This window comes from Streptomyces aidingensis (assembly GCF_900112355.1).
GTDB lineage: Bacteria > Actinomycetota > Actinomycetes > Streptomycetales > Streptomycetaceae > Streptomyces > Streptomyces aidingensis.
The window spans coordinates 56098-111300 of record NZ_FOLM01000013.1 but is presented as its reverse complement, the minus strand read 5'-3'; the positions used below and the strand labels follow the sequence as shown (position 1 = coordinate 111300).

The following is a 55203-nucleotide window of genomic DNA, read 5'->3' as shown; positions in this document are numbered from 1 at the left end:
CGCACTGGTAACCATACGCACCCACCGCCCGCCGCAACCCGGCAAAGTCCCCACGGTGCCGGGCGGTAGCGCGTACTCCCGGCCAACCCCCGCCGGTCACCGGCCGGTTGCCGGCGTCGCCGGAGGAGACGGCAGCGGCCCCGGGCGGAACTCCCGCCCCGCCGGCCGGCTTCCGGCAGCCGGGAACCGGCACCTTGCGGGCGCGCGGCGCGCTGTCAGCCGAAGGTGCCGGGGGGCGGCGGCGGGGAGGCGGTCGCGGTGGTATCGGTGACCACCGGCGCCCCGGCGGCGAAGTCCCGCAGCCCGCTCCCGGACAGCACCCGTCCCGGATGCGGATCGGAAGCCGCCCGCCGGGTCAGTTCCGCCACCGGCAGCGGCCGGTCCGCCGCCACCAGCACCGCGTTGCCGAACCGCCGGGCGCGCAGCACCGCCGGATCTGCGACCAGCGCGCACTCGCCGAAGCGGCTCTGCACCGTGGCCGCCTGCGCCCGCAGATGCCGCAGCGGCGGACCGTCGGTGACATTCGCCGTGTACCAGCCGCCGGGGCGCAGCACCCGCCGTACCGCGTCCAGGAACTCCCCGGTGGTGAGATGCGCCGGGGTGCGCGCTCCGTCGAAGACATCCGCGATGACCAGATCGGCCCAGCCCGGCGGCAGTTTCTCCAGCGCCCGGCGGGCGTCCGCGCCGCGCACCCTTATCCGGGCGCCGTCCGGCAGCGGCAGATGCTCCCGGACGAAGCCGGTGAGCAGGGTGTCGGCCTCCACCGCCTGCTGCACCGACCGGGGGCGGGTGACCGCCAGATAGCGGGCGAGGGTCAGCGCGCCGCCGCCGAGATGCAGCACGGCCAGCGGCCGGCCCGCGGGCGCGGCGAGATCCGCGGCATGCCCCAGCCGGCGCTGGTACTCGAAGGCGAGGCGGGTGGGGGCGGCCAGATCCACATGGGACTGCGGCGCGCCGTCGATCAGCAGTTCCCAGGCGTCCGGGTGGTCCGGGTCCGGCACCAGCTCGGCCGTGCCGCCGCGCACCGCGGCGGTCACCGGGGTCCGTCCCCTCCGGCCGCCGCCGGTCCTGTTTCTCCTGGCCACGCCCACCAGTATCGCCCCGGCGGGGCGGGCCGCGGCGGGACGCCGGGTCGGCAGGGGTGGGCAGGGGTGGGCAGGGGTGGGCAGGGGTGGGCAGGGGTCAGCCGAGGGCGGCGCCGTGCCCGGTGCGTTCGGCGGCGCGCAGGGTGCGGGCCGCCTCACCGAGCGCGGCGCGCAACTGGTCCGGCGCGGTCGCCGGGGTGCCGGTGCTGCCGGGCGGCAGCACCCAGCCGGCACCGGTCACCGGCGGCCCCTCGGCGGCCCGCGCCGGGCCGCAGGTCTGGGTGCAGGCGCTGCCGGGCAGATCCCATGACTTCCAGGTCCCGGGCGGGACCAGAAAGCCGACGGTGTCGCCGTCCCGGTCGTGCAGCACCGGCCCGACCGCGCTGCGCAGCCGCAGGATGTCGACCGCCTCCAGCCCTTCCCGGGCGGGCACGGTGACCAGATCCCACGGGCTCTCGCCGGCCGCGCCGCCGGCCGCGGGCGGAAGCGCGGAACGGGCGGCCGGGGTGGAGGAAAGGGGGGTGGGAGAAAGGGAAGTGGGGGAAAGGGGGGCGGTGCGGCGCCGGGCCGCCATGCCCGCTCCTGAGGTGTTCAGCATCGGAAAGCCCCTCCGCTGTCGGTCCTGTCATGTCCAACGGAGAACTCCGTCAAGCGCTACGGCCGGACCTTGCCGCAAAGGATGGCATTTCATGGCAGATTCCGGGTGGGATATCCGTTTTGTCACCAAACCGGGTGTGTGGCACTCTCTCGGCCCGGTACCTTCCGGCCATGACGTCGGCATCATCAGCGTCACCGGGAGCGGCCGGCTCCGGAGCGGCCGTGCCCAATCCGACCTTCCGCGCGCTGCGCGGCGACCGGTCGCCCGCCGAGTTCGCGGCGGCCGTCCGGCGGGCCGCACGGGAGATCGGGGAACGGGTGTCCTGTGACGCCCGCTACATCGGCCGGGTGGAGGCCGGCGAGATCCGCTGCCCCAACTACGCCTACGAGCGGGTCTTCCGGCACATGTTCCCCGGCCGTGATCTCACCGATCTGGGGTTCACCCCCCGGCAGGCGGTACGCGGCCGGCCGGCCCGGGCAACCACGCCGACAACGACACCGGAGCAGCCAGGACACACAGCGCCTGGACCAGAACCAGAGGAGAGCGACGTGCTGCGTCGCGCGTTCATGACCGGCGGGCCGGCCGCGGTCGCGGCGCTGGGCCCGTTGTGGCCCGTGCCCGCCGCCGCACGGCCCGGCCCCGCACCGGTCCGCGCCGGCGAACCGGAGATCGCCGCGGTGGAGCAGGCCGTGCGCACCATCCGGCTGGTCGACGACCGTCACGGCGCCCACGGGATCTACCGGCGGGCCGGTGAATCCCTGCACCACGCCCACTGCTTGCTCGACGCCGGGGTCCGCCGCCAGGATCTCGGCGACCGGCTGCACCGCGGGGCCGGTGAACTCGCCCTCTCCGTCGGCTGGCTGGCCCATGACTCGGGCCGGTTCGCCGACGCCCGCTCGTACTACGCGGAGGCCCTGGCCACCGCCCGGATGAGCGGCGACCCGGCGCTGGAGGCGCACGCCTTCTGCAACACCGCCTTCCTGGCCGGGGACGCCGGCCGCCACCGGGAGGCGGTGCGGGCCGCGCAGGCCGGGCAGCAGGCCGCCCGGGGCCTGCCCTCCGACCAGCTGCGGGCGCTGCTGGCGCTGCGCGAGGCCGGCGGCTGGGCGGGCCTGGGGGACCGCCGCGGCTGCGAACAGGCCCTGGCCCGGGCGGCCTCGCTGTTCGACCGCGGGCCGGGCACCGAGGAACCGGAGTGGATGTCGTTCTTCGGCCCGGCCGAATACGCCTGGCTGGAGGCCCAGTGCTGGTCGGCGCTGGACGACTGGCCGCGCGCCGTGCACAGCGCGCGGCAGGCGGTACAGCTCCAGGAACCGCACTTCGTGCGCAACCGGGCGCTGTTCACCGCCGCGCTGGCCGGCGGCCTGGCCCGCGGCGGCCGGCCGGAGGAGGCCGCCGCGGCCGGGCTGGGCACCCTGGACCTGCTGACGCAGGTCGGCTCGGCGCGGATCACCGGCATGCTGACCGCCACCGCGCGGCGGCTGCGGCCGTATGCGGCGGGCAGTGCGGAGGTCGGCGAGTTCCTCTCCCGCATGGAGCTGCCGGACGCCGCGCACGGCTGAGCGTCCCGCGGGGGCGCCGCCCATCCGGCCCCGCCCGGCTCCGGCCCCGGCCCCGGCCCCGGCCCCGGCCCCGGCTCAGTCCAGATGACCGGTGTCGTTCCAGCGGGCGATCACCGGGACGCCATAGGCCCGGCCCAGGACGGAGAGCGAGGCCGGGGACAGCCGGATGCGCTCGGCGAACGCCACCTCGCAGCCCAGCCAGCGGGCCGCCACCGCCCGCAGCATGTGCCCGTGCCCGAACAGCAGCACATCGCGGTCGCCGGCCGCCGCGGAATCCGCCCAGGTCACCACCTCGTCGGCCCGCGCGCTCAGCGCGGCGACCGTCTCGCCGCCGGTCACACCCTCCCGCCAGACCGTCCATCCGGCACCGCGCTCGGCCCGGATCTGCTCCGGGGTGCGGCCCTCCTCGGCGCCGTAGTCGTACTCCAGCAGGGCGTCCCAGTCCTCGGCGCGGTCCCCGAAGCCGGCCAGCTCGCAGGTCTCCCGGGCCCGGGAGAGCGGGCTGGTGCGCACCAGCGCGCCCGGCAGGCCGTCCCAGGGCGCGGCGCGCAGCCGTTCGCCGAGCGCCTTGGCCGCGGTGCGGCCCTCCGCCAGCAGCGGCACATCGGTGCGGCCGGTATGCCGGCCGCTCACCGACCATGCGGTGTCGCCGTGCCGTACGAGCAGGATGCGCCGTGCCATGAATGCTGCCCTTCTCCCGGGTGCCCGGGGACTCTCGCCGGGGATTCATGATGCCCGAGGCAACCGTCCGGCCCCACCCGGACGTCTGCCTCGCTGTCCGGCGGCATACCGTGGGCCGGTCGTACCGCACGAGCGCACGGCATGGACGAACCGCGCGCGTACCGTACGTATGTCGATGTGTCTGGAGTGTTCCATGCCGAGTGTCCGGCCCCGCTGGTGGACCGAGCTGCCGCTGATCCTGCTGGTGTACGGCGCCTACTCCGGTGCCCGCCTGCTGGCCCGGGGCGACGTCTCCACCGCGGTGGACAACGGCCTGGCGCTGCTGCGGCTGGAGGAAACGTTCTGGCTGCATGCCGAGGTACCGCTGAACCGCCTGTTCACCGACCATGCCTGGCTGGGGGTGCCGGGCGCGTTCTTCTACGCGGCGCTGCACTATCTGGTCACTCCGGCGGTGCTGGTGTGGCTGTTCCGGCGGCACGGCACCGCCTACCGCCGCCAGCGGAGCTGGCTGATGGTCTCCACGCTGGCCGGTCTGATCGGCTTCACCCTGATGCCGACCTGCCCGCCCCGGCTGCTGGACCCCGCCCACGGCTACGGCTTCACCGACAGCCTCGCCCAGTACAGCGGATGGGGCTGGTGGTCGGACGCGGCGAGCGCGCCCAGCGGCCTGGGCTACATGACCAACCAGTACGCGGCCATGCCGAGTCTGCATGTGGGCTGGGCGCTGTGGTGCGGGGTCGTGCTGTGGCGGTTCGGCGCGGCCCGGCCGGTGGTGCGGGCGGCGGCCGTGGGGTACCCGGTACTCACCACGGTGGTGGTGATGGGAACCGCCAACCACTATTTCCTGGACGCCGTGGCGGGGGTGCTGGTGATGGGTGGCGGCTGGCTGCTCTCCGGTCCGGCCCTGCGCCTGGCCGACCGGGCCCGGGACCGGCTCGGCCTGTCCCGGGCCGCCGGGCAGGCCGGACCGGCCGGCCAGGCCGTCCCGGCGGGCCTGGCCGCCACCGTGCCCGGCCCCCGGGGCCGCGGAGGGGCCGGCGCCCCGGCACCGGCACCCGCAGCGGCACCCGCACCGGCACCGGCACCGGCACTCCGTATCACCGCCGGGATTCCCGGCCGGCGGGCCGCGGGGCACGACGGGGCCGCCGCACCCCTGGGGCCGGGAAGCGGCACGGCGCGGCACAATGGACCGGGCCAGGGGGCCGGAACCGCTCCTGCCCTGGCCGGGCACTGCTCCTCCGCCCAGTCCCCCGCGGAGCCCGCACCGGGCGGGCGGCCCGGCACCGAGTCCCAGGGAGGCGATCCGCTCTGATGTCCCAGCCCCAGCCCGGCCGGAACCCCGGGCAGCGCGACGGGCAGCCGCCGCGCCACCGCCGTCCGGCCGCGCTCTTCTTCGAGCCGGCCGCCGCCGAACCGGAGCGCGAGCACTTCTTCGACCTGGAATCGATCACCGACCCCGGCGAGCTGCTGGGCCGGGCCACCGAGCTGGCGCTGGCCTTCCAGGCGGCGGCCGACCGGGCGGTGGAGTTCCAGGCCCTGGCCGCCGCGCAGCTCGCCGACCCGGGCCGGTTCGACCGGCTGCCGGCCGAGGCGATCGCGGAGCGGGCGGGCTGGACCGAGGACTACGCCCGCAAGATGATCGAGTTCGGCCGGGAGCTGGAGCGGCGCGAACCCGGGGAGTAACCGATTTTGGCGCTCCCCCGGCGGGGTGTTAACGTTTTCCCTGTCAACGGGCGCCGCTAGCTCAGTTGGTTAGAGCAGCTGACTCTTAATCAGCGGGTCCGGGGTTCGAGTCCCTGGCGGCGTACCAGCAGCGCCGAGGTCCCATCCGCTCCGCGGGTGGGACCTCGGCGTTTCCGGCATCCCGGGCCGCGGGGCGCCCGCGGGGTCAGTGGCGGATGACCTTCAGATGCCGCCCGCCGGTGGAGGTCGGCTCACCGACCTCGAACCGCACCCCGCTCTCCTCGTCCCAGTAGCTCTCCCCGGGGCGCAGCGGCGCGTCCGCCAGCCGCGGGTGCACCGACCGGCCGTGGCAGGCGGAGCCGGCGGGATGGCCGTCGAGCACTTCGACCGGCCCCTGGGCGGACGGCACATCGCTGCGCACCCGGTACAGCAGCACGCCTTCCGAGCAGGTGCCCCGGTCGTTGCCGGTGGCGGTCCGCACCTCGGCGACCAGCGCCTCGCTGGGGCCGGTGCGCACCACGACCATCCGGGTGTCGCCCCCCGGTCCCGCCGGGTCCAGCGGGGCACCGAGCGGCTGCAGGGTGTGCAGGCTGACCCCGGGCGCGCTGACGCAGGCCACGTGCCCGGCGGTCAGCCAGCCCAGCTTCCACTTGTGCCAGGCGAAGGGATCGGGCGCCAGTCCGAACTGGCTTCCCATGACATCCCAGTCACCCACATGAGTGTCCCAGTCACCGTTCGAGACGTCCGGACGCCGATAGAGGTCCGGCAGATCGAATACATGGCCGGTCTCATGGGCCAGCACATTGCGGTCCGGAGGGGTCCGCTCAAAAACGGTCACCAGCCGTCGGATTTCCGCATTGCCGACGCGCACCGGCCGGTCGAAGTTCACCACCTTGGTGGCGTCGGCGTTCACCCCGGGGGCGTCGGGATCGGCGACCAGATAGACGAGGTCGTAGGCGGTGAAATCGGCCAGCGGCTCCAGCACCCGCAGCGCGTCCCGCAGATAGGCGGAACGCAGTTCGGGCGGCCAGTCCCGGCGGATGCCGTAGTCGGCGGACTCCCGGGGCATCCGCACCCAGTCCCCGGCCACCTCGGTGTGCAGCCGGAACCGCCCGTAGGACGCGCGGTCGAAGAACTCCGCGGTGGCCGGGAAGTAGTGGCCGGCGATGGTCCCGGGGTCGGCGGACGGCTCGGCGTCCGGGAAGGACAGGAAGAACATCCCCGCCCGCAGCTCCCCCTGCGGACGGGGATAGTGGTCGTTCCAGGTGTCCAGGCCCAGCGAGTGATGCACCGGGTGGCGGGGCAGGCTGCACGGTTCGTCCGCCCGGGCCGGCTCCCCGGGGGCGGCCATGGAGCCGGCCCCGATCAGCACGGAGACGCAGGCGATCACCAGACCCGGTCTGCGGTACAGCGGCCGGGGCGCCCGGTGCCGGGGGCCGCCGGGCCGGGCCCCCGGCCCGGAATCACGCCGGTCCCGCCTCAACCCCAAATGCCCCATTGCCACCTCCCGTCCCATCAATGTCAGCAGTGACGAGTTCTGCACCACTTTGATGTGATGTGCGGACTCGCGCCGCCCGACCGTAGGCCAGTCGGGGTATCCGCCCGATGACTACGGTGCGTGTTGAACAGTCGGGAACGGTCGGGAGGGCTCAGCCACCTAGCAGAAACGGTCATCCGGCGACGGAGGGCCGGACCGGCCGCACTCGGGAGACCGCGGAGCCGGCACCCGGCCGTCGAAAACCTGTCGGACGGCCGAGGCAGAAGTATCGAATGCGTGTCGGACCGGACGCGCTGCGTCGACGAAGAGACCCCTCGGGGCACTGGATAGCGCCGTCCGGTGGCTCTATGATCGCCACACTTCCGGCGCGGCTGCCCGCCGCCGGCCGACGGGCGCGCCGGGAGCACCCCGCCACGGCCTTAAGCGCGCGGCCCACCCCACCGGGAGCCATCGGTGAACGGACCCCTGAGAACCAACCCCGATTTCCTCACGGAGAGTGACAAGCGAGCCGCCTTCCGGGCCGCCTTCCATGCCGCCCATCTGCCGATGGCCATGCTCGGCCCCGACGGGCGGGTGCTGGCCGCCAACCCGGCGCTGGGACGGCTGCTGGGCTCAGATCCGGAGGTGCTGGCCGGGGCTGCGGCCGACCACTTCCCGGCCCTGGCCCTCGCCCTGGACGCCCTGGCCGCCGCCGCCCGGCAGACCGCAGCGGCCGCCGGGGCACCGCTGCCGGACACCCGGCCGGTGCGGCCGGTCCGCCGCCTGAAACACGCCGACGGCCACACGGTCTGGGCGGAGATCTCGCTCACCGCTCTCGCCCCCTCGGGGGTGCGGCTGCTCACCCTCACCGATGTCGGTGAACGGCGCGAGCTCCGGGCCCGGCTGCGTCATCTCCAGGAGCACGACCCGGTCACCCGGCTGCCCAACCGCACCCTGTTCTTCGAACGGCTGGCCGCCGCGCTGACCGAATCCGCCACCGGCCGGATCGGCCTGTGCTACCTCGATCTGGACGGCTTCAAGGCGGTCAACGACACCCTCGGCCACCGGCTCGGCGACCGGCTGCTGCGCGCGGTCGGTGTCCGGCTGGCGCGCAGCGGCGACGGCAGCCATCTGGTGGCCCGGCTCGGCGGGGACGAGTTCGTGCTGCTGGTGGAGTCCTCCTCGGGCACCGAGGAGCTGACCCGGCTGGCCGGCGCCGTGCTGGACGAACTCCAGCGGCCGTTCGACATCAACGGCCACCGGCTGGCCGTCTCCGCCTCGATCGGAGTGGTGGAGCGGGAGTGCGCGGGCACCACCGTCACCGGACTGATGCAGGCCGCCTCCACCACCCTCTACTGGGCCAAGGCCGACGGCCGGGCCCGCTGGACCCTCTTCGACCCGGAGCGCAACGCGCACCGGATGACCCGCCAGTCGCTCTCCGCCACGCTGCGCCCGGCCGTGGAACGCGGGGAGTTCCTGCTGGAGTACCAGCCGATCGTCTCGCTGGCCGACAACACGCTGCGCGGCGCCGAGGCGCTGGTGCGCTGGCAGCATCCGCAGTACGGGCGGCTGGGGCCGGACCGTTTCATCGGGCTGGCCGAGGAGAGCGGCGCCATCGTGCCACTGGGCCGCTGGGCGCTGGCCGAGGCGTGCCGCCAGGCCAGCCGCTGGCGGCGGCTGTACCCGGATCCGCCGCTGTATGTCAGCGTCAATGTGGCGGTGCGCCAGGTGTGGGACTCCGACCTGGTGCGGGATGTGGCGGATGTGCTGGAGGAGACCGGGCTGCCCTCCGGGCTGCTCCAGCTCGAACTGACCGAGTCCGCGGTGATGGGCTCGGCCGGACGGCCCCTCCAGGCGCTCCAGGAGCTGTCCGACATGGGGGTGCGGATCGCCATCGACGACTTCGGCACCGGCTACTCCAACCTGGCCTATCTCAGCCGGCTGCCGGTGCGCGGGCTCAAGCTGGACGGCGCCTTCGTGCGCGGTTTCCGCACCGCCCGCCACCTCAATCCGGCGGACGAGACCATTGTCACCGCGCTGGTCCAGCTCGCCCACTCGCTGGGGCTGACCGTGACCGCGGAGTGCGTGGAGGGGGCGGCCCAGGCGGAGCGGCTGAAACGGATCGGCTGCGACACCGGGCAGGGCTGGTACTACTCCCGGCCGATGCCGGCCGACCGCATGATCCAGCTCATCGCCGGCACGCTCCGCCGCCGCTGACCCCCCGGCGCACCGGCCCGCGCCGGGCCCGGGTTCAGCGGGTGAAAAGGGTGCCCAGCGCGGGAGCGGGGGTGCCGTCGTGGCGGCCCAGCAGCCGCAGGCCCTCCCAGACCGTGACCTGAACCGCGGTCAGCACCGGTTTGCCCAGCTCGCGCTCCAGCTCCGGCAGGCAGTCCACCGTGTGCAGCGCCGTGTCCGGCACCAGCACGGCCTCGGCGTCCGCGCGGTCGCCCGCCCGGGCCAGCCGCAGCACCTCCCGCGGGCCCCAGGTGCCCACCTCCGCCGCGGTGATGATCCCGGCGGACCGCACCCCGGTCACCTTCAGCCCCGCCGCGCCCAGAAACTCCGCGAACAGCCCCGCCACGTCGTCGGGATAGGTCGCCGCCACCGCCACCCGCCGGACACCCACCGCCCGGGCGGCGTGCACAAAGGCGAAGGAGGTGCTGGACGCGGGGCGCCCGCCGGCCGCCGCGCCCAGCGCCCTGACCTGCTCCCGCGCGCCCTCCCAGCCGCGCACAAAACTGCCGCTGGTGCAGGCCCAGACCAGGGCGCCCGCGCCGGCCGCGGCCGGGGCGGCCAGGGCGGCGCTCAGCCGGGCCGCCGCGCCCATCTCCAGCAGCGCGTCCACCCGATGGGCGTCGGTCCCGATGTCGGTGTGCAGCACCGGCAGCCGCACCCGTACCCCGGCCGCGCGCAGCAGCCCGGCCGCCCGCGGGAAGTCGTCCTCGGCCGAATGCCCCGGGTAGAGGAACGCGACCGCGTCCGCCGCCCGCTCCTCCGCCCCGGCCGCCACGCCGCTCGCCACGTCGCTCGCCACGCCGACCGCGTCCCGCATGGGCCACCTTCCTTTCCGCCCGCGGGTCCCGTTCGCCCGGCGGGCCGTTGCCAGTTCCTCCGCACCGGGTCAGCGCGGCGGCCCGGGACCGTCCTCGGCCGTCCGCGGCAGCTCCGGCTCCCGGGGCGCCGCGGGCAGCCCCGCCAGGCCGTCCGCCAGCCCTGCCGGGGCGCTCTCGGAGAACCGCGCCGCCGGGTCCAGCAGATACTGATAGGGACCCACCGCGGCCCGGCCGATGCTGCGCAGCGCGTCCCACATCGTTACCTGGTTGGCCGAGATGACCGGTATCCGCAGCTCCGCCTCCAGCTGCGGTATCAGGTCGTAGGTATGCAGATTGGTGCAGCTCACGAACAGCGCCTCGGGCGACGCGGCGACCGTCGCCATGGTGGCGCGGGCCAGCTCGATCACCTCCCGGTGACCGACCCGCCAGATCTCGCCGGTCAGCCCGAGCTGGCCGTGCCCGCAGACCTCGATCCCGGCCTCGGCCAGATACTCCACCAGCACCGCCGTCACCGAGGAGGTGTACGGGGTGATGACCGCGATCCGGCGGGCGCGCAGCTCGTGCAGGGCGGCGAGCACCGCGCCGGAGGAGGTGACCGCGGGCACGCCCCCGGCCTCCCCCGCCATCACCGCGGTCATGGTCCGCTCACCGGTCATCCCGCCGACGAAACTGCCGAGGGTGCAGGCATAGGCCATGGCGCTCGGCCGCACCGCGAACAGGGAACGGGTGGCGCTGCGCAGCGTCTCGCGTTCACTGACGATCCGGGCCAGATCCAGCCCGACCTGGACGGGAACGAACGGGGTGCGGGTCAGATGCAGCGAGATCCCCTCCGGGACCCACCGCCACAGCTCATGGTCCAGCGCGAAGTCGAAAGGGGCGACAACCCCGATGCCGCACAGCGGCTCCGGGCCGTCGGGGAGCGGGACATTCATACGCACCCCCGGGACGCGGGAAGTCGGGCCACGGCATCCGGCCGGTGCCTCGTTGACGACGGTAGATTCCGGTATCTACCGTGGCAATCCGGCCCGAAGTCCGAATTTTGTGCGAGCCATGCAACCAAGCCCTCTTTGCGGAACGGTTTCTCTTTGATGTCACCCCCCTGCGTTGTCGTTCTCGGTGGCGAGGCGGCCCCGGAGCGGATGCGTCCGCCCCGGCTCGGCCGGCTGGCCGGCCGGGCCACCGTCCGGCATGCCGACGACTCCTCCCTGGCCGGGCTGCTGCCCGCCGCCGATGTGCTGCTGGTCTGGGACTTCACCTCGGACGCGGTGCGCCGCGCCTGGCCGGGCGCCGGGCCCCGGCCGGGATGGGTGCACACCGCCAGCGCGGGGGTGGACCGGCTGCTCTTTCCCGAGCTGGTGCACTCCCCCACCCTGGTGACCAATGCCCGGGGGGTTTTCGACATCCCGATCGCCGAGTACGTGGCCGGGCTGATCATCGCCATGGCCCGGGAGTTCCCGGTGAGTTGGGACCTCCAGCGGCGGCGGGTGTGGCGCCACCGGGAGACCCGCACGGTGGCGGGCAGCCGGGCGGTGGTGGTCGGCTCGGGCGGCATCGGCCGGGAGACCGCCCGGACCCTGCGCGCCCTGCGGGTCACGGTCGACCTGGTGGGGCGGCAGGAGCGCACCGCCGACCCGGAGTTCGGCCGCGTCCATCCGGCCGGGGCGCTGCCCGGGCTGCTGCCCCTGGCGGACTGGGTGGTGTGCGCGGCCCCGCTCACCCCGGCCACCCGGGGGATGTTCGACGCGGCGGCGTTCGCCCTGATGAAGGAGGGCGCCCGGTTTGTGAACGTGGGGCGGGGCGCGCATGTGGTGGAGACCGATCTGATCGCCGCGCTGCGGTCGGGCCGCCTCGCCGGGGCGGCGCTCGATGTGTTCGCCGAGGAGCCGCTGCCGGCCGGCAGCCCGCTGTGGGAGCTGCCGGGGGTGCTTCTCTCGCCGCACATGAGCGGTGACACGCCCGGCTGGGAGCAGACCCTCGCCGACCAGTTCCTGGACAACTTCGACCGCTGGGTGGCCGGCGAACCGCTGCACCAGGTGGTGGACAAGCAGCTGGGCTACGCCGCGGCATCCGGCACCGAGCCCGGTGCCGGGGCCGGTGCCGGGGCCGCCACGGGGGATGCCGGCGAGGAGCACACGGAGGATCTGCCCGCATGAACAGCTCACCGGCCGCCGGCCGCACCGCCCCCGCCCCGGACACCGGCCCGGAGCCCGTCCCCGCCGCCGGGCCGCCGCCCACCGCCGCCGCGCTGACCGCGGCGTATGCGGCCGGCGAGCTCTCCCCGGTCGAGGCCACCGAGGCCGCCCTGGCCCGCGCCGAGGCGGGGCAGCGGCAGGTCAACGCCTTTGTGCTGATCGACGCCGAGGGCGCCCTTCAGCAGGCCCGGGCCTCGGAACGCCGCTGGCGGGCCGGCGCGCCGGCCGGACCGCTGGACGGCGTTCCGGTCACCGTCAAGGACATGCTGCTGATGCGGGGCCATCCCACCCGGCGCGGCTCGGCCCTGTCCGCGCTGGCCGCGGCCGGCGGCGGCCCGTGCCCGGAGGACGCGCCGGCCGTGGCCCGGCTGCGCGAGTCCGGCGCCGTGCTGCTGGCCAAGACCACAACCCCCGAGCTGGGCTGGAAGGCGGTCACCGACAGCCCGGCGTGCGGCGCCACCGGCAATCCGCACGACCCGGCGCGCACCGCCGGCGGCTCCAGCGGGGGTGCGGCGGCGGCCGTGGCGCTGGGCGCCGGGCCGCTGGCACTGGGCACCGACGGCGGGGGCTCGGTCCGCATCCCGGCCGCGTTCTGCGGGGTGCTCGGCTTCAAGGCCACCTACGGGCGGGTGCCGGCCTATCCGGCCAGTGCCTTCGGCACCCTGGCCCATGTCGGCCCGCTCGCCCTGGACCCGGTGGACGCCGCGCTGCTGATGGACGTGGTCTGCGCCCCCGACCCCCGGGACTGGTCGCATCTCGGGCCGCCGCCGCCCGGCGGCTTCGCCCCGGACCAGGCGCCGCCGGCCGCGGCCGGCGGCGATGCCGGCGGCCGGCCGCTGGCCGGGCTGCGGATCGCCTGGTCCCCGGCGCTGGGCCACCCCGGCACCCCGGACCGGGACGGCATCGCGGTCGCCCCGGAGATCGCCGGAGCGGTCCGCCGGCTCGCCGAGGGGCTGGCCGGGCTGGGGGCCCGGGTGGAGGAGACCGATCCGCCGGTGCCGACCCCCGCCGCGCTGCGGGAGGCGTTCCAGGTGCTGTGGTTCAGCGGCGCGGCCCGCGCCACCCAGCACCTCACCGAGGAGGAGGCGGGCCGGCTGGACCCGGGCCTGCGCGAGATCCGCGCCGAGGGCGCCGCCCGCAGCGCGCTGGAGTACCTGGCCGCGGTGGACACCAGGATGGCCCTGGGCCACACCATGGGGCTGTTCCACCAGCGGTACGACCTGCTGCTGACCCCGGCGGTGCCGGTCGCCGCCTTCGGCCTGGGCCGGGAGGTGCCGGAAGGTTCGGGGCTCGGGCGCTGGACCGAGTGGGCGCCGTTCAGCCACCCGTTCAATCTGACCCAGCAGCCGGCCGTCAGCCTGCCCTGCGGGCGGGACGGCGCCGGGCTGCCGGTCGCCGCCCAGCTCGTCGCCGCCCGGCACGCCGACGGGCTGCTGCTGCGCACCGCCCGGTTCCTGTACGCGGCCGGTCTCGCCGGCCCGGAACTCCCGTCCCCGCCGGCGCCCTGAGCCGCCGGGCCCCCGGCGGCCCGGCGCCCGAGGGGCCGCTCAGGCCCTGCGGCTGAAGGAGAGCGTCTCGCCGACCGCCCCGCTGCGCCACAGGTCCTGGCAGGCGTCCGCCATCGCGTCCAGCCCTTCCACCACCGAGCCCCAGACGATGCCCGGCACCCAGCCCACGTCGGCATTGAGCAGCAGATTGTTCCGCTCGTAGAAAAGCGCCAGATCGATCACGGTCGGCCGGTTCCGGTGCCCGGCGTCCGCCGCATAGCCGTAGGACGTGGTGGCCAGCTCCGTCTCCGAGAAAGTGAAATAACACAAATCACCGGGAATCGGGGTGATTGTGGGGTTCTCCAGCGGCGGCTCGCGCTCCGCAAAAGGCGGCACCAGGGTGTAGATCTCGTTCCGTGCGTACTTGGCGTGATACACGTCCCCGGCCAGCGGCAGCGCCTCCCAGACCGCCGCGCAGGTGACCGGCGCGCGGTCGTCGAGCAGTTTCGCCACGCACCGCACACCACGCTTCTCCAGAGCCACCTCGATGAAGCGGGGACTTCCGTTCGCCGGCATTGCCATCCGTCGTGCCCTCCTTCCGGTCACGAATAACCGACGCGCAGTTGGGTAGCCGCGCGCCCATGGTCCGATCAGCAAATCTTTTCCCCATGAAGGACAAACCAGAACAAAACACGGCAATGAGATTCGGCACAACACGCATCGCCGCCGCGGCGCGTCGCTCGCCGGCCCGCGGCGGCATGAGCCGCAGATCCCTGCTCGGCCTGACCGCGGCCCTCGGCCTGGCGGGCACCGGCGCCGCCACCGCCTGCACCCGGGTCGGCTCGGCCGACGACACCGAGGGCGGCAATCTGCTGGAACGGCTGCGCGACCAGGGCACCGTCCGGGTCGGCATCGCCGGCGAGGTGCCCTACGGCTACATCAACGACGAGGGCGAGCTCACCGGCGAGGCACCCGAGATCGCCAAGGTGATCTTCGAACGGCTCGGCGTGGAGAGCGTGGTGCCCGTCCCCACCGAGTTCGGCTCGCTCATCCCCGGCCTGCGCGCCCAGCAGTTCGACGTGGTATCGGCCGGGATGTACATCAATCCGGACCGCTGCCGGCAGGTCATCTTCTCCGACCCCGACTACGTGATGCTGGACGCGTTCATCGTCGAGGCCGGCAACCCCCTGGGGCTGAGCAGCTACGAGGACATCGTGGCCAGCGGCGCCCGGCTGGCCAGCGGCACCGCCTATGCCGAGATCGACTACGCGGTCGCCGCCGGTGTACCGCGCGACGACATCCTGATCCTGCCCGACCAGGTGGCCGGCATGCAGGCGGTGGCCCAGGGCCGGGTGGACGCCTTCGCCGGCACCGCCATCACCGTCCGGGAGGTGGTGGCCCGCAATGCCGAAGTGGAGTCCACCGAGCCCTTCCAGCCCTATGTGGACGGCGAGCCGGCCATCGGCGCCGGCGGCTTCGCCTTCCGCCCCACGGAGACCAATCTGCGGGACGCCTTCAACGCGGAGCTGCACCGGCTCAAGGAGAGCGGTGAGCTGCTGGAGATCGTCCGGCCCTTCGGCTTCACCGAGGACGAGATGACCGACCTGACCGCCGAGGAGCTGTGCCGGCCATGACCTGGGGACTGTGGAACAACTGGATGCTGCCCGGCATCTGGATCACCATCCAGGTCACGCTGTACAGCGCGGCCATCGCTCTCGCCGTGTCCTTCACCATCGGCACCGCCCGCACCTCCCGGCTGTGGATCGTGCGCTTCCTGTCCGGTATCTACTTCGAGCTGTTCCGCGGCGCCTCGGCACTGGTGCTGATGTTCTGGCTCTTCTTCGCCCTGCCCATCGCGGCCGGCTGGCAGCTCGTGCCGATGTGGGCCGGGGTGCTGGCCCTGGGCCTGACCTACGGCGCCTACGGGTCGGAGATCGTGCGCGGCGCCCTGGCCGCCGTGCCGACCGCCCAGCGGGAGGCGGGCATCGCGCTCAACTTCACCAAGCTGCAGCGCCTGGTCCGCATCGAGCTCCCCCAGGCCTGGCCGGAGATGATCCCGCCGTTCAACAACCTGGCGATCGAACTGCTCAAGGGCACGGCGCTGGTCTCCGTGATCAGCGTGGCCGACATCACCTTCTCGGCCAACCTGATCCGCTTCACCACCACCGAATCCGCCCCGATCTACTCGATCATCCTGGTCATGTACTTCGTGCTGGCCTTCCTGATCACCCGCGGCATGCGGGTGCTGGAACGTCACGCCAAGGCGGGCGTCGGCAAGGCCCCGGAGCGCTCCGGCGGCCTGTGGTCCAAGCTCTCGCTGCGCCGTGGCCGCTCCGAGGCGGCCGGCGCGATCACCGCTGGAGGTGCCCGGTGAACTGGGACTGGGAAGTCGTCGAGGAATTCCTCCCCCGCTTCTGGGACGGGGTGCTGGTCACCTGCCAGGCGCTGCTGGGCGGCACGCTCATCGCCTTCACCCTGGGCCTGGTCTGGGCGCTGGCCCAGCGCTCGAACCTGGTGTGGGTGCGCTGGCCGGTCAACGCGGTGACCGAGTTCATCCGCAACACGCCCCTGCTGGTCCAGCTGTTCTTCCTGTTCTATGTGGTCCCGGAGTGGGGACCGAGCATGTCCCCGCTGGCCACCGGCGTCATCGGGCTGGGCATCCACTACTCGACCTACACCGCCGAGGTCTACCGGGCGGGCATCGACGGCGTGCCGCGCGGCCAGTGGGAGGCCGCCACCGCGCTGAATCTGTCCACCGCCGTGACCTGGCGGTCGGTGATCCTGCCGCAGGCCATCCGCCGCGTGGTGCCGGCGCTCGGCAACTATGTCGTCGCCATGCTCAAGGACTCGCCGATGATCGCCATCATCGGCGCCCTGGACATGCTGGGCGAGGCCCGCTTCTTCAGCGCCGAGACCTTCCAGTACGTGGAGCCGATCACGCTGGTCGGCATCGCGTTCATCGTGATCGCCTACCCGGCCTCGCTGCTGATCCGCGCCCTCGAACGCCGCCTCGCCACCTACTGACCCACCGGGAGTACCCGTATGAGCACGCCAGACAACAACCCCGCTGACACCCCCTCGAAGACCCCCTCGAAGACCCCCTCGAACACCCCCGGCAACGCTCCCGACGCCGCCAGGACGGCGGTCGGCACCGCGACCGGGGACACCCCCTGGGCCACCGGCGAGGAGATCATCCGCTTCCAGGACGTCACCAAGCGCTACGGCCGGCAGGTGGTGCTGGACGACCTCTGCTTCTCCGTCTACGCGGGTAAGCACGTCACCCTGATCGGGCCCTCCGGCTCCGGCAAGACCACCATCCTGCGGCTGCTGATGACCCTGATCAAGGCCGACGAGGGCAGCATCCGGGTCGAGGGCGACTACCTCACGCACGAGGAGCGCAACGGGAAACTCGTCCCGGCCGGCGAACGGCACATCCGCGAGGTGCGCAAGAAGATCGGCATGGTCTTCCAGCAGTTCAACCTCTTCCCCAACATGACGGTGATGCGCAACCTCACCGAGGCCCCGGTGCGGGTGCTCGGCCTGTCCAGGGACGAGGCCGAGCAGCGCGCCCGGGAACTGCTGGAGATGGTGGACCTGACCGAGATGTCGGCCAAGTACCCCAGCCAGCTCTCCGGCGGGCAGCAGCAGCGGGTGGCCATCGCCCGCGCCCTGGCCATGCGGCCACGGATCCTGCTGCTGGACGAGGTGACCTCGGCGCTCGACCCGGAACTGGTGGCCGGCGTCCTCGATCTGCTGCGGGACATCGCCCACCACACCGACATCACCATGCTCACGGTGACCCACGAGATGAATTTCGCCCGGGACATCTCCGACTGCGTGATGATGTTCGACCACGGCAAGATCCTGGAGGCCGCCACCCCGGAGAAACTGTTCAACGACCCCGAGCACACCCGCACCCGGGAATTCCTCAACGCGGTGCTCTAGCCCGGCCGACCGGCAGCATATGCCGTCTTGGTCCACGCCCTCCCGGGGTCCCTCCCGCCCGCTACGCTGTACTGGTCACCTGCTGACGGCCAGTAGCGGCAATTGCCGGTGGAGCCTTCCGAGGAGGACGTCGTGTCGCTCAGTTCCGGGCTGACCACCCCCTTCTATCCGGTGCAGTACGCGCTGCGCCTGCTGGAGGCCGCGGCGGGGCGAGGCGACGGCATCCGCGAGGACGAGCTGGCCCGGCAGACCGGCATGCCGCCGGGCCGGCTCGTCCCGCTGCTCGCCATGCTGGCCGGCGAGGACTACCTCCGCCGGCTGGACGACGGAAGCTGGACCGCCGGCGACGCCCTCCGCCTGCTCGGCACCGCCGCCTCCCGCCCGCAGGACCGCGAGGCCCGGCTGCGCCGGGCCCTGGACCGGCTCCGCGCCGACCTCGGCGCCGCCGTCTACCTCGGCCGCTACCAGGACGGCGAGCTGGCCATCCCGCACATCTCCGCCGCCCCGGAGACCCCGGCGGTGCACCAGTGGGTGGACTTCCGCGCCGCCGCGCACGCCACCGCGATCGGCAAGTGCCTGCTCAACCAACTGGACCACGACGGCCGCCGGGACCATCTCGCCCGCCACCGCACCGCCCGGCTGACCTCGCGCACCATCACCGACGAGCGCGTGCTGATGACCGCCCTGGACCGCCAGCCGGCCACCGTGCCCGTGCTGGACCTCCAGGAATACGCGGTCGGCACGCTGTGCGCCGCCGTCCCGCTGACCGCCGGAAACTGGGTCGGCTGCCTGGCCCTCTCCCTCCCGGTGACCGAGGCGCACCGGCTGCGCCGGGCCGCCGAGACGCTGGGCCACAAGGTCGCCCCCGCCCTGCTGCCGCTCATCCTCTGAGGCCGCGGTGCGCACCACCCGCGCGCACCGGGTACTATTTCCCTGTCGCCACCGCGATGACCTGAGATTTTCTCGGCACGCGAAGCGCGTCAGGCGCCGCTAGCTCAGTTGGTTAGAGCAGCTGACTCTTAATCAGCGGGTCCGGGGTTCGAGTCCCTGGCGGCGCACCCTCCTCCGCAGGCCCCGGCCGTTCCCGGCCGGGGCCTGCGGCGTCTCCCGGCCCGTCGCCGGTCCCGCACCGCCCCAGCCCTCCTCGACCGGCCGCCCGTAGCCTTCGCCGACACGGCCGGCGGCCGACCGGCGCCGGCCCCCGCTCCCCGAGGAGGCTGCATGACCACCCAGACCGCCCAGACCGGCCAGACCGCCGATCTCGCTCTCCCCGGAGCCGACCGCCCGCTGCCCGACGCCGGCCTGCGGGCCGCCCGCGAACGCGTCGTCCTCGGCCACGCCATGGCCCAGGCCACCGGCGATGTGGACGGCGTGCTGGCCGCCTTCCCCCGCGGCGTCGTCTACCGGGTACTGCCCTTCGAGGAACAGCCCCTGGTCAGACCCGACCAGATCCGGGGCTACCTGGAGGAGATGGCCCGGGCGTTCCCGGACATGGAGCACGGCGTGTCCGTGGTCCACCACACCGCGGACGCGCTGATCCTGGAGGGCACCGTGGCCGGCACCCAGGCCGCCGACTGGCGCGGCATCCCCAGCCGCGGCAGGCGCATGGAGGTGCCGGTCGCCGTCTTCTTCCACTTCGACGGCGACATCCTGGTCGACGAGACCATCTACTACGACCACGCCACCGCGGCGCGGCAGCTCGCCTGAACCCCGGCCGGGCGGCCACCAGCCACCGCCCGGCCCCGGAGCCGCCGGCCCGCCGCGCCGTCAGCCCGCCGCCTTCGGCCCCGCCTGCTGCACCACCTCGAAGGACCACACCTCGGAACCGGACGCCGCCGGACGCCGCTGCTCCCCGCCCGGCCCGCCGCCCGTGTGCGCCTGCCGCATCGGCCCGTTCATCCAGGCCCGGAAGTCCTCCTCACTGCGCCACCGGGTGTACACCAGATACCGGTCCGTGCCCTCCACCGGGCAAAGGGTGTTTCAATGTACCATTAGAACATGGACGAAGACCTTGTTCTCAGGGCACATTGGGGCAACTTGGAGGGGACCCATTGGGCCGTACTGGTCCGCCTCTCCACGGATGAGGACGACGACGGACGCCCGGCGGACCAGCGTGGACCGATGACCGGCCGGGACATCAAGAGCACCAAGGAACAGGAACGCGACGGCCGCCGGTTCATCACCAAGCGCGGCGGCAGGTGCGTCTACGTCTATGCGGAGCCGGACACCTCCGCCTGGCGCAAGAAGCGTGTGCGTCTGCCTGACGGCCGCGTGGTCTACCGTGTGGTGCGGCCGGTGTTCGAAGGAGCCCTTGAGGACCTGAAAAGTGGGCAGGCCCCGAACGGGGAGCGGCTAGACGGGCTGATCGTCTACGACATCGACCGGCTCACGCGGGACAACCGCCACCTTGAGGACGCCATCGATGTCGTGGAGCGCTTCCGGCGCCCCATCATCGACATCAACGGTAGCCTTGACCTGCTGACCGAGAATGGCCGAGCCACAGCGAGAGTCGTTGTCGCCATGAGTAACAAGCAGTCCGCCGACACCTCCCGCCGCGTGCGCCGACACCACCGCGCCTTGGAGCGCGAGGGCATCCCCACTGGGGGCGCCCGGCCGTTCGGCTGGAATGCCGACAAGCGCACCCTTCATCCGCAGGAATCCAAGTATCTCCGGGAGGGAATCGACCGGATCTTGGGTGGTGCTCCTGTACGAGCGGTGACGCAGCAGTGGAATGAGAAGGGGATCACCACCCCGCGCGGCAATTCGTGGAACACTACAAAGCTCAAGACACTGTTGCGCAACCCGCGCCTGTGCGGCTACCGCTCACGAAAGGTCCGCATTCCGAACCCCACTACGGGAAGCGAGAACGAGCGCTGGGAAGTCGTCTACGACGACGAAGGAAATTCCGTGATCGGCCAGTGGGACCGCCTTGTCAGCCCCGAGAAGTGGCAGGCCCTGCTTGAGGTCATCGGGGATCACATGCAGCCGGGCACCGGGCACAACACGCGCCGCTATCTCCTCACCGGCACTCTGCGATGCGACAAGAACGAGTGCGGGATGCCCCTGCGCGCGGCCAAGGCCGGACGCAAGGAGAACAAGCCGGAAGGCTTCTTCTACTACACCTGCCCCGACAAGGGGGCAGGCGGATGCGGCGGGGGCACCAAGATCCCCGGTCCGGAGGCGGACAAGGCGATCACGGAACTGGTCATCGCCAAGTACGAGGCCGAAGCAGCCGCCAGGGAGGCCACCGCCGCCCCCAAGACTTGGGAAGGTGAAGAAGAGCTCAAGCGCGTCAGGGAGGACATCGCCGACGCCAAGGAGGCCAGGCAGCTACGCATCCTGACCAAGGACCGCTATTTCTCCCTGTTGCAGGAGTACACGGCAAAGGAACGCAGGCTGGAACGCGACCGTAACCGCTGGATCAAGCAGCAGTACTCCGCGCAAGGCAAGCCCGTGGATCTCCGCGCCGAATGGGATGACCTCACTTTGGCGGAGCAGCGGGCATATGTGGAGCAGACACTAACCGCTGTACTGGTTTCCCCCGCCATCGGGCGGCGGAAGCCCGTTCACACCCGCCTCACGCCGCTTTTCCGGTCGGGGGAGGACGACGCCTAAGCCGCCCGTTCGGGGCGGCGGTCACTGACCCGGATACCGAGTATCGAATTCACCCGCCGCCACTTGCGCTCAGACCAGCGGGGAGCCTTCCGCGCTTGCACCCGCGCCCATCTCCGCAGCTCCTCATCCGGCTCAGCCATGAGGCCCCCGCCCGAATTCCTCCCGGACGACCTCACGATTCCGCGCAAGATCAGCGGCGATCCCGGCCGCCAGCAGCGCCGCCCCCGGGGAGTGCCCCGACCCCGCGTAGCGCCAGTGCTGGACCGTGATCACGGCCGAGCCCCACGGCCGCCGTCCCTGCACATGCGCCGCCCGCTCCGAGCGCAACGCCCGGTAGGTGGTGGAGAACACCCGGGATTTGGTCAGTACATGCCCCCGGAAGCCGAGCTGGTGAGCCCAGGCCCGCAGCCTCAGGCCCGCCAGCTCAGGCAGCGCCCCCAGTCGCCAGCAGGTTCCCAGCAGCGCCCGCACGTGTGCCGACACCGGCAAAGCCTTGATCATTTCCGGGCCGGTCACCGGCCGCGCCAGGCCCGCCCACCCGCCCGCCGCCGTGGTCCCGCCGCCGGACTTGGTCACATACTTCGCCACGTAGGAGGCCACCGCGTCCGCGTCATCCCCGCAGCCGTCGCCGATCTCACGCACGTCGATCTGATCGCCCCAGCGCAGGATGCGCTCACCCAGCGCCGCACACTCCGGCCCGGACAGCGCCACCGCCGCAGCCGCCCCGCGCACACAGTCGGCCAGCAGTGCGGCGTCCGCCCCGGCCGGAGCAGCCGAGCCCGGACCGCCCGCACCATCGAGCCGGACCACCGCATGCAGGTGCACCGCGCCCCGCCGCTGGTACTCCGCCACCTTCGCATACGAGACCCGCGCGGCCTGCCGCAGAGCGGAGCGCGACATGCCCAGCGCCGCCGCCAGGCGCGCCCACAGGTTGTCCGTGAACGCCTTCCACAACCGGCCCACCGAGGCGTTCCACAGCACATGCCCCGCGTAGTCGTAGCACTCGCCGCACACCGGCTGACCGATCAGCGGATCATCCCCGCCGTGATCCCCCGGACAGACGAGCAGACGGCCATGCCGACATCTGCCCAGGTCAGCCCTATGCCGGCCGCCGGGGCGAGGCTGCCCCGAGCGATGCACCGCCCCGAAGGACGGAGCCGTCAGCGTCACGAACAGCCGGGGCGCTGAGCGCACCTGATCCGGCACGCCCTTGCCGCCGAGCAGCCCGGCACGGACCAATTGCCAGGTATCGCCCGCGTGCAGCCACGAACACGGCTCACACACCGCCCGCCGCCGGTTCCCGCACCGCACCAGCAGCCGCTCACCGGGCTCACTCGCGGTGTCATAGTGCGACAGCACCTCACCGGTGCCCGCATCAGCATCCGTGCGCCAGCCGTTCAGCGCCACCGGATGCGCACACCCACCCGTGGCCCGCACAAGATCAAGCCACCGGGGAAACGCCTGGTCACCCGCCAGACGCACCACATCATCAACCGTCTCGGACACACGCCGGGTATCAGCCCGCGCCTCCGAGCCTGCGAGAGTCCAATCCCAAGAAGAACACCGAGCGCGCACCGTGGCGCACCTCCCACAACAGCCAACGGACAGGGGGGTCACGGCTGGCCATGGAAACCACCTCCGACACTCAGGCCGACGAACCGTCAGCAGCGGACCACGCAGAATCCGCACGGAAACCTGTGTCCTCACAGTGTGACACCGGGCAGTGACAATACCCCCAGCCCCAAGCGCCCAAACCGCCCTGCACTGCCCACCGTTGGCCGCTCCCGGCGAAGCCGTCGAAACTCTTCTCTACTCACTCAAGAGGGCGCGCCGCCCGGCGCGCCCGCGCCTCCCGGCGCCCCGGCCGGGCATGCGGCCTCCGGCCGGTCCCGTCCGGGCGCCCCCGCCGCTCCCCGCACCGGACCGGCGCACACACGACCCGCACGAACAGCCCGACATCCCGCCACCGCCAACCCCGAGTGCTCACCGGCCGACGGCCTCCAGGACGCCGGGCAGCCCACCACCCGGAGACCATCCGCAAGGCCCACCGCCCGGCGCCCCTCCGGCCGGCGGCAGCCCCCGGCCCACCACCGAAACCACCACCAGCCCAACCGTCGCGCTCCCGCCACAGCAAAGCGGCCCGGTCCCCACGAGCCACCGATGGGAACCGAGCCGCACCCGGCCGGGCAATCCCGGCCGACCCCGGGGCAAGGGAGAACGCAGGCCCGCCCCGAGGAGTCTTGGTCAGTCAGGCATTACCCCGCCTCATTCCGCGCCCGGTCGTGCCGTTCGTCCATCTCCGCGTCGTAGTACGGGTTGCCCGGCGCCGGTTCCACCACCCACGGCTGAGCCGTGCGCAATGTGAACCGGCGATGCGAGGGATTCAGCCCAGTGTGCTTGATCGCCCACACCTCCACCGACAGCGACTCATCCGACCCCGGCAGCGACACCATCCCGCACTCCAGGCACGCCGCCCTGTACACGATCCGGGGCACATCCGGGGACTCATCCAGAGACAGCGTCCACTCCGCTGTCTTGATCACGGCCCGGCTCACCTCGGCACCCCCCAACGCGAGCGCCGGTTCTCCACCGCAACCCGCACACGCAGCGATTCGCGGGCATCAAGGACCGTGACGCGCTCCCGGTCCGCATCCCACTCACGGCCGCCCGCCAGCGGACGCAACTGCACCCGCCCGCCAACGAAGTCCATCACCTCACCGACCTGATCACGCGCCGTGTCCCGAACCAGTTGCCCCCGCTCCAGTCCCGGGAGTTCTTCGCTGTTCACGCCTGCCGCCTCCCCCACACCCGCGACGCCAGCCGCGCCAGCACCGGCAGGGACTCACGGTCGCTCACCCGATGGCAGCACCGCACGTCCGTCCGCCAATGCCGACCCCGTCCCTTGACCGGCCGCAGCACAACAGCCGTACCCAGCACCTCAACGACCTGTCCGAGCTGCCGCACCCGCCCGTCACGCACCACCGCACCGGGCTTCATCCACACGGGAGGCATCAGCGCCACCCCCGCGCGACCACCAGCACCCGACGCCGGGGCCGCACCAGACCCGGAATCCGGCGCACGTACGGCCGTACCCGAGCCCAGCCCCCACGCTCCGGCCACACACGCGGCAACACCATCGTCGCCGCATCCACCACCGGAACCGCAGCGCCGGGCGGCGGCACCAACTCGCCTCGGTCACAGCTCAGGCGTTCCGGCTGTTCCACCAGGCCGGAACCCGGCCTTACGCTCCTCGGCCCCGACCTCCGGGCGTTACTCTTCATGCGTCAGCGCTCCTTCCAGCGACTGGCCACGCCCCCGGGCCGCTACCACGGCTGCGGGGGTTCTCGTCTGCTTACAGACAGTTAACTGACGGTGCGGCGAGGTGACTTGCACAGAAGTTGCACAATGCGTGAGGTGACAGGCACCGTGCGGCGTGCCTGAAAGGATGAGAGCATGGTGAGCAGAGCCACAGCACCGAGAGAAGCACGCCTATGGAGACGCAACTAACTCCCGGAGCCAACGTCAAGAAGCTGCGCAAGGACCGTGGTCTGTCGCAGCTCCAATTGGCTCGTAAAGCAAATATCTCAGTGTCCCTCCTCAGCAAGATCGAGGTGGGGGATCGTACCCTCACGCCCTCGGCAGCCGCCTCACTCGGACGTGCCATGGGAGTAACCATGGCTGAAGTCCAGGGACGGGCACCGATCGCTCACGACGAGGAAGCAGTAATTGCCGATCTCCGCAAGGCGATTCGTGATTTCGATCTGCCACGAGTGAAGCCGCCAACACTCGGAGAGATTCATGCGGAGCTGGAACGGGTTGATCAGCTCCGCGACACAGCAAAGATCACAAAGCTGATGCCCATGCTTCCACTGCTCCTCAAAAAGGCCACATCTCTGGCCCACGCCGAGAACTCTGAGGAAAGCTGGGCTGCCCTGGCAGACGTGTACGGGTCGGTCTACTGGATGGCCGCACGCCACCGCTGGATGGACCTGGCAGAGTTGGCGGTATCTCGTCAGCGCTGGGCGGCCGGACAGAAGCACAACCCCTTGAGCGAGGCCGTGGCCGCCAGGGACAGGGCAGGTACCTATCTGAACTTCGGGGACTGCGAAGGCGGTCTGATGGTCGTTGAACGTGCCATCAGCAGGGCTGAACGCGCACTGAGCGGCGAAGAACGAGACATCGCCGTCGGGCTGCTCAACCTGCGCGGGATGACTCTCGCAGGCAGACTGCCCGACGACAAGGAGGCCCGACGCGAAGCCAATCGCCACATTCAATCCGCCCGCCATGCCTCACAGCCGTTCACCAACGACTTCAAGGTACACGGGCTGACATTCGGCCCACGCAACACGTTCGTCCACAACTTGGCCACGCTGACAGACCTGGGCCGCCCCAAAAAGGCCCTGGGCCTGACGGATGACCTGGAGACGGCCACCAGCGGCCTGCCGCCACTGCGAATCGCCCACACCTACATCGCGGCAGCAAGAGCCCAGTTGGACGTGGGTGATGTCTCCGCCTCACTCGACAGCCTTTACCGCGCATGGAATACAGCACCTCAGTTGGCACGACTCAACCCCATGTGGCAAGAGGTTCTGCGCGTCATTGACTCCACGCATAAACGGGCGAATCCGCAATTGGCCGTTCTCCGCCAGGCATCCGGTATCGAGGACTGAATTCCACACACATCGTGTGTCGGGGCGGTCGGTCTCCGGGACTTTTAGGCAGCCACCATGGGGGGAGCCTCGAAGACCGGGCGCCCCATCGGGCTACATACCGGGCAGGCCACAAGCCAGCCCGATTCGCGGAGCCAGCGTACGGGCGCCCGATCTCTCCCCCCATGGCAGCTCCCGCCCAAAAGTCCCTCCGACCGCCCGCGTGATCACGCTCCCGGCCGTACCCTCGAACGGGTTTACCCGCGGCTTGACTAGTGGTACATCGGAACACCTGTTGTGGCCGCAGCAGCTCGAACCACTCGAAGCCGTCCGCGCTCTCCACCATCCCGGCCCGGGCCCCGAACCGCTCCTCCAGCACCGCCCGCTGCTCGGCACTGACCGTCAGCACATTGATCTTCACCACACTGGCCACACAACACCCCTGAGACGAAGGAACACCGGCCCGGCCTTCCCGGACCACTGCCGGCAGTCTCCTACACCGGCCGCGTCCGCCGGTCACGGCACCGCCGCGCCCCGGGCAGCCGCCGGCGGAAGTGCGGACGGGCGTTACTGGCTGGTTCGATGGTTATCCGGGTGCGGCATATCCGGCATACGTGGCACGGTGCTCGTAGACCCGAGGGACGACCGGCGGAGGGCGAGGACGTGAAGCAGGGCGCGGAAACCGAGCGGCGCACCAGCACACCGGCGGGCGCCGCGGCGGAGATCGAGCGGACGGCCGAGCGGCTGCGCAAGGAACTGGCCGCCGCCCTGGAGGACGCCGGCGACCTGCCCGATCCCGCCTGGCGCGCCGCCTTCCGCGCCGTTCCCCGCCACCTCTTCGTGCCGTACTACTACGACCCCTCCGGTCTGAAGATCTCCCGCGAACAGCGGCCCGGACTCTGGCTGCGCGGCGTGCACTCGGACAACGCCCTGGTCACCCGCAGATTCGGCGGCGAACCCACCTCCTCCAGCTCACAGCCCTCGCTGATGGCCGAGATGCTGCACCAACTGGAGACCGCCGACGGACAACGGGTGCTGGAGATCGGCACCGGCACCGGCTACAACGCCGCTCTGCTCGCCCACCGGCTCGGCGACACCAACGTCACCAGCATCGACATCACCCCCGAACTCACCGCCGCCGCCCGCGCCCATCTCGCCGAGGCCGGCTACCACCCCACCGTGATCACCGGCGACGGCGCCCTCGGCTGGCCGGAGAAGGCCCCCTACCACCGGATCATCGCCACCTGCCGGGTGGACACCGTCCCCCTGCCCTGGCTGCGGCAGCTCACCAGGGACGGTCTGATGGTGGCCCCGCTCGGCAACGCCGTGGCCCGGCTGCGGCGCACCGGGGCGGACGAGGCGGAGGGCCGGTTCCTGGCCGGCGCCTGGTTCATGCCGCTGCGGGCCACGGCCTCGGCCACCGCCGTCGGACGCCCCCCGGTCACCGCCCCGCCCGCCGAACCCGGACCGGCCGACGCCCGCCGAACCGCGCTGGGCGCCGCCGCCGTGGACGACGACGACTTCCGCTTTCTGCTGAGCCTGGTCGAACCCGACCTCGACTGGCGGCGCGATCCCGACCCCGAGGGGGACTCCCCCACCCTCGTCTGCCTGCGCGCCGCGGACGGCTCCATCGCGCGCCTGCACCGCGCCGGACGGGTGGAGGAGGCGGGTCCGCGCCGGCTGTGGGCCCGGCTGGAGGAGCTGCACGACGTCTGGACGGCGGCCGGGCGCCCCGGGCCACGGCGCTTCGGCATCACCGTGGACGGCCCGTACCAGACCCTGTGGACCGACTCCCCGGACGGCCCGTCCTGGCTCCTGCCGCACCGCTGAAACACCGGCCCCGGGTGTGACGGCCCACGTTGACGGGGCGCGAGCGGCCTGCCACCCTCATGAGGCCATATGTTCATACCGAGGCGACGGTCCCTCAGGAACCCGGTGCGAAGCCGGGGCGGTCCCGCCACTGTGACCGGACGTGCCTGCCGTGCCAGCCCGTCCGGAAGCCAGGAACTGACCCGTCGCTCTCCGATCCATGGGGCGTGGAAACCCCAGGAGGAGGTAGGGATGTCCGAGCACACCCTTGACCCGGCCGCCGCCGCTCCGGCAGCCGTCCCCGCGGACGCGTCGTCCGTCCGCTCCGCCCGGGACTGGACCATCGCGGCCGTCGCCGCCGTGATCGCCCTGCTCGCGCTCTGGGCGGTCTTCTTCGACAACGGCCAGGCCATCGCCGCCACCGGCGACTATCTGCACGAGTTCTCCCACGACGGCCGTCATCTGTTCGGCGCTCCCTGCCACTGAGGCACGGCGGGACACGGCCGGACACGGCAGTTCACGGGAGGACAACCGCACATGACGACGTCAGCACCTTCCCCGGTGCTGCCCCTGCTCGCCCGCGGCCTGGCCGCGGGCGGGTCGGCGGGGCTGCTCTCCGGGCTTTTCGCACTGCTGGTGGCCGGGCCGCTGATGGACCGCGCCATCGCTCTGGAGGAGGAACGCGAACACACCGGCCAGGCCCTGGCGCTCGCCGCCTCGCTGGCGCACGGCGAGACCGAGGTCTTCAGCCGGGGCACGCAGCACTTCGGACTGGTCGTCACCGCCGTGGTGACCGGCCTGGCCCTCGGGGTCTTCTTCGGCATCGCCTACGCCCTGCTGCACCGGCGCACCGCGCTCAGCGGCGGCGACCACTGGATGCGCGCGCTCACCCTGGCGGGCGCGGGTTTCCTGGCGCTGTCCCTGCTTCCCGGCCTGCGCTATCCGGCGAGCCCGCCGGGGGTCGGGGACTCCGGGACCGTCGGTGACCGGCAGCTCCTCTGGCTCACCGCCATGTTCCTGGGGGCGGCGGGCACGGCCGCCGCCTGGCGGCTGCACCGCACCCTGGCCGCGGCCGGCCGGCCGGCGCCGGTCCGCCACTCCGCGGTGGCGCTCGTCCTGCTGGCCACCCTCACCGTGCTGTTCCTGCTGCCGCCCAACCCGGACCCGGTGCGGGTGCCGGCCGAACTGCTCTGGGACTTCCGGCTGCTGTCGCTGGCCGGGCACGCGGTGCTGTGGGCGGCGCTCGGCGCGGTGTTCGGCTGGCTGGGACTGCGCTACGACCCGGCGGCCGGCCGCGGCACGTTTGCGGCTGCCGCCCGGCCGGCCGGCTGAGCACGGGCCGGGACGGGCACGGGCCGGGACGGATCACCGTCCCGGCCCGGCCGGTTCCCGGGCGACGCCGGGCGGGTGCGCTCAGCTCAGCAGCTCGGCACTCTCCAGGCTGATCGGCACCGCCTTGAGCGCCTTGCTCACCGGGCAGTTCTCCTTGGCCGTCTCGGCCGCGGCCCGGAAGTCCTCCTCGGAGATCCCCGGGATACGGGCCCGCACCTTCAGCACGATGCCGGTGATCCCCTCACCGGGCTGGAAGGTCACGGCCGCCTGGACCTCGACCGTCTCCGGCGGGGTCCCGGCCTTGGCCAGTCCCGCCGAGAAGGCCATGGAGTAGCAGGAGGAGTGGGCGGCTGCGATCAGTTCTTCGGGGCTGGTCCGGCCGTTCGGCTCCTCGGCCCGGGAAGGCCAGGTGACGTCATAGCTGCCGAGCCCCGACGACTCCAGCTCGACCTTGCCGGCGCCGCCGATCAGCGGGCCGTTCCAGTTGGTAGTCGCGGTGCGCGTGGTTGCCATCGCTCAGTTCCTCCACAGGGAGAGGGAAGTTACAGCCGACACCCCCACGCTATCCCGCCCGCTCCGCCCGCCACGCCAGCCCCGCCCACCGGATGCCGAACGGCCCCGGAACCGGTGGTTCCGGGGCCTGTTGACCGGCTCGACGGGTGCGCCTGGCGGGACTCGAACCCGCGACACGCCGATCCTAAGTCGGCGGCCTCTGGCCAGCTGGGCTACAGGCGCGCAGGGATCCAGACTATCGTGCCGGTCCGGCGGCCCGGCCCTGCGGCCCCGCCCGGCCCCGGCACCAGGCGTCCATGACCGGGTGGCAGTTGGGCCTCCGGACGCGCCGGGCCGCCCCGTGCCGGTGCCCGCCCCCGGCGCACGCCTCCGCGGCCTGACGGCACCGGCCGGCTAGCCGCCGAGGGTGTGGGTGAAGGTGTGGATGAGGAGACCGGCCAGGGCGCCGATGATGGTGCCGTTGAGGCGGATGAACTGGAGATCGCGCCCGATGTGCAGTTCGATCTTGCGGGAGGTGTGCCGGGCGTCCCAGGCGGCGACGGTGTCGGTGATCAGCCGGGTGATCTCGCGGCGGTAGCCGCTCACCACATGGACCACGGCGTCCGCCACCCAGCCGTCGAGCTTGGCGCGCAGCCGGTCGTCCTCGGCCAGTTTCCGGCCCAGGGAGAGCACCGAGGCGCGGGCGCGCAGCCGCAGCGCGCTCTGCTCGTCCTCGGCGGCGGTGAGCAGCATGGCCCGCACCGACGACCAGGCGGAGGTGATGATGTCCTGGATCTCCGGCCGGTGCAGGAACTCGGTCTTGAGGCGTTCCACCCGCTCCTGGGTCTCCGGGTCGCCGCGGAGCTGTTCCGCGAGGTCGCCGAGGAAACGGTCCAGGGCGCCGCGCGCCGGGTGGTCCGGCTGGTCGCGCATCTCGGCGGCGAAGCGCAGCAGTTCCCGGTAGACGCGCTCGCCGATGCGGCGGTCCACAAAGCGCGGGGTCCAGCCCGGGGCGCCGGTCTCGACGGCCTCCATCACGGTTTCCCGGTGACTGGTCAGCCAGCGGTGGGCCTTGGCGCAGAACAGGTCCACGGCGCGGTGGTGGCCGCCGTCGGCCACCGTGCGGGCCAGCACATCGCCGAGGCGGGGGGCGATCCGCGCGGCCTCGGCCCGGCGGGTGATGGCCTCGCCCACCACGGCCTGCACATCGTTGTCGCGCAGCACGGCGAGGCCGCCGCGCAGTGCGGAGGCGAGTTCGCCGGTGACCCGGTCGGCGTTCTCGGGGCGGCCGAGCCAGTCGCCGAGCCGGCGGCCGAGGGCGATGGAGCGGAGCCGTTCCCGGATCACCTCTTCGGAGAGGAAGTTCTCGCCGACGAAGTCGCCGAGCGACTGGCCGAGCTGGTCCTTCTTGGTGGGGATGATCGCGGTGTGCGGGATGCGCAGGCCGAGCGGGTGGCGGAAGAGGGCGGTGACGGCGAACCAGTCGGCGAGCGCACCCACCATGCCGGCCTCGGCCGCGGCGGCCACATAGCCGGCCCAGGCTCCGGCGCCGGCGCGCTCCGCCCAGGTGGCAAGGACATAGACCACCGCGACGAACAGCAGCAGCCCGGTGGCGAGGGATTTCATCCGGCGCAGGGCACGCTGCTTGGCCCGGTCGCTCTCGGTGAAGGAGTCGGTGAGGCGGCCCCGCCGTGGCGCGCCGCCGCCGCTCCCGGCGCCGCCGGCGGCGCCGGCGGTGGCGGCCGTGGCCGGCGGGAGCGCGGCGCGGTCGCCGGTTCCCGGCGGTGTGGTGGTCTGCTTCATCCGTGTCACCTGTTCGGTCTACCCCCGGCCGGGGCGCTCCCCGCCGGCTGTCTGCCCGTGTCTGCCCCGGGTGTGTTCCCTGACTGCATTGTGCGGGGTCGGGCGGTGCGGGCGGGGGACGCGGCCGGATGCGACCATGAGGGGGACCACCGTCCGGCCCGGCCGGGCCGGGCCGAGGGGGAGGCCGGTGCGATGGGACGACGCCACGGCGGCATGCTCGCCGCGCTGGTGGCCATGGTGCTGCTGGGCGTGGCGGGCGGCGGTGTGCTGACTGCCCGGGGCGGGGGGACGGCCTCCGCCCCGCCGCTGACCTGGCCGGTGGGCCCGGCGCCGGAGGCGGTGCCGGCCGCGGAGGGGCCCTGGGTGGCGTCCTGGTCGGCGGCGGTGACGCCGCCGCTGGGCGAGGGGGACCTGGAGCTGCTGCTGGAGAACCACTCGGTGCGCAATGTGGTGTTCGCCTCGGTGGGCGGCGACGCGGTGCGGGTGGAGCTGTCGAACCGTCATGGCGAGGGTCCGCTGCTGCTCTCCCGTGCCACGGTGGCGCTGGCCGAGGACGGCGGGCCGGCCGCGCTGCCCGGCACCATGCGCGAGCTGTCCTTCCGGGGCGCCTCGCCGGTCCGGGTGCCGGCCGGCCGGGAGGTGTGGAGCGATCCGGTGGAGCTGGAGGTGCCGGACGGCGCGGGGCTGCTGGTCACCTTCCATCTCTCGGGGGTGCCGCGGACCGGCACCTATCACCGGTGGGCCATGCAGACGGGTTTTGTGGCGCCGGGGGACCATGCGGCGGAGGAGTCCGGGGCGGCCTTCCTGCCCGCGGGCGTCGGCGGGGACGGGGACGGCCGGCGGACGACCGACAGCTGGTGGTTCCTCAGCGGGATGCAGGTGCGCGACGAGACGGCGGGCGGGGCGGTGGTGGTGCTCGGCGACTCCCTCACCGACGGGGTCACCTCCACCCCGGGCGCCAACCGGCGCTGGACGGACCGGCTGGCCGGGCGGCTGCGCGCGGAGCCGGGCGCGCCGCGCCTGAGCGTGCTCAATGCCGCGCTGAGCGGCAATCGGCTGCTTCGGGACGCCTCGCCGGCCCGGCCGTTCGAGGGCGACCGGGGCCTGGACCGGCTGGCGGCGGATGTGCCGGAGGCGGCCGGGGCGGGCACCCTGATCGTCCAGCTCGGCATCAACGACATCCGGCGCGACCCCGGCGGGGGCGATGCCGGGGAGCTGGTGGCGGGGCTGCGCGAGCTGGCCGGCCGGGCGCGGGCGGCCGGGCTGGCGGTGGTGGGTGCCACGCTCGCGCCGTGCGGGGGTTCGCGTCTGTGGACGGTGCGGCACGAGGAGGTGCGGCAGCGGGTGAACGCCGGGATCCGGGCGGGCGGGGTGTTCGACGCGGTGCTGGACCTGGACCGGGCGCTGCGCGATCCGCGGCGGCCGGACCGGCTGCTCCCGGCCTTCGACTCGGGCGATCATCTGCATCCCAACGACGCGGGCTATGCGGCCATGGCGGCGGCGCTGGATCTGTCCGTGCTGGGCGAGGGCGCGGCGCGTCCGCTGTAGCGCCGTCGGAGGACGGCCGGGGTCCATGGCGGGGCTCGTGGTCCCCCGTCCGGGCGTGGCTGCCCTGACGGTGACGGGGAGTGCTGACACACTGACCGGAAGATGGTGTTGTATTCCCTTTTGCCGGTCCACTGGGCCGCGCGGGTGGCCACGGACGAGGAGTCCGGACTCGGATGAACGACAACCACGAGAGCCCTCACGACCCGGACCGCCACGGCGACGGCGAGGACGACGGCGACGGCCGGCGCGGCGCGGACCGCCACGACGGCGCGCCGGACCCTCCGGATGTCCCGGACGCTCCGGAGGTTCCGGACGGCCGGGAGATGCCGGGCGCCGATGTCCCCGGCCCCGCGCGCGGGCGCCGTTCCTCCGCCTTCCGCGCCCGGGTCCGCCGCCGCCTGCGGCTGCTGCGGGCCCGGGCGCGGGCCCGGGCGCGCCGGCGGCGGCGCACCGGCTGGCGACGCCTCGTCCCCACCTGGCGGATGGTGCTCGGCGGCGCGCTGCTGTCCGTCGCCCTGGCGTGCGGCGCGTTCGCCGCCGGCTATCTGCTGGTGGACATCCCCGAGCCGAAGTCCGTGGCCGCGGCCGAGGCCAACACCTTTCTCTATTCCGACGGCTCGCTGCTGGCCCGCGTCGGCGAGGTGAACCGGGAGAGCATTCCGCTGGAGCGGGTGCCGGTGCCGGTGCGGCAGGCCGTGCTGGCCGCCGAGGACCGCGATTTCTACTCCACCCCGGCCGTCGATCCCAAGGCGATGATCCGCGCGGGCTGGAACATGCTGCGCGGGGGCGCCCCGCAGTCCGGCTCCACCATCACCCAGCAGTACGTCAAGAACTACTACCTGGACCAGAGCCGTACCGTCGACCGCAAGGTCCGGGAGTTCTTCATCGCGCTGAAGCTGGGCCACAAGGTGAGCAAGGACGACATCCTGGAGGGCTATCTCAACACCAGCTACTTCGGGCGGGGCGCCTACGGCATCCAGGCCGCGGCCCGCGCCTACTACGACAAGGACGCCGACCGGCTGACCACCGCCGAGGGCGCCTATCTGGCCGCCCTGCTCAACGCGCCCAGCGCCTACGACGTGCACGCCCACCCCGAGCACCGGACCCAGGCGCTGGCCCGCTGGAACTACGTGCTGGACGGCATGGTCGCCTCCGACTGGCTGAGCGAGGAGGAGCGCCGCGGCATGGCCTTCCCGGAGCCGCGCACCCCGGGCGCCTCCGGCCCGGAGGCGGACACCAGTACCGGGCTCGGCGGCCAGCGCGGCTATCTGGTGGAGACCGTGACGGAGCATCTCACCGACGCCGGCCTGGTGGACGCGGACCGGCTGGAGGCCGGCGGCCTGCGCATCACCACCACCTTCGACCGCAATGCCCAGCAGGCCCTGACCGAGGCCGTGGAGAGCGAGCTGGCCGCCCGGCTCAGCGCCGACCGGGAGCAGGACGCGGCGGTGCGGGCGGGCGCCGCGTCCGTGGAGACGGCCACCGGAAAGGTGCTGGCGCTGTACGGCGGCACCGACTTCACCGAACAGTTCGTCAACAACGCCACCCGCCGTGACTACCAGGCCGCCTCCACCTTCAAGCCGTTCGTCTACGCCGCCGCCCTGGAGCACGCCTCCACCGACCGGTCCGGCGAGCCGATCGGGCCGCGCTCGGAGTACGACGGCACCAGCGGCCGGGAGGTCCTCGCCCGGGACGGGCGGGGCACCGGGTGGGCGCCGGAGAACGCGGAGGGCGCCCAGTACGGCACGATGACCGTGGAGGGCGCCATGAACCAGTCGGTGAACGCGGTCTTCGCCCAGCTGGGCCAGGACGTGGGCCCGGACCGGGTGCGGGATGTGGTGGTCCGGCTGGGCATCCCGGAGGACACCCCCGGGCTGGAGGAGGCGCAGGGCAGCATTGCGCTGGGCACGGTCACCCCGAGCGCCCTGGACCTGGCGCACGCCTATGCCACGCTGGCCGCGCACGGCCTGCGGCACCCGCTGACCCTGGTCACCTCGGTCACCTCCACCGGCAGCGGCGAGGAGAAGTTCCCGCTGCCGCCGCGCCGGGCGGAGCGGGCGATCGGCCGGGCCGCCGCGGACGGCACCACCGCGCTGCTCCAGCGGGTGGTGCGGCACGGCACCGGAATGGCGGCCCAGGCGGCCAACCGGCCGGCGGCCGGGAAGACCGGCACCGCCGAGCACGACCGGGCGGCCTGGTTCGCCGGCTATACCCCGGAGCTGGCCACCGTGGTCATGCTGCTCGGGCAGGACCCGGCGACCGGGGCCCAGATGTCGCTGTACGGGGCGCTGGGCTCGGACCGGGTCTACGGCGGGGACGTACCGGCCCGGATCTGGGCGCGCTACACCGCCTCGGCACTGGCGGACCGGCCGGTGCGGGACTTCGACCTGGACCGCACCCATGAGCCGGGCGCGGATCTGCCCGACGACTACGGCACGGAGCTGGAGACCCCGCCGGAGCCGCCCGGACCGGCGGACCCCACCGGGCCGGCCGAGCCCGCGGAAACGGCCGGGACGGCCGGGCCCGTCGAGCCCGTCGAGCCTGCGGGTCCCGGGGACACGGAAGGCCCGGGAGCGGGAGCGGAGGAGCCGGGGCCGGGTGTGGAGGGGGCGCCGGAGGGCATGACCGGGGCGCCGGCTCCGGGCGGCATGGACGGCGCGGGGGCGCCGCCGCCCCTGGTCCTGCCGCCCGTCCCGTTCCCCGCTCCGCAGCTCCCGTTCTGACCGCCCGTTGCGGCGGTCCGTTGCGGGCAGTGCGTCGCACGGTGCCGGCCGCATGCCGCAGCAGCCGGCCGGGATACCGCTGGATTTGGCTGGAGACGGCTGGAGACGGCTGGAGATGGCTAAAGATAGAGGCCGGTGGCGTCGTCCGCGCCCTCCAGGCGCTCGGAGGCGACGGCGTGCAGGTCACGCTCCCGCATCAGCACATAGGCGACGCCCCGCACCTCCACCTCGGCCCGGTCCTCCGGGTCGTACAGCACCCGGTCCCCCGGCTCGACGGTGCGCACGCTCTGCCCGACGGCCACCACCTCCGCCCAGTCCAGGCGGCGGCCGACGGCGGCGGTGGCGGGGATGACAATGCCGCCCGAGGAGCGGCGCTCGCCCTGCGAGGTGTCGGTCCGGACCAGCACCCGGTCGTGCAGCATCCGGATCGGCAGCTTGTCGTGGGTCGGTTGGGTGCTCACGTGAAGACCGTATCTCAGTACCGGCGCCCGGCGGCTACCGGCGACGCCGTCTGCTGCCGACGACCAGCAGCCCGACCGCCGCCACCACCAGGACCGCCGCCGGGACCAGCCGGTCCAGCCGCGGGGCGCCGTCGTCGCGGACCAGCTGCGTCCGCATTCCGCTCACCGTACGGCCGGCCGCCACATACGCCTTGCCCGCCGTCCGGTCCATCGCGGAGGCCACCCGGCTGCGGGCCTCCCGCGCCACGATGCCGGGCTGCACACGCACGGAGATCTCCTCCAGCGTGTCCCTCAGCTCCGCGCGCCGGCGCCTGATGCTCTCCTGGATCTCGGCCCGCGAGGGACCCTTGTTCCGTCCCCTGGCCTTGCCGCCGCCTGCCGGGCTGGCTTCCGACACGGTGCGCCTCCGTGATCGCGTCGTCGAACTCTGATGGCCAATCTTGTCAGCTCGCACCTCCGGGGCGCGCGCCGATCCCCCGATTAGGCTGGAGCGGCACCGGCCGGACCAGGCCCGGCCCCCGCACCGACCCTCCCGAGGAGCAACGATGAGCGAGCGCCTGCAGCCGGGCGAGCCCGCCCCCGCCTTCACCCTGCCGGACGCCGACGGCAATCCGGTGTCGCTGGCCGACTACGCGGGCCGCAAGGTCATCGTCTACTTCTACCCGGCGGCCATGACGCCGGGCTGCACCAAGCAGGCGTGTGACTTCACCGACAGTCTGGACCTGCTCTCGGCGGCCGGCTACGACGTGGTCGGTGTCTCCCCGGACGCGCCGGCCAAGCTGGCGAAGTTCCGCTCCAAGGAGAATCTGAAGGTCACCCTGGTGGGCGATCCGGAGAAGCGGGTGCTCCAGGAGTACGGCGCGTTCGGCGAGAAGACCATGTACGGCCGCAAGATCACCGGGGTGATCCGCTCCACGGTGATCGTGGACGAGCAGGGCAGGGTCGAGCGGGCGCTGTACAACGTGCGGGCCACCGGCCATGTGGCCAAGCTCATCAAGGACCTGGGGATCTGACGCGGGCGGCCGGCCGGCCGCACCACAGGCCGGCACCTCCGTGCGCCGTCGCGCCCCCGGGGCGCGGAACCGCCGGGCCCCGGGGGCGCGTCCGAGCAGACCGGAGCGGGGATGTCCGGCGCGCCCCGGAAAGAGGCGCGCAAGCGGTATATGACGGGTATCTGACGCTTCGCAATCGGACGCCCGCCGCACCTGATGATCTGATAGACAGTCAGGTCAGGGTCAGGGTTCCGCGATGCGAGAGGAATGCCGGGGTGTGGAGCGGAGGAATCCCGCAGGACGGCAACGCGCCCGTCCGCGCCGGGGTCCCGGAACACGGGCGGGTGCCGAAGTACTACGCGGTCAAGATCCGCCTGGACGAACTGCTGGCCGAACTGGGCGAGGGCGAACCGCTGCCCGCCGAGCGGGAGCTGGCCGAGCGGTTCGGGGCGGCCCGGGAGACCGTGCGCCAGGCGCTGCGCGAGCTGCTGCTGGAGGGCCGGCTGCGCCGCCGCGGCCGGGGCACGGTGGTCGCCGGGCCCAAGCTGGTGCATCCGCTCTCGCTGGTCAGCTACACCGAGGGGGTACGGCGCCAGGGGCTGCGGCCCGGCCGCCGGCTGATCGGTCTGGAGCGCTATCCGTGCCCGCCGAGGCTGGCCGCCGAGATAGGCGTGGCCCGGGGCGACGCGGTATGGCATCTGGAGCGGGTGCTGCTGGCGGACGACGAGCGGGTGGGGCTGGAGTCGACCTATCTCGCGGTGGCCCGGGCCCCGCGGCTGGACCGGGAGTTCGACCCGGACTCCTCCTTCTACACCTATCTGCGGCACAAGCTGGGCATCGTCCTCGGCGACACGGACGAGCGGCTGGAAACGGTGCTGGCCACACCGCGCGAGGCGCTGCTGATCGGCACCCCGCCCGCGCTGCCGATGCTGCTGATCCACCGGGCCTCCCGGGACGGCGCCGGCCGCCCGCTGGAGCGGGTGCGCTCGCTCTACCGGGGCGACCGGTTCAGCTTCACCACCCGGATGACGGGCGACGGCCGCCGGGGGGCCGGCGCGGCCCGGGGGCCCTCGGCCGGGTGAAGGGCGGCGCCCCTGTCATACGCTGGGATCATCGGTGCGGCACGGCGGGGTGCCTCACCGGTGGTCCCGACCCCGTACCCGCGTAAGGCGCGTACCCGCACGGCAGGAGTCCGCAGCAGTGGCAGAGCGCAGGCCGATCGAATCCTGGCTGACCGACATGGACGGCGTCCTCATCCACGAGGGGGTGCCGATTCCCGGGGCGGACCGGTTCCTCAAACGGCTCAAGGAGTCCGGCAGGCCGTTCCTGGTGCTGACCAACAACTCCATGTACACCCCGCGGGATCTGCATGCCCGGCTGAGCCGGATGGGACTGGAGGTGCCGGTGGAGAACATCTGGACCTCCGCCCTGGCCACCGCGCAGTTCCTGGGCGACCAGCGGCCCGGCGGCACCGCCTATGTGATCGGCGAGGCCGGGCTGACCACCGCGCTGCACGACATCGGCTATGTGCTCACCGACACCGCGCCGGACTATGTGGTGCTGGGCGAGACCCGCACCTACAGCTTCGAGGCGCTGACCAAGGCGATCCGGCTGATCAACAACGGGGCGCGGTTCATCGCCACCAACCCGGACGAGACCGGGCCGTCCACCGAGGGCGCGCTGCCGGCGACGGGCTCGGTGGCGGCGCTGATCACCAAGGCCACCGGGCAGGCGCCGTACTTCGTCGGCAAGCCCAATCCGCTGATGATGCGGGCCGGGCTGAACGCCATCGGGGCGCACTCCGAGTCCAGCGCCATGATCGGGGACCGGATGGACACCGACATCCTGGCCGGGCTGGAGGCGGGCATGGAGACCTTCCTGGTGCTCACCGGGCTGACCCGGCCGGACGATGTGGACCGGCACCCGTTTGTGCCGTCCAATGTGGTGGACTCGATCGCCGATCTGGTCGACCGGGTCTGAGGCCGGGGGCGCCCGGGCCCGGGGCGCCGGGGCGCGGCTGCTGCTCCCGATGGCGTAACGCGGCGCCGCAGCGGATGCGGGCGGCGGTGCGCCGGGCGACCTTCGGAGTACCGATCCGGAGGTTGCCCGATGAGCATCACCTGTTGCCCTCATCCCCCGCACCCGCGGCCGGAGCACCGGCGGTCGCCGGTCCTGGCGCTGTCGCTGGCCGCTCTGGTCCTGGCGGCTGCCGCCGGATGCGTCGCGCTGCCGGTGAAGGCCCACCCCGCCGGTGAGCCCAGCCCCTTGCTCGAACTGCACGACGGACAGCACGGCGGACAGCACGGCAGCGGGAGCGGCGGCGGGAGCGGCGGCGGCCACGGCGCGCAGCCGACGGACCGGCCCGGCGGCGCGGAGGTGCACATCGCGCCCATGGACCCGCGGCCGGGCGCGGAGGTGACGATCCGGGTCCACGGCTGCCCGGGCAGAGGGGGCACCGCGCACTCCGAGGCGTTTGTGCACCAGGCCCGGCTGTCGCCCGGCGCTGCCGGGGAGCTGACCGGCAAGGCGCGGATCAGCTCCTCCGTCCGGCCCGGGGTGTACCCGGTGGACATCTCCTGCGACGGCGGGGCCAAGGAGCCCCGCGGCCGGATCGTCATCACCGGCCACGACTCCGGCACCGCCGGTCACCACGAGCTGCCCGGCGGGCACGAGAAGCCCGGGAAGCACCAGGAACAGCCCGGCAAGGGCTGGCCGAGCGCACCGGTGCGGGCCGGAGGCGGCGGCGCGGCCGGGAACCCCGGTGCCCCGCACTGAGCCCGTCCGGGGAGCGGCCGGCCGGCTGCTGCCCATGCTGGCCTGGTCCGTGCTGCTGCTCGGACTCTGGCTGTGGGGACGGGACCTGACGGAGGGCCGGCTGCCGTCGGCGGCCGGCCCGGCCGCCGGGCCGGCCGCCGGCTCCCCGGTACGGCCGGCGTCCGGGGCGGTGCTGCCGCCGCCCGCCCGGCCGCTGGCCGGCGACTCCCCGCCCACCCTGCTGGAGATCCCCTCGGCCGGCATACGCGCCGAGGTGGTGCCGCGCGGTCTGGACGCCACCGGCGCGGTGGACCCGCCGCCGTACGAGGTCCCGGATGTGGCGGGCTGGTACGCGGACGGGCCGGTGCCCGGGGCGGCGGGCACCGCGCTGCTGGTGGGCCATGTGGACACCGAGAGCGAACCGGCGGTCTTCTACGGCCTGAGCGCGGTGGAACCGGGCACCGAGGTGGCGGTGACCCGGCTGGACGGCTCCACCGCGGAGTTCACCGTGGAACGGGTGGACGTGGTGCAGCGCCGGGAGTTCGACCCCCGGCTGGTGTACGGCTCGCCGGACACCGAGCGCGCCGAACTCCACCTGATCACCTGCGGCGGCACCTTCGACCCGGCCGAGCGCAGCTACTCCGCCAATGTCGTGGTCTCCGCCTACCTCACCGGCTGACCGGCAGCGGCGGACGCGTCATGCGTCGAGCAGTTCGCGGACCACCGGAACCAGGGCCCGGAAGGCCTGGCCGCGGTGGCTGATCGCGTTCTTCTCCTCCGCGCTCAGCTCGGCGCAGGTGCGGCTGTGGCCCTCCGGTTCCAGGATCGGGTCGTAGCCGAAGCCGCCGCCGCCCACCGGCTTGCGCCGCAGCGTGCCGCGCAGCCGGCCCTCCACCACCCGCTCGGTGCCGTCCGGCAGGGCCAGCGCCGCCGCGCACAGGAAGTGCGCCCCGCGGTGCGGTGGTTCGATGTCCTCCAACTGGGCCAGCAGCAACTCCAGGTTCTCCCGGTCGTTGCCGTGCCGGCCGGCCCAGCGCGCGGAGAAGATCCCCGGCGCGCCGCCCAGCACGTCCACGCACAGCCCGGAGTCGTCGGCGATCGCCGGCAGGCCGCAGGCCCGGGCCATGGCGTGCGCCTTGAGCAGGGCGTTCTCCGCGAAGGTGACACCGGTTTCGCGGACATCGGGAACATCGGGGAAGGCGTCCGTGCCGAGCAGTTCCACCCGCAGTCCGGCGCGGCCCAGGATGGCGCGGAGTTCACCCACCTTGTGGATGTTGCGGGTCGCCAGCACCAGGCGGGCGGGCTGTTTCGCGGGGCTCATCGCTCCAAGGCCTCCATCTGGAGAACGGCCAGCTGGTCGCAGCCGGAGACGGCCAGGTCGAGCAGGGCGGAGAGTTCGTCGCGGGCGAAGGGCTGGCCCTCGGCGGTGCCCTGCACCTCGACGAACCGGCCGTCGCCGGTGCAGACGACGTTCATGTCGGTCTCGGCGCGCACGTCCTCCTCGTAGCAGAGGTCGAGCAGCGGCACGCCCTTCACGATACCGACGCTGACCGCGGCCACCGAGCCGGTCAGCGCCTTGCCGCTGTGCCTGACGAGCTTTTTGCGCCCGGCCCAGGCGATGGCGTCGGCGAGGGCCACATAGGCCCCGGTGATGGCGGCGGTGCGGGTGCCGCCGTCGGCCTGGAGGACGTCGCAGTCCAGCATGACGGTGTTCTCGCCCAGCACCTTGAGGTCGACCACGGCGCGCAGCGAGCGGCCGACCAGCCGGGAGATCTCATGGGTCCGGCCGCCGATCCGGCCGCGCACCGACTCCCGTTCGCCGCGGCTGTGGGTGGCGCGGGGCAGCATGGCGTACTCGCCGGTGACCCACCCCTCGCCACTGCCGCGCCGCCACCTCGGGACGCCCTCGGAGAAGCTGGCGGTGCACAGCACCCGGGTGTCCCCGAAGGAGACCAGGACGGAGCCTTCGGCGTGCTTGCTCCAGCCGCGCTGGATCGTTACGGAGCGAAGCTGATCGGGGGTACGGCCATCGATACGAGACATGGGGCGAGCCTAACGGTGCACCGGCCCGCCCCGCCCCGCCGCGTCCGGCGTCTCCCGGCTACATCATGTCCTCGATCTCGGAGGCGATCGGGTCGGCGTCGGTGCCGATGACGACCTGGACGGCGGTGCCCATCCTGACCACACCGTGCGCGCCGGCCCTTTTGAGCGCCGCCTCGTCGACGAGCGAGGCGTCCTCCACCTCGGTGCGCAGCCGGGTGATGCAGCCCTCGACCTCGATGATGTTGTCGATGCCGCCGAGCCCGGCGACGATCCTCTCCGCCTTTTCATCCTTCTCGGCCTTCTCGCCCCTGCTGACCATGATGCCTCTCCTCCGCTGTCCGCGTCCGGGACGGTGCCCCCGGTGGAAACGTCTCTACGGTAGGGCTCCCGGGCCGTTCCGGAGGCCCGTCGGGTCTGGACCATGTCACCGGTGGCCCGTTCTGCGGTGATTCATCCTTCATGGATCCCCGCCGCCCGACCACCGCCGCTGCGCCGTCGTACCGCCCCAAAGACCTGTGCAGTCAAGGGTTCCCTTCCGCGCGGCCCGCGTGCTAGAAAGCACGCACACCCACCCCAATGGTGTAGACCAGGTTCCAGCTCTGAAGGTTTCCTGATCATCCCGCGGCGCCGCCGTCCTCCCCGCTCCGGCGGCGTCCAGCCCCCTGGAGGATGGAATGAGTACCGCAAGCACCGACCCGGAAGGCGGGTCCCCGGGGACCCCGAAGACCACGGACACCACGGACACCACGGAGAGCAGGCCCCGGCCGCCGGGACGCGGTGCCAGGGCGATGGCGGTGGCGCAGCGCATCGGCCGCAGCCTGATGCTGCCGGTGGCCACCCTGCCGGCCGCCGCCCTGCTGGTGCGCTTCGGCGCCGACGACATGCTGGGCCGGGAGAACTTCCCCGAGCCCGTCAACCGCATCGCCGAGTTCATGGCGGCCGGCGGCGGTGCCCTGCTGAACAACATGCCGCTGCTGTTCGCGGTCGGTATCGCCGTCGGGTTCGCCCGCAAGTCGGACGGCGCCACCGGGCTGGCGGCCGTGGTGGGCTATCTGGTCTTCAGCAATGTGCTGGCCACCTTCCACGACGAGCGCACCGGCGCACCGGTGGACGCCAAGGTGCTGGGCGGTGTGCTGATGGGCATCGTGGTGGCCCTGCTGTGGCAGCGCTTCTACCGCACCAGGCTGCCCGATGTGCTGGGCTTCTTCGGCGGCCGGCGGCTGGTGCCGATCCTGGCCTCGGGGGCCGGCCTGGTGCTGGGCATCCTGGTCGGCTACATCTGGCCGGTGCTGGGCGCCGGCCTGCACAACTTCAGCGAGTGGCTGGTCGGTTCCGGCTCCGTCGGGGCGGGCATCTTCGGTGTGCTCAACCGGGCGCTGATCCCGATCGGCATGCACCACCTGCTGAACTCCTTCCCCTGGTTCCAGGCCGGTTCGTACACCACCGAGGACGGCACGGTGGTCACCGGTGACATCGCCCGATTCCTGGCCGGCGACCCGACCGCGGGGCAGTTCATGACCGGCTTCTTCCCGATCATGATGTTCGGCCTGCCGGCCGCCGCGCTGGCCATCTACCACTGCGCCCGGCCGGAGCGGCGCAAGGTGGTCGGCGGCATGATGGTCTCGGTGGCGGGCACCGCGTTCCTCACCGGTGTGACCGAGCCGATCGAATTCGCCTTCATGTTCATCGCCCCGGTGCTGTACGGCATCCACGCCGTGCTGACCGGCCTGTCCATGGCGCTGGCCTGGGCGTTCGGCATGCGGGGCGGCTTCGGCTTCTCCGCCGGTGTGACGGACTTCCTGCTCAACTGGGGCATCGCGGCCAAGCCGCTGCTGCTGATCCTGATGGGGCTGGTGGTCGCGGTGATCTACTACACGCTGTTCCGCTTCGCGATCATCAAGTTCGACCTCCCGACCCCGGGACGAGAACCCGAGGACCAGCTCAGCAGCGAGGAGCAGGACGCCTACCGGGGCAGATAGTTCTCCCCTCGCCGCCCCGGGCCGGGGCGCCGGGCGGTTCAGTCCGCCCGGTGCCCCACCCGGTAGACCGCTCCCGGGCGGGCCAGCTCCACCGGGCCGCCGAAGGCGGACCTGGCGTCCCGCAGATTGACCTTGGCATCCGTCCACGGCGGGATGTGGGTGAGCACCAGATGGCCGGCGCCCGCGTCCCGGGCGCACTGGCCGGCCTCCAGCCCGGTCATATGGATGTCCGGCAGGTTCTCCTTGCCGTCGGTGAAGGCCGCCTCGCAGAGCAGCAGATCCGCACCGCGGGAGAGGGCGTCGAGCTGCGGGCAGGGGCCGGTGTCACCCGAGTAGACCAGCGCCGAGCCGTTGTGCTCGATGCGGAAGCCATAGGCCTCGACCGGGTGCCGGACCCGCTCGGCGGTCAGCCGCAGCGGCCCGAGCGGCAGCGTCCGCCCCGGGACCAGCGTCCGGAAGTCGAACACCTCGCTCATCGACTTCTCGGAGGGGGTGTCGGCGTAGGCCGCGAGCAGCCGCCGCTCGGTGTCGGCCGGGCCGTAGACCGGGATCGGGGCGCAGCGTCCGCCCTCGAAACGGTAGTAGCGCGCCACGAAGTAGGCGCACATGTCGATGAAGTGGTCGGGATGCAGGTGGCTGAGGACCACCGCGTCGATGTCGTAGATGCCGGTGTACTTCTGGAGCTCGCCGAGGGCGCCATTGCCCAGATCCAGCAGCAGGCGGTAGCCCTCGGCCTCGACCAGATAGCTGGAGCAGGCCGAGTCCGCGGACGGGAAGGATCCCGCGCAGCCGACAACGGTGAGCTTCATGAGGGAGGCGACCTCCGCGTGGTGGGATTGCCACGACTGTAAGTGGCAACAGCGGGCTGTGCGCCTCGGAAAGCCGCCGGTGTGGGCGGAATCACCAGCGCGGCGGTAGTGTCGGAGGACTGCCCCGGAAGGGTGCGCGAGGCCCTCGCCGTCTCTCTCGCGCAGCCTTGCGAAGGCCCGCTCACCCGTCCGGCCGGGGCGCGTTTCCCGTCCTCAAGGCCCCTTCAACGCCCATCAACGGACGTCAACAGCGGTCAATGCACATTCACTCCCGTTCATGCCTGTACATGCCCGTTCATGTCCGTCCCGATCCGGTGGGAGGGAGACGCACGGTGGACATCTCGTGGTGGCCGGCACTGGCCGCGGTGGCGGTGCTCGGCCTGGTGGCGGCGCTGGTGGACGGCGCGGGGCGGCTGCCCGGCGCGCGGCTGCGGAGGCGCGCCCCGGCCCGGCGCGGGTCCCGCTCCGGGCCCCGCCCGGGCGACATCTGGTACGCGACGCTGCCGGGCGAGCCGCAGGCCCCGGCGCTGGTCCTGGCGGTGGACGGCCGGGACGGCGTCCGGGTGGCGAGAATCACGGCCCGCCCCGGGGGCGAACGGCCGGGCACGGTGCCGCTGCCGCCCGGCACGGTCGGCCAGGCCCGCGGCGGGGCGGTGGAGACCGCGGACCTGCACTGGCTGCCGCCCGGTGCCCTGCGGTGCCGGGCCGGCATCCTCGACCCCCTGCTCTGGGACCAGGTCCGCACCCACACCAACCCCTGACCTGCCCGCCCGCTGACGCCTGCCCGCCCGCGGGCGGGCAGGCGTCAGCGGCGGCGCGATTCCAGATGAATGGCCTGGAGCAGGCCGACCGCGATCCAGACGGCGAACATGGCGGAGCCGCCGTAGGACAGAAAGGGCAGCGGCAGGCCGGTGACGGGCATGATGCCCAGCGACATCCCGATGTTCTCGAAGGACTGGAACGCCAGCCAGGCCACGATGCCGGCCGCGACCACCGTGCCGTACAGATCGGTGGCGTCCCGGGCGATGCGCAGGGCCCGCCACAGCACCACGCCCAGCAGCACAATGATCCCGCAGGAGCCCAGAAAGCCCAGCTCCTCGCCGGCCACCGTGAAGACGAAGTCCGTGTGCTGCTCGGGCACGAACTGGCCGGTGGTCTGATGGCCCTGGAACAGGCCGGTGCCGAACAGGCCGCCGGAACCGATGGCGATCCGGGCCTGGTTGGTGTTGTATCCCACGCCCGCCGGGTCCAGTTCGGGATTGGCGAACGCGGCGAACCGGTTGATCTGGTACTCGTCCAGCAGGCCGGCCAGCCAGCCGGCCACCGCGCCCGCCGCTCCGGCGCCGCACAGGCCGGCCAGCCACCACCGGGAGGCCCCGGCGGCGACCAGCACCCCGAGGAAGATCACCACCAGCCCCAGCGTCTGGCCCATGTCCGGGGCGAGCATGATGAATACCGCCGGCACCGCGACCAGCACCAGCGCGAACAGCATGGTGCGGACGTCCGGGCTCTCCCCGCCGGAGGCATCGGCGCGGGCGGCGAACAGCGCGGCCAGGGCCAGGATCACCGCCACCTTGACCAGCTCCGAGGGCTGGAGGGCAAAGCCGCCGCCGACCTCGATCCAGCTCCGGGAGCCGTTGACCGTGGTGCCGAGCGGTGTCAGCACCAGGGCGGCCAGCAGCACGGACATGGCGTAGAGCAGCGGCACCGCGTCCCGCACCCGGCGGCTGCCCAGCCAGACCACCACGGCGGCGAGGGCGATCCCCAGGGCGGCGTTGACGCACTGCCGGAGCAGGAAGAACTGCGGATCGCCGTGGTTCAGCTCCTCCCGCCCGCGGGTGGCGGAGTAGACCAGGACCGTGCCCGTGACCGTGAGGACCAGCGCGGAGCCGAGCAGCGGCCAGTCCAGCTTTCTGAGCAGCGAATCCCGCGCGGTCAGCCGCTGCCACACCGTCCGCCCGTCGGTCGCGGGCCGGAAATAGCTGTGCACACTCACGCTTGTGACTCTACGCCCCGGCACCGACACCCCCGGTGAACACGCCACCGGGTGCGCCCCGGCGGCCGGGCCACGGGGACCGGCCGCCGGCGGGTGGTGCGGTGGTGCGGTGGTGCGGTGGTGGGCGGCTCAGGCCCAGAGCTGGCCCTGGAGGAGCTCCACCGCCTCCTCGGTGCTGGCCGCGGTGTAGATGCCGGTGGAGAGGTACTTCCAGCCGGCGTCGGCGACCACGAAGACGATGTCGGCCGGCTCGCCCGCGCGCACCGCCTTGCGGCCCACGCCGATCGCCGCGTGCAGCACCGCGCCGGTGGAGACCCCGGCGAAGATGCCCTCCTCGGCGAGCAGTTCCCGGGTGCGGGTGACCGCGTCCTCGGAGCCCACCGAGAACCGGGTGGTGAGCACCGACTCCTCGTACAGTTCCGGAACGAAGCCCTCGTCCAGATTGCGCAGGCCGTAGACCAGGTCGTCGTAGCGCGGCTCGGCGGCCACGATCTGCACCCCGGGCCGTTGCTCGCGCAGATAGCGGCCCACGCCCATCAGGGTGCCGGTGGTGCCGAGGCCGGCCACGAAGTGGGTGACGGAGGGCAGGTCGGCGAGGATCTCCGGCCCGGTGGTGGAGTAGTGGGCGCCCGCGTTGTCGGGGTTGCCGTACTGGTACAGCATCACCCAGTCGGGGTGCTCGGCGGCCAGTTCCTTGGCCATCCGCACGGCGGTGTTGGAACCCCCGGCCGCCGGGGAGGGGATGATCTCCGCGCCCCACATGGCGAGCAGTTCGCGCCGCTCCCGCGAGGTGTTCTCGGGCATCACGCAGACCATCCGGTAGCCCTTGAGCCGGGCGGCCATGGCCAGCGAGATGCCGGTGTTGCCGGAGGTCGGCTCCAGGATGGTGCAGCCCGGGGTGAGCCGGCCGTCCTTCTCGGCCTGCTCGATCATGTGCAGGGCCGGGCGGTCCTTGATGGAGCCGGTCGGGTTGCGGTCCTCCAGCTTGGCCCAGATGCGCACCTCGTCCGAGGGGGACAGCCGCACCAGCCGGACCAGCGGGGTGTTGCCCACCGCGGCGAGCGGGGAGTCGAAGCGCATCAGCGCATTCCCCCGGCCACGGCCGGCAGGATGGTGACGCTGTCGCCGTCCCGCAGCCTGGTGTCGATGCCCTCCAGGAAGCGCACGTCCTCGTCGTTGAGGTAGACGTTGACGAAGCGGCGCAGTTCGCCGCCGTCCACCAGCCGTTCCCGGATGCCGGGGAAGCTGGCGTCCAGGTCGGTGAAGAGTTCGGCCAGGGTCCCGCCGTTGCCTTCGACGGACTTCTGCTGGTCGGTGTAGCTGCGGAGGATGGTCGGGATGCGGACCTCGATGGCCATGGACATGCTCCAGTGGGTATCCGGTGACGCGGGAGGGGCGGGAATCGGCGGCGAGCGGCGGTGCGGCGAGCGGTGCGGCAGGCGGGCACGGCGGCCCGCCCGTCGGTCAGGCCGACGCGTCCGCGCGGCGCAGACAGATGGCGCTGGCGAGGCGGCACAGATCGACGTGCAGGCGCGCCACGAGCAGCAGGCTCGGCGGCTCACTTCTCACGTCGTGGGAAACCATGCCCACATCGTAACGATTCCCGGTGGCCCCTTCGGAAGTCCGTCCCGGGGATCGGACGATCTCGTCCCATATTCCGGTCACGACCCGGAGGCCGGAACGATCCGGACCTCCTCCTCGCTCACTTCGCCGTCCACGATGCGGAACGAACGGAAGGAGACCGGCCCTTCGTCGTTGCCGCATTCGGCGGTGGAGACCAGCACATAGTGGGCGCCCGGCTCGTTGGCGTAGGAGATGTCGGTGCGCGAGGGGTAGGCCTCGGTGGCGGTGTGCGAGTGGTAGATGACCACCGGCTCCTCGTCCCGGTCGTCCATCTCCCGGTAGAGCCTGAGCAGATCACCGGAGTCGAACTCGTAGAACGTGGGGGAACGGGCCGCGTTGAGCATGGGGATGAAGCGCTCGGGGCGGTCGCTGCCGGCCGGGCCGGCGATGACTCCGCACGCCTCGTCCGGGTGGTCCTGGCGGGCGTGGGCCACGATTCTGTCGTGCAGCTCCTGGGTGATGGTCAGCATGCGCGCCAGGATAAGTCAGACCGGAAAACGCCCGGTGGCGTGCCCGGTTCCCCGGAAGGAACCGGACACGCCACCGCCGCGCGTCCCGCCGGAGCGGCGGATGCACCCGGTCAGTCGGCGGAGATCACCTTGGCGGACGGGCCGCCGGCCACCGCGGCGGCCTCCGCGGCCTCGATCTCCTCGTCGCTCTGGCCCGCGTCCTTGCGGCGGATGTAGTCCAGCACCCGCTCCAGCTCCCGCTTGACCACCGGGGCCAGGAAGTACAGGCCGATGATGTTGGCGACCGCGGCCAGGAACAGGAACGCGTCGGCCGCGTCCACCAGCCGCATCAGCGGCAGCAGGGCACCGATCACGGCCACCGCGCACCAGCTCACCTTGAACACCAGCTCGCTGGTCCGGCTGCGGCCGAACAGGTGCGTCCAGCACTTCTGGCTGTAGTAGCCCCAGGTGATGAGGGTGGAGAAGGCGAACAGCACCACGGCCATGGTGAGCAGCCACGGGAACCACGGCAGCGCGGTCTCGAAGGCGTCCGAGGTGATGGCGATGCCGTTGATGGAGTCGTCGCCGGCCCGGCGGGCCTGGTAGAGCTCGCCGTTGGCCACCACGATGGTGAGCGCGGTCATGCTGCAGATGACCACGGTGTCCACGAACGGCTCCAGCATGGCGACCAGGCCCTCGGTGGCCGGGCGCTTGGTCTTCACCGCGGAGTGCGCGATCGGGGCGGAGCCGACGCCCGCCTCGTTGGAGAAGGCGGCCCGCTGGAAGCCGACGATCAGGGCGCCGAGCACACCGCCGGCCACGCCTTCGGGGGCGAACGCCTCGGTGACGATGGTGCCGATCGCCGCGGGCACCTCGGTGACGTTGAACACGATCACCAGCAGACAGGCGGTCACGTACATGATCGCCATGCCGGGCACCAGCCGGGCGGTGGTGGAGCCGATGGACTTCATGCCGCCGATGATCACCAGGGCGCAGAGCGTGGCGATGACCAGGCCGTAGATGATGGCGCCCAGGTTGCCGGCGAAGAAGCCGTCACCGTCGCCGATCTGGGTGGAGACCTGTTCCAGCGACTGGTTGACCTGGAAGAGGTTGCCGCCGAAGTAGCCGAAGAACAGCACGAAGACGGCGGACAGGCCGGCCAGGATCTTGCCGGTCATGGGCTTGCCCAGCTCGGCGAAGCCCTTGCGCAGATAGTGCATGGGGCCGCCGGAGACGGTGCCGTCCTCGTGCACCTCGCGGTATTTCACGCCCAGGGTGCACTCGACGAACTTGGTGGCCATGCCGAGCAGGCCGCACAGGATCATCCAGAAGGTGGCGCCGGGGCCGCCGATGGAGATGGCGATGGCCACACCGGCGATGTTGCCCAGGCCGACGGTGCCGGAGACGGCCGAGGTCAGCGCCTGGAAGTGGCTGACCTCTCCGGGGTCCCTCGGATCGTCGTACCGGCCGCGGACGATCTTGAGTGCGGTCCGGAAATGGCGGACCTGTGCCAGGCCGAAGTAGGCCGAGAAGGCGAGGCCCGCGATCACCAGCCACAGCACGATCGGCATGATCGTCGCGCCGCCGGCCTCGAAACTCCAGAAGACCACGTCGTAGATCCAGCCGACCGGCCTGTCTACCGCGTTGTTGATGTTCTCTGCGACCGTATCGGCCCAGGTGCTGTCTGCCATCGATGTACCTCAGGGGTAGCGGGGACGAATGAGATTGCGGCCCTTTCCGGCTGTGCGGTGATTCCGGTCGGCCGCCGGGAACAGGGACTTGTCCCGGTGAAACATTCGGATGCCAGTTCCTACCACGCTGAGCAACAATTTATGAGTGGCACATGTCACACGTTCGGATAACGGTCGTGTTACCGGTGCGCACATCCTCCCTAAAACGGACACATACCCACTACGGGCAGATGCTTTGTCCGCTTATCGGACGCGAAATGTTACAGAGAGTTACCATAACGGGAAATACTTTTACGTTCCGGCAACGCGGGGAAATCAGGACAGGAGCGTTTCCAGCAATGACTCCTGAAGTGCCCCCAGCCAGAGATAGGCCATCACCAGTGGTTTGGCCGGGTGATCGTCAGGAAGTTCGAAGAGTTGATCCGCGCGCTGTTCGTCGTCGATGTCCAGCCTTACGGCAATGGCGAGCCGCAGATCGTTGAGCGCGCCCAGCCACTGCCGGGACTGGGCCGGCTCCAGGGTGAGCACCACGCCCTCCCCGTCCGCGGCCGAGGTGGCCGCGTCCAGCGTGCGGACCAGGGCGAGGATGTCCGCGCGCTTGCGCGAGCGCAGCTCCCCCTCGGTGAAGCGGCGGAACTCCGCGGACTGCTCCTTGCCCGCCGCGTCCTGCTCCGGCTCGCCGGGCCCCCGGTAGGCGTCCGGGAACAGCCGGGCCAGCGCCGGGTCGTCCGGCGCCTTGCTGGGCCCCTCGGCGAACAGCGCGTCCAGCGGATCGCCCGAGCCGTTCTCCGGCTCCTCCCCCGGCCCGATCAGCTCCAGAAGCTGGGTGGCCAGGCTGCGCAGAATGGAGATCTCCATCGGGTCCAGCACGATCGCCGCGCCGCCGGCCGCGCCGCCCGCCCGCTCGAAGTACGCCGCCATCAGCGGTCCTGCTGAAGGGTCGCCCACAGGCCGTAGCCGTGCATCGCCTGCACGTCGCGCTCCATCTCCTCACGGCTGCCGCTGGAGACGATGGCGCGGCCCTTGTGGTGCACGTCCAGCATCAGGCGCCTCGCCTTGTCCCGCGGATACCCGAAGTACGCCTGGAAGACATACGTCACATAACTCATCAGATTCACGGGGTCGTTGTGCACCACCGTGACCCAGGGGACATCCGGGGACGGCACCTCGACGGGCGCCTCCTCGGACTCGGTGCGCTCGATTTCGAGGGGAACGGAACTCACGACAACCCCATCGTCCGGTCGGTGTCCGGTCATGATCCCACGGCAGCCTGCACCACCCGCTCCCTCCATGCTGCCATCCACCGGCCGCCCATGCGAAAACGCACACCCCCGACCAATATCGTCAGAGTGACGAGATGTGGGTTAGGCTGGTGCCGTCCACCGCGAGAGGGGATGGGGAGATGCACGGGGAACCCGCCGCACAGCAGACCGCGCAGCAGACCGCACAGCACACCGCCGGCACCGTCACGGCCCGCGCCCGGGCCGACGGCCGGCTGCCGGGCCTGCCGCTGGACGTGCCGTCCACCGCGCTGTTCACCGACCATTACGAGCTGACCATGGTGCAGGCCGCGCTGCGGGCCGGCACCGCCCACCGCCGCACCGTCTTCGAGGTCTTCACCCGCTCCCTGCCGCCCGGCCGCCGCTACGGCGTGCTGGCCGGCACCGGCCGGGTGCTGGACGCCATCGAGAACTTCCGGTTCGACCCCGGACTGCTGGGCTTCCTGCGCGCCCGCCGGGTGGTGGACGAGCCCACCCTGCGCTGGCTGGCGGACTACCGCTTCACCGGCAGCGTCACCGGCTATCCGGAGGGCGAGGTCTACTTCCCCGGCTCCCCGGTGCTGCGGGTGGAGGGCGGCTTCGCCGAATGCGTGCTGCTGGAGACGGTGATCCTGTCCATCCTCAACCACGACTCGGCGGTCGCCGCGGCGGCCTCCCGGATGGCGGTGGCCGCCGGCGGGCGCCCGCTGATGGAGATGGGCGCCCGCCGCACCCACGAGCTGGCCGCGGTGGCCGCTTCCCGGGCCGCCTACCTCGGCGGCTTCGACGCCACCTCCGACCTGGCCGCCGGCTTCCGCTACGACATCCCCACCGCCGGCACCAGCGCGCACGCCTTCACCCTGCTGCACGACACCGAGCGGGACGCGTTCACCGCGCAGATCGAATCCCTGGGCCGGGGCACCACCCTGCTGGTGGACACCTACGACATCGCCGAGGCGGTGCGCGCCGCGGTGGCGCTGGCCGGGCCGGAGCTGGGCGCGGTGCGCATCGACTCCGGCGATCTGCTGCTGGTGGCGCACCGGGTGCGCAGGCAACTGGACGAGCTGGGCGCGCCGGACACCCGGATCGTGGTCACCAGCGACCTGGACGAATACGCGATCGCCTCGCTGGCCGCGGCGCCGGTGGACGCCTACGGCGTGGGCACCCGGGTGGTCACCGGCAGCGGACACCCGACCTGCTCCATGGTGTACAAGCTGGTGGCCCGGGCGCGCGGCGAGGGACCGGACGCGCCGCTGGAACCGGTCTCCAAGCTCTCGCCGGGCGGCAAGCGGACCCTCGGCGGGGCCAAGTGGGCGGCCCGGCGGCCGGACGCCGAGGGGATCGCCGAGGCGGAGGTGATCGGCACCGGTCCGGTGGAGCCGGAGCTGGCGGGCCATCTGCTCCAGGTGGAGCTGATCCGGGACGGGGCGGTCACCGGGCGCGAGCCGCTGCGCGCGGCGCGGGAACGGCACCGGCGGGCACGGGCCGCGCTGCCGCTTTCCGCCACCCAGCTCTCGGCCGGCGAACCGGTGATCCCCACCGAGTACCGCCTCCCCGGCCGGTGACCGGCGCCGCCCGGCGGCAGCCGGCGGGGCACCGGCACTGAACCGCACCGGCCCGCGGCACGTGCCCCGGACAACGGCGCGACCGGGACCGAACCGCGCCGGATGGGGCACTCGGTATGACCCGGCCGCCGGATACGGCTAGTCTGCGGACTGAGCCGCCCCCACGCTCCCGGATCCCCAAGTCCCACGCCCCAGAACCGAATCCCGTACGGCGGCCGTCCGCCGCGCCGCCCGTCATCCGCCCGGAAGGGGTGTTCTCCATGCACCGCGCCCTGATCGTCGTCGACGTGCAGAACGACTTCTGCGAGGGCGGCAGCCTCCCGGTGGCCGGCGGCGCCGACGTGGCCGCCGCGATCACCGACCTGATCAGCGCCGCCACCCCCGGCTACCGCCATGTGGTGGCCACCCGGGACCACCACATCTCGCCCGGTGACCACTTCTCCGGCCACCCGGACTTCGTGCACTCCTGGCCGCGGCACTGCGTGGCCGGGACCGAGGGCGTCGGCTTCCACCCCAACTTCGCTCCGGCGGTCACCTCGGGGGCGGTCGAGGCATGCTTCGACAAGGGTGCCTACGCGGCGGCCTACAGCGGCTTCGAGGGCGCCGACGAGAGCGGCACCTCGCTGGCCGACTGGCTGCGCGCCCGCGAGGTGACGGAGGTGGACCTGGTGGGCATCGCCACCGACCACTGCGTCCGGGCCACCGCGCTGGACGCGGCCCGCGAGGGCTTCCGCACCCGGGTGCTGCTGGATCTGACCGCCGGGGTGGCCCGCGATTCCGTCGAGCGCGCGCTCGGCGAGCTGCGCGCCGCCGGAGTCGAGCTCACCGGCAAGCCGGTCGTCGCCGCCTGAAGCGGCCTGCGACGGCGGCGGGGACCGGGGCCGTGTCCGGGTCCGGACCAGAGGGTCAGGGCCCAGGTCAGGAGGCGCGGCGGAGGGCGGCCATGGAGCGCCAGCTCGCCAGCGGGCCGGTGGCGGTCGTGCAGCGCCAGACGATGCCCTCCGGGTGGTGCAGCACGGCGCTGATCTCGTCCGGAGTGGGCGGCAGGGCGTTGCCCCGCAGATAGACCGCGCGCAGTCCGAGGTTGCGCAGCCTGGTCAGGGCGCGGGCCCGGTTGGGGGCGTGCACCAGTATCCGGATCAGTCCGGTTCCCGCCGCCTCCGGGCGCGGCAGGGCGACCGCCACCACCATGCTGCCGTCCGGCAGCCGGACGTGTCCGCCATCGGCCATGGAACACCTCCCCGTGCTCTGCCTGGGTGCCATGGGGCCTCAGCCATCCTGGACCGTACCGGTGCCGTTGACCAGAGGCGCCGGGGAAACAAACGATGACCTGCTGTTTCCGGCTCCGTCCCGGTCCGGCGGCAGAACGGGGGGAAGTGTGCGCCCCCCGTGCACCAGCGAGCGCGGGGCGTGACGCTTACCCCGGCGCGGAGGCGGGCATCGCAGCCCGTAGAGTCGTGCGCAGGAACACCAGCACGGCCTTCAGACAGCCACGCCAGGACTCCTCAGGACTCGCCAGGACGGAATCCGCGATGCCGCATCCGACCCTCCAGCAGATCGCCTACGGCTCCGCCGCCGTCATCTCCGCCACCCTGCTGATGCTGCTGCTCTCCCCCGGCGGCTCGGTGCTCGCCGCCCTGCTGATCGCGTTCACCGCGCTGTGCTGCGGGATCGCGGCGGCCGTGGCGGTGCACACCCGCCGCGCCGGCCGGGAGCGCGTGCCGGCGGCACCGGCGGCGGCCACGGCGGCGCCTTCGACGGCTGCCCCGGCCGCGGCGCCGCACGCCGTCCCGCCGCCGCCCGTGCGGCGTCCCGAAGTCCGGGTCTGACCCCGGCCGACGGCGGGCC

The 55203-nt window shown here is 72.7% G+C and carries 56 protein-coding genes, 3 tRNA genes, 2 pseudogenes and 1 riboswitch; of the genes and pseudogenes, 31 read left to right on the top strand and 30 right to left on the bottom strand.

The window, feature by feature from the left end; genetic code table 11:
• Positions 1–215: 215 nt before the first annotated feature.
• Together BM242_RS21680 and BM242_RS21675 are read right to left on the bottom strand one after the other, a co-directional pair.
• Entirely contained in the window at positions 216–1085 is an 870-nt protein-coding gene (locus BM242_RS21680; protein WP_093840632.1) for a spermidine synthase, read from the bottom strand.
• 97 nt (positions 1086–1182) lie between these two features.
• Positions 1183–1683, bottom strand: a complete 501-nt coding sequence (locus tag BM242_RS21675; RefSeq protein ID WP_245834375.1) for a hypothetical protein — start codon at positions 1681–1683, stop codon at positions 1183–1185.
• A 170-nt stretch (positions 1684–1853) separates the two neighbouring features.
• On the opposite strand from BM242_RS21675, the gene BM242_RS21670 reads away from it, so the two are divergent.
• Entirely contained in the window at positions 1854–3245 is a 1392-nt protein-coding gene (locus BM242_RS21670; protein ID WP_425443907.1) for an NsdA family TPR-like regulatory protein, read from the top strand.
• A gap of 75 nt (positions 3246–3320) precedes the next feature.
• Here BM242_RS21670 and BM242_RS21665 read toward each other — a convergent pair whose 3' ends face one another.
• The gene (locus BM242_RS21665; RefSeq protein ID WP_093840563.1) at positions 3321–3926 is read right to left on the bottom strand and encodes a histidine phosphatase family protein; all 606 of its coding nucleotides are present in this window, start codon (positions 3924–3926) and stop codon (positions 3321–3323) included.
• A 169-nt stretch (positions 3927–4095) separates the two neighbouring features.
• Here BM242_RS21665 and BM242_RS21660 point away from each other — a divergent pair, with 169 nt between their 5' ends.
• From BM242_RS21660 to BM242_RS21650, 3 genes are all read left to right on the top strand, one after another.
• Entirely contained in the window at positions 4096–5238 is a 1143-nt protein-coding gene (locus tag BM242_RS21660) for a phosphatase PAP2 family protein (RefSeq protein WP_425443906.1), read from the top strand.
• Positions 5238–5609, top strand: a complete 372-nt coding sequence (locus BM242_RS21655) for a hypothetical protein (protein ID WP_093840561.1) — start codon at positions 5238–5240, stop codon at positions 5607–5609. Before BM242_RS21660 ends, BM242_RS21655 begins: the two co-directional genes overlap by 1 nt.
• Before the next feature lie 50 nt (positions 5610–5659).
• A tRNA-Lys gene (locus BM242_RS21650) sits at positions 5660–5736 on the top strand.
• A gap of 78 nt (positions 5737–5814) precedes the next feature.
• Here BM242_RS21650 and BM242_RS21645 read toward each other — a convergent pair.
• The gene (locus BM242_RS21645) at positions 5815–6999 is read right to left on the bottom strand and encodes a M6 family metalloprotease domain-containing protein (RefSeq protein ID WP_425443905.1); all 1185 of its coding nucleotides are present in this window, start codon (positions 6997–6999) and stop codon (positions 5815–5817) included.
• Between the two features lie 654 nt (positions 7000–7653).
• Here BM242_RS21645 and BM242_RS21640 point away from each other — a divergent pair.
• Entirely contained in the window at positions 7654–9303 is a 1650-nt protein-coding gene (locus BM242_RS21640) for a putative bifunctional diguanylate cyclase/phosphodiesterase (protein WP_093840630.1), read from the top strand.
• A 34-nt stretch (positions 9304–9337) separates the two neighbouring features.
• Here BM242_RS21640 and BM242_RS21635 read toward each other — a convergent pair whose 3' ends face one another.
• The gene (locus tag BM242_RS21635; RefSeq protein ID WP_175541518.1) at positions 9338–10138 is read right to left on the bottom strand and encodes a maleate cis-trans isomerase family protein; all 801 of its coding nucleotides are present in this window, start codon (positions 10136–10138) and stop codon (positions 9338–9340) included.
• Between the two features lie 69 nt (positions 10139–10207).
• The gene (locus BM242_RS21630) at positions 10208–11071 is read right to left on the bottom strand and encodes a maleate cis-trans isomerase family protein (RefSeq protein ID WP_093840559.1); all 864 of its coding nucleotides are present in this window, start codon (positions 11069–11071) and stop codon (positions 10208–10210) included.
• Between the two features lie 156 nt (positions 11072–11227).
• Here BM242_RS21630 and BM242_RS21625 point away from each other — a divergent pair, with 156 nt between their 5' ends.
• Together BM242_RS21625 and BM242_RS21620 are read left to right on the top strand one after the other, a co-directional pair.
• A complete protein-coding gene (locus BM242_RS21625; protein WP_093840558.1) occupies positions 11228–12292 on the top strand; it encodes a D-2-hydroxyacid dehydrogenase in 1065 nt (354 codons plus the stop codon).
• Positions 12289–13839: an amidase gene (locus BM242_RS21620; RefSeq protein ID WP_093840557.1), complete on the top strand. Its 1551-nt coding sequence runs from the start codon at positions 12289–12291 to the stop codon at positions 13837–13839. Before BM242_RS21625 ends, BM242_RS21620 begins: the two co-directional genes overlap by 4 nt.
• 39 nt (positions 13840–13878) lie before the next feature.
• Here BM242_RS21620 and BM242_RS21615 read toward each other — a convergent pair whose 3' ends face one another.
• Positions 13879–14394, bottom strand: coding sequence for a DUF3830 family protein (locus BM242_RS21615; RefSeq protein ID WP_093840556.1), 516 nt, complete (start codon positions 14392–14394; stop codon positions 13879–13881).
• Between the two features lie 182 nt (positions 14395–14576).
• Here BM242_RS21615 and ehuB point away from each other — a divergent pair, with 182 nt between their 5' ends.
• From ehuB to BM242_RS21580, 7 genes are all read left to right on the top strand, one after another.
• Entirely contained in the window at positions 14577–15452 is an 876-nt protein-coding gene (gene ehuB, locus BM242_RS21610; protein ID WP_175541517.1) for an ectoine/hydroxyectoine ABC transporter substrate-binding protein EhuB, read from the top strand.
• Entirely contained in the window at positions 15449–16192 is a 744-nt protein-coding gene (gene ehuC / locus BM242_RS21605; RefSeq protein WP_093840628.1) for an ectoine/hydroxyectoine ABC transporter permease subunit EhuC, read from the top strand. The genes ehuB and ehuC overlap by 4 nt, the downstream gene beginning before the upstream one ends.
• Positions 16189–16842, top strand: coding sequence for an ectoine/hydroxyectoine ABC transporter permease subunit EhuD (gene ehuD, locus BM242_RS21600; RefSeq protein WP_093840554.1), 654 nt, complete (start codon positions 16189–16191; stop codon positions 16840–16842). The genes ehuC and ehuD overlap by 4 nt, the downstream gene beginning before the upstream one ends.
• Positions 16843–16860: 18 nt before the next feature.
• Positions 16861–17763 (top strand): ectoine/hydroxyectoine ABC transporter ATP-binding protein EhuA, encoded by a 903-nt coding sequence (gene ehuA, locus BM242_RS21595; protein ID WP_093840553.1) that lies wholly within the window; start codon positions 16861–16863, stop codon positions 17761–17763.
• Positions 17764–17895: 132 nt separating this feature from the next.
• Positions 17896–18654: an IclR family transcriptional regulator domain-containing protein gene (locus BM242_RS21590; protein WP_093840552.1), complete on the top strand. Its 759-nt coding sequence runs from the start codon at positions 17896–17898 to the stop codon at positions 18652–18654.
• 93 nt (positions 18655–18747) lie between these two features.
• Positions 18748–18821 (top strand) — tRNA-Lys (locus tag BM242_RS21585).
• A gap of 163 nt (positions 18822–18984) precedes the next feature.
• Positions 18985–19470, top strand: a complete 486-nt coding sequence (locus BM242_RS21580) for an ester cyclase (RefSeq protein WP_093840551.1) — start codon at positions 18985–18987, stop codon at positions 19468–19470.
• A 60-nt stretch (positions 19471–19530) separates the two neighbouring features.
• On the opposite strand, the pseudogene BM242_RS21575 reads toward BM242_RS21580, so the two are convergent.
• Positions 19531–19737, bottom strand: a pseudogene (locus tag BM242_RS21575) (antibiotic biosynthesis monooxygenase family protein); the annotation flags it as partial.
• Positions 19738–19761: 24 nt separating this feature from the next.
• Here BM242_RS21575 and BM242_RS21570 point away from each other — a divergent pair.
• Positions 19762–21378: a recombinase family protein gene (locus tag BM242_RS21570; protein ID WP_093840549.1), complete on the top strand. Its 1617-nt coding sequence runs from the start codon at positions 19762–19764 to the stop codon at positions 21376–21378.
• Positions 21379–21510: 132 nt separating this feature from the next.
• Here BM242_RS21570 and BM242_RS21565 read toward each other — a convergent pair whose 3' ends face one another.
• The 3 genes from BM242_RS21565 to BM242_RS21555 form a co-directional block, all read right to left on the bottom strand.
• Positions 21511–22884, bottom strand: a complete 1374-nt coding sequence (locus BM242_RS21565) for a replication initiator (RefSeq protein WP_093840548.1) — start codon at positions 22882–22884, stop codon at positions 21511–21513.
• 749 nt (positions 22885–23633) lie between these two features.
• Positions 23634–23921, bottom strand: a complete 288-nt coding sequence (locus BM242_RS21560; protein ID WP_139238397.1) for a DUF7848 domain-containing protein — start codon at positions 23919–23921, stop codon at positions 23634–23636.
• 8 nt (positions 23922–23929) lie between these two features.
• Positions 23930–24166 carry a hypothetical protein gene (locus BM242_RS21555; protein WP_093840546.1) on the bottom strand — a complete coding sequence of 79 codons (237 nt, stop codon included), beginning with the start codon at positions 24164–24166 and terminating at the stop codon, positions 23930–23932.
• Positions 24167–24869: 703 nt separating this feature from the next.
• Here BM242_RS21555 and BM242_RS21550 point away from each other — a divergent pair.
• A complete protein-coding gene (locus tag BM242_RS21550) occupies positions 24870–26048 on the top strand; it encodes a helix-turn-helix domain-containing protein (protein WP_093840545.1) in 1179 nt (392 codons plus the stop codon).
• Between the two features lie 277 nt (positions 26049–26325).
• Here BM242_RS21550 and BM242_RS30490 read toward each other — a convergent pair.
• Positions 26326–26460 (bottom strand): annotated as a pseudogene (locus tag BM242_RS30490) (antibiotic biosynthesis monooxygenase family protein); the annotation flags it as partial.
• A 230-nt stretch (positions 26461–26690) separates the two neighbouring features.
• On the opposite strand from BM242_RS30490, the gene BM242_RS30920 reads away from it, so the two are divergent.
• The 3 genes from BM242_RS30920 to BM242_RS21530 all read left to right on the top strand — a co-directional run bounded on the left by BM242_RS30920 (position 26691) and on the right by BM242_RS21530 (position 29168).
• A complete protein-coding gene (locus BM242_RS30920; protein WP_281254704.1) occupies positions 26691–27857 on the top strand; it encodes a methyltransferase domain-containing protein in 1167 nt (388 codons plus the stop codon).
• Between the two features lie 70 nt (positions 27858–27927).
• Positions 27928–28058: riboswitch (cobalamin riboswitch) on the top strand.
• Positions 28059–28088: 30 nt separating this feature from the next.
• Positions 28089–28322, top strand: a complete 234-nt coding sequence (locus tag BM242_RS21535; protein WP_093840543.1) for a CbtB domain-containing protein — start codon at positions 28089–28091, stop codon at positions 28320–28322.
• A gap of 51 nt (positions 28323–28373) precedes the next feature.
• Positions 28374–29168, top strand: coding sequence for a CbtA family protein (locus BM242_RS21530; RefSeq protein WP_093840542.1), 795 nt, complete (start codon positions 28374–28376; stop codon positions 29166–29168).
• Between the two features lie 81 nt (positions 29169–29249).
• Here the strand turns inward: BM242_RS21530 and BM242_RS21525 are convergent, their stop codons facing one another.
• The 3 genes from BM242_RS21525 to BM242_RS21515 all read right to left on the bottom strand — a co-directional run bounded on the left by BM242_RS21525 (position 29250) and on the right by BM242_RS21515 (position 31463).
• Positions 29250–29681, bottom strand: a complete 432-nt coding sequence (locus BM242_RS21525; RefSeq protein WP_093840541.1) for an OsmC family protein — start codon at positions 29679–29681, stop codon at positions 29250–29252.
• 147 nt (positions 29682–29828) lie between these two features.
• Positions 29829–29903: transfer RNA gene (locus BM242_RS21520), tRNA-Leu, on the bottom strand.
• A 171-nt stretch (positions 29904–30074) separates the two neighbouring features.
• Positions 30075–31463, bottom strand: a complete 1389-nt coding sequence (locus tag BM242_RS21515; RefSeq protein WP_093840540.1) for a DUF445 domain-containing protein — start codon at positions 31461–31463, stop codon at positions 30075–30077.
• 192 nt (positions 31464–31655) lie between these two features.
• On the opposite strand from BM242_RS21515, the gene BM242_RS21510 reads away from it, so the two are divergent.
• Both BM242_RS21510 and BM242_RS21505 read left to right on the top strand, forming a co-directional pair.
• Positions 31656–33011 (top strand): GDSL-type esterase/lipase family protein, encoded by a 1356-nt coding sequence (locus BM242_RS21510; protein ID WP_093840539.1) that lies wholly within the window; start codon positions 31656–31658, stop codon positions 33009–33011.
• 173 nt (positions 33012–33184) lie between these two features.
• Entirely contained in the window at positions 33185–35734 is a 2550-nt protein-coding gene (locus tag BM242_RS21505) for a transglycosylase domain-containing protein (RefSeq protein ID WP_245834371.1), read from the top strand.
• Positions 35735–35853: 119 nt separating this feature from the next.
• Here the strand turns inward: BM242_RS21505 and BM242_RS21500 are convergent, their stop codons facing one another.
• Together BM242_RS21500 and BM242_RS21495 are read right to left on the bottom strand one after the other, a co-directional pair.
• A complete protein-coding gene (locus tag BM242_RS21500; RefSeq protein ID WP_093840627.1) occupies positions 35854–36156 on the bottom strand; it encodes a GroES family chaperonin in 303 nt (100 codons plus the stop codon).
• 73 nt (positions 36157–36229) lie between these two features.
• Positions 36230–36592 (bottom strand): DUF3618 domain-containing protein, encoded by a 363-nt coding sequence (locus tag BM242_RS21495; protein WP_093840538.1) that lies wholly within the window; start codon positions 36590–36592, stop codon positions 36230–36232.
• Between the two features lie 148 nt (positions 36593–36740).
• On the opposite strand from BM242_RS21495, the gene bcp reads away from it, so the two are divergent.
• The 5 genes from bcp (at position 36741) to BM242_RS21470 (ending at position 40620) form a co-directional block, all read left to right on the top strand.
• Complete coding sequence (bcp, locus tag BM242_RS21490) at positions 36741–37208, top strand: thioredoxin-dependent thiol peroxidase (RefSeq protein WP_093840537.1); 468 nt, start codon at positions 36741–36743, stop codon at positions 37206–37208.
• A gap of 254 nt (positions 37209–37462) precedes the next feature.
• Complete coding sequence (locus BM242_RS21485) at positions 37463–38269, top strand: GntR family transcriptional regulator (protein WP_093840536.1); 807 nt, start codon at positions 37463–37465, stop codon at positions 38267–38269.
• A gap of 118 nt (positions 38270–38387) precedes the next feature.
• Complete coding sequence (locus BM242_RS21480; protein ID WP_093840535.1) at positions 38388–39167, top strand: HAD-IIA family hydrolase; 780 nt, start codon at positions 38388–38390, stop codon at positions 39165–39167.
• Between the two features lie 129 nt (positions 39168–39296).
• A complete protein-coding gene (locus tag BM242_RS21475; protein WP_093840534.1) occupies positions 39297–39962 on the top strand; it encodes a hypothetical protein in 666 nt (221 codons plus the stop codon).
• Positions 39949–40620: a class F sortase gene (locus BM242_RS21470; RefSeq protein ID WP_425443904.1), complete on the top strand. Its 672-nt coding sequence runs from the start codon at positions 39949–39951 to the stop codon at positions 40618–40620. The genes BM242_RS21475 and BM242_RS21470 overlap by 14 nt, the downstream gene beginning before the upstream one ends.
• An 18-nt stretch (positions 40621–40638) precedes the next feature.
• Here the strand turns inward: BM242_RS21470 and rdgB are convergent, their stop codons facing one another.
• Genes rdgB through BM242_RS21455 form a run of 3 tightly spaced genes read right to left on the bottom strand, consistent with a single transcriptional unit; the run spans position 40639 to position 42303 of the window.
• Positions 40639–41262, bottom strand: a complete 624-nt coding sequence (rdgB, locus tag BM242_RS21465) for an RdgB/HAM1 family non-canonical purine NTP pyrophosphatase (protein ID WP_093840533.1) — start codon at positions 41260–41262, stop codon at positions 40639–40641.
• Complete coding sequence (gene rph / locus BM242_RS21460) at positions 41259–41984, bottom strand: ribonuclease PH (protein WP_093840532.1); 726 nt, start codon at positions 41982–41984, stop codon at positions 41259–41261. The genes rdgB and rph overlap by 4 nt, the downstream gene beginning before the upstream one ends.
• Positions 41985–42042: 58 nt before the next feature.
• Positions 42043–42303 carry a PTS sugar transporter subunit IIB gene (locus BM242_RS21455; RefSeq protein WP_093840531.1) on the bottom strand — a complete coding sequence of 87 codons (261 nt, stop codon included), beginning with the start codon at positions 42301–42303 and terminating at the stop codon, positions 42043–42045.
• 469 nt (positions 42304–42772) lie between these two features.
• Here BM242_RS21455 and BM242_RS21450 point away from each other — a divergent pair, with 469 nt between their 5' ends.
• A complete protein-coding gene (locus tag BM242_RS21450; RefSeq protein WP_093840530.1) occupies positions 42773–43963 on the top strand; it encodes a PTS transporter subunit EIIC in 1191 nt (396 codons plus the stop codon).
• 38 nt (positions 43964–44001) lie between these two features.
• Here BM242_RS21450 and BM242_RS21445 read toward each other — a convergent pair whose 3' ends face one another.
• Entirely contained in the window at positions 44002–44772 is a 771-nt protein-coding gene (locus BM242_RS21445; RefSeq protein WP_093840529.1) for an MBL fold metallo-hydrolase, read from the bottom strand.
• Between the two features lie 332 nt (positions 44773–45104).
• On the opposite strand from BM242_RS21445, the gene BM242_RS21440 reads away from it, so the two are divergent.
• On the top strand, positions 45105–45533 hold the full coding sequence (locus tag BM242_RS21440) for a hypothetical protein (RefSeq protein ID WP_093840528.1): 429 nt from the start codon (positions 45105–45107) through the stop codon (positions 45531–45533).
• A 44-nt stretch (positions 45534–45577) separates the two neighbouring features.
• Here BM242_RS21440 and rodA read toward each other — a convergent pair whose 3' ends face one another.
• The 8 genes from rodA to clpS all read right to left on the bottom strand — a co-directional run bounded on the left by rodA (position 45578) and on the right by clpS (position 51787).
• The gene (gene rodA / locus BM242_RS21435) at positions 45578–46762 is read right to left on the bottom strand and encodes a rod shape-determining protein RodA (protein WP_175541522.1); all 1185 of its coding nucleotides are present in this window, start codon (positions 46760–46762) and stop codon (positions 45578–45580) included.
• Positions 46763–46897: 135 nt separating this feature from the next.
• Positions 46898–47848, bottom strand: coding sequence for a PLP-dependent cysteine synthase family protein (locus BM242_RS21430; protein ID WP_093840526.1), 951 nt, complete (start codon positions 47846–47848; stop codon positions 46898–46900).
• Positions 47848–48126, bottom strand: coding sequence for a MoaD/ThiS family protein (locus tag BM242_RS21425; RefSeq protein ID WP_093840625.1), 279 nt, complete (start codon positions 48124–48126; stop codon positions 47848–47850). Before BM242_RS21425 ends, BM242_RS21430 begins: the two co-directional genes overlap by 1 nt.
• Positions 48127–48232: 106 nt before the next feature.
• The gene (locus BM242_RS30915) at positions 48233–48352 is read right to left on the bottom strand and encodes a putative leader peptide (RefSeq protein ID WP_313896143.1); all 120 of its coding nucleotides are present in this window, start codon (positions 48350–48352) and stop codon (positions 48233–48235) included.
• Positions 48353–48429: 77 nt separating this feature from the next.
• Positions 48430–48861 (bottom strand): M67 family metallopeptidase, encoded by a 432-nt coding sequence (locus BM242_RS21420; protein WP_093840525.1) that lies wholly within the window; start codon positions 48859–48861, stop codon positions 48430–48432.
• Positions 48862–48971: 110 nt separating this feature from the next.
• A complete protein-coding gene (locus tag BM242_RS21415) occupies positions 48972–50531 on the bottom strand; it encodes an alanine/glycine:cation symporter family protein (RefSeq protein WP_093840524.1) in 1560 nt (519 codons plus the stop codon).
• A gap of 315 nt (positions 50532–50846) precedes the next feature.
• On the bottom strand, positions 50847–51452 hold the full coding sequence (locus BM242_RS21410; protein ID WP_093840523.1) for a DUF2017 domain-containing protein: 606 nt from the start codon (positions 51450–51452) through the stop codon (positions 50847–50849).
• Positions 51452–51787 (bottom strand): ATP-dependent Clp protease adapter ClpS, encoded by a 336-nt coding sequence (clpS, locus tag BM242_RS21405; RefSeq protein WP_093840522.1) that lies wholly within the window; start codon positions 51785–51787, stop codon positions 51452–51454. Before clpS ends, BM242_RS21410 begins: the two co-directional genes overlap by 1 nt.
• 146 nt (positions 51788–51933) lie before the next feature.
• Between clpS and BM242_RS21400 the strand changes: the two genes are divergently transcribed.
• Complete coding sequence (locus tag BM242_RS21400; protein ID WP_093840521.1) at positions 51934–53355, top strand: nicotinate phosphoribosyltransferase; 1422 nt, start codon at positions 51934–51936, stop codon at positions 53353–53355.
• Between the two features lie 260 nt (positions 53356–53615).
• Positions 53616–54206 (top strand): isochorismatase family protein, encoded by a 591-nt coding sequence (locus BM242_RS21395; RefSeq protein ID WP_093840624.1) that lies wholly within the window; start codon positions 53616–53618, stop codon positions 54204–54206.
• 67 nt (positions 54207–54273) lie between these two features.
• Here BM242_RS21395 and BM242_RS21390 read toward each other — a convergent pair whose 3' ends face one another.
• A complete protein-coding gene (locus tag BM242_RS21390; RefSeq protein ID WP_093840520.1) occupies positions 54274–54585 on the bottom strand; it encodes a hypothetical protein in 312 nt (103 codons plus the stop codon).
• Between the two features lie 302 nt (positions 54586–54887).
• On the opposite strand from BM242_RS21390, the gene BM242_RS21385 reads away from it, so the two are divergent.
• Positions 54888–55184 carry a hypothetical protein gene (locus BM242_RS21385; protein WP_093840519.1) on the top strand — a complete coding sequence of 99 codons (297 nt, stop codon included), beginning with the start codon at positions 54888–54890 and terminating at the stop codon, positions 55182–55184.
• Positions 55185–55203: the final 19 nt, after the last annotated feature.

Coding starts and splice junctions, on each gene's coding strand:
- BM242_RS21675 (WP_245834375.1), bottom strand. CDS start 1,683: ATGCTGAACACCTCAGGAGCGGGCATGGCGGCCCGGCGCCGCACCGCC.
- BM242_RS21670 (WP_425443907.1), top strand. CDS start 1,854: ATGACGTCGGCATCATCAGCGTCACCGGGAGCGGCCGGCTCCGGAGCG.
- BM242_RS21665 (WP_093840563.1), bottom strand. CDS start 3,926: ATGGCACGGCGCATCCTGCTCGTACGGCACGGCGACACCGCATGGTCG.
- BM242_RS21660 (WP_425443906.1), top strand. CDS start 4,096: ATGTCGATGTGTCTGGAGTGTTCCATGCCGAGTGTCCGGCCCCGCTGG.
- BM242_RS21655 (WP_093840561.1), top strand. CDS start 5,238: ATGTCCCAGCCCCAGCCCGGCCGGAACCCCGGGCAGCGCGACGGGCAG.
- BM242_RS21640 (WP_093840630.1), top strand. CDS start 7,654: ATGGCCATGCTCGGCCCCGACGGGCGGGTGCTGGCCGCCAACCCGGCG.
- BM242_RS21635 (WP_175541518.1), bottom strand. CDS start 10,138: ATGCGGGACGCGGTCGGCGTGGCGAGCGACGTGGCGAGCGGCGTGGCG.
- BM242_RS21630 (WP_093840559.1), bottom strand. CDS start 11,071: ATGAATGTCCCGCTCCCCGACGGCCCGGAGCCGCTGTGCGGCATCGGG.
- BM242_RS21625 (WP_093840558.1), top strand. CDS start 11,228: ATGTCACCCCCCTGCGTTGTCGTTCTCGGTGGCGAGGCGGCCCCGGAG.
- BM242_RS21620 (WP_093840557.1), top strand. CDS start 12,289: ATGAACAGCTCACCGGCCGCCGGCCGCACCGCCCCCGCCCCGGACACC.
- BM242_RS21615 (WP_093840556.1), bottom strand. CDS start 14,394: ATGCCGGCGAACGGAAGTCCCCGCTTCATCGAGGTGGCTCTGGAGAAG.
- ehuB (WP_175541517.1), top strand. CDS start 14,577: ATGAGCCGCAGATCCCTGCTCGGCCTGACCGCGGCCCTCGGCCTGGCG.
- ehuC (WP_093840628.1), top strand. CDS start 15,449: ATGACCTGGGGACTGTGGAACAACTGGATGCTGCCCGGCATCTGGATC.
- ehuA (WP_093840553.1), top strand. CDS start 16,861: ATGAGCACGCCAGACAACAACCCCGCTGACACCCCCTCGAAGACCCCC.
- BM242_RS21580 (WP_093840551.1), top strand. CDS start 18,985: ATGACCACCCAGACCGCCCAGACCGGCCAGACCGCCGATCTCGCTCTC.
- BM242_RS21570 (WP_093840549.1), top strand. CDS start 19,762: ATGGACGAAGACCTTGTTCTCAGGGCACATTGGGGCAACTTGGAGGGG.
- BM242_RS21550 (WP_093840545.1), top strand. CDS start 24,870: ATGGAGACGCAACTAACTCCCGGAGCCAACGTCAAGAAGCTGCGCAAG.
- BM242_RS21535 (WP_093840543.1), top strand. CDS start 28,089: ATGTCCGAGCACACCCTTGACCCGGCCGCCGCCGCTCCGGCAGCCGTC.
- BM242_RS21530 (WP_093840542.1), top strand. CDS start 28,374: ATGACGACGTCAGCACCTTCCCCGGTGCTGCCCCTGCTCGCCCGCGGC.
- BM242_RS21525 (WP_093840541.1), bottom strand. CDS start 29,681: ATGGCAACCACGCGCACCGCGACTACCAACTGGAACGGCCCGCTGATC.
- BM242_RS21515 (WP_093840540.1), bottom strand. CDS start 31,463: ATGAAGCAGACCACCACACCGCCGGGAACCGGCGACCGCGCCGCGCTC.
- BM242_RS21510 (WP_093840539.1), top strand. CDS start 31,656: ATGGGACGACGCCACGGCGGCATGCTCGCCGCGCTGGTGGCCATGGTG.
- BM242_RS21505 (WP_245834371.1), top strand. CDS start 33,185: ATGAACGACAACCACGAGAGCCCTCACGACCCGGACCGCCACGGCGAC.
- BM242_RS21500 (WP_093840627.1), bottom strand. CDS start 36,156: ATGCTGCACGACCGGGTGCTGGTCCGGACCGACACCTCGCAGGGCGAG.
- bcp (WP_093840537.1), top strand. CDS start 36,741: ATGAGCGAGCGCCTGCAGCCGGGCGAGCCCGCCCCCGCCTTCACCCTG.
- BM242_RS21475 (WP_093840534.1), top strand. CDS start 39,297: ATGAGCATCACCTGTTGCCCTCATCCCCCGCACCCGCGGCCGGAGCAC.
- rdgB (WP_093840533.1), bottom strand. CDS start 41,262: ATGAGCCCCGCGAAACAGCCCGCCCGCCTGGTGCTGGCGACCCGCAAC.
- rph (WP_093840532.1), bottom strand. CDS start 41,984: ATGTCTCGTATCGATGGCCGTACCCCCGATCAGCTTCGCTCCGTAACG.
- BM242_RS21455 (WP_093840531.1), bottom strand. CDS start 42,303: ATGGTCAGCAGGGGCGAGAAGGCCGAGAAGGATGAAAAGGCGGAGAGG.
- BM242_RS21450 (WP_093840530.1), top strand. CDS start 42,773: ATGGCGGTGGCGCAGCGCATCGGCCGCAGCCTGATGCTGCCGGTGGCC.
- BM242_RS21445 (WP_093840529.1), bottom strand. CDS start 44,772: ATGAAGCTCACCGTTGTCGGCTGCGCGGGATCCTTCCCGTCCGCGGAC.
- BM242_RS21430 (WP_093840526.1), bottom strand. CDS start 47,848: ATGCGCTTCGACTCCCCGCTCGCCGCGGTGGGCAACACCCCGCTGGTC.
- BM242_RS21425 (WP_093840625.1), bottom strand. CDS start 48,126: ATGGCCATCGAGGTCCGCATCCCGACCATCCTCCGCAGCTACACCGAC.
- BM242_RS30915 (WP_313896143.1), bottom strand. CDS start 48,352: ATGGTTTCCCACGACGTGAGAAGTGAGCCGCCGAGCCTGCTGCTCGTG.
- BM242_RS21420 (WP_093840525.1), bottom strand. CDS start 48,861: ATGCTGACCATCACCCAGGAGCTGCACGACAGAATCGTGGCCCACGCC.
- BM242_RS21415 (WP_093840524.1), bottom strand. CDS start 50,531: ATGGCAGACAGCACCTGGGCCGATACGGTCGCAGAGAACATCAACAAC.
- BM242_RS21410 (WP_093840523.1), bottom strand. CDS start 51,452: ATGGCGGCGTACTTCGAGCGGGCGGGCGGCGCGGCCGGCGGCGCGGCG.
- clpS (WP_093840522.1), bottom strand. CDS start 51,787: ATGACCGGACACCGACCGGACGATGGGGTTGTCGTGAGTTCCGTTCCC.
- BM242_RS21400 (WP_093840521.1), top strand. CDS start 51,934: ATGCACGGGGAACCCGCCGCACAGCAGACCGCGCAGCAGACCGCACAG.
- BM242_RS21395 (WP_093840624.1), top strand. CDS start 53,616: ATGCACCGCGCCCTGATCGTCGTCGACGTGCAGAACGACTTCTGCGAG.
- BM242_RS21390 (WP_093840520.1), bottom strand. CDS start 54,585: ATGGCCGATGGCGGACACGTCCGGCTGCCGGACGGCAGCATGGTGGTG.
- BM242_RS21385 (WP_093840519.1), top strand. CDS start 54,888: ATGCCGCATCCGACCCTCCAGCAGATCGCCTACGGCTCCGCCGCCGTC.